The organism is Streptomyces caeruleatus, assembly GCF_001514235.1.
Lineage (GTDB): Bacteria > Actinomycetota > Actinomycetes > Streptomycetales > Streptomycetaceae > Streptomyces > Streptomyces caeruleatus.
On sequence record NZ_KQ948928.1, the window covers coordinates 459,141 to 515,833 of the forward strand.

47 protein-coding genes and 4 pseudogenes (2 of these 51 cut by a window edge) are annotated in these 56,693 nt (G+C 71.5%); 29 read left to right on the forward strand and 22 right to left on the reverse strand.

Annotated features, from left to right (window positions below):
* Window positions 1-245, forward strand: partial view of a damage-control phosphatase ARMT1 family protein gene (locus AQJ67_RS17500; RefSeq protein ID WP_062719711.1) — the 3' portion only. The gene continues 943 nt to the left of window position 1, outside the view; 245 of the gene's 1,188 nt are visible here — the last part of the coding sequence; its start codon lies off the left edge, out of view; its stop codon occupies window positions 243-245.
* Between the two features lie 105 nt (window positions 246-350).
* On the opposite strand, the gene AQJ67_RS17505 is transcribed toward AQJ67_RS17500, so the two are convergent.
* Window positions 351-1,613, reverse strand: a complete 1,263-nt coding sequence (locus AQJ67_RS17505; RefSeq protein ID WP_062719714.1) for a cytochrome P450 — start codon at window positions 1,611-1,613, stop codon at window positions 351-353.
* Window positions 1,610-2,464, reverse strand: a complete 855-nt coding sequence (locus AQJ67_RS17510) for an alpha/beta fold hydrolase (protein WP_062719716.1) — start codon at window positions 2,462-2,464, stop codon at window positions 1,610-1,612. Before AQJ67_RS17510 ends, AQJ67_RS17505 begins: the two co-directional genes overlap by 4 nt.
* A gap of 22 nt (window positions 2,465-2,486) precedes the next feature.
* On the opposite strand from AQJ67_RS17510, the gene AQJ67_RS49335 reads away from it, so the two are divergent.
* Window positions 2,487-2,660, forward strand: a complete 174-nt coding sequence (locus tag AQJ67_RS49335; protein WP_159058780.1) for a hypothetical protein — start codon at window positions 2,487-2,489, stop codon at window positions 2,658-2,660.
* A gap of 192 nt (window positions 2,661-2,852) precedes the next feature.
* Here the strand turns inward: AQJ67_RS49335 and AQJ67_RS17515 are convergent, their stop codons facing one another.
* On the reverse strand, window positions 2,853-3,401 hold the full coding sequence (locus tag AQJ67_RS17515; protein WP_062719718.1) for a YciI family protein: 549 nt from the start codon (window positions 3,399-3,401) through the stop codon (window positions 2,853-2,855).
* 96 nt (window positions 3,402-3,497) lie between these two features.
* Window positions 3,498-4,763 (reverse strand): endonuclease/exonuclease/phosphatase family protein, encoded by a 1,266-nt coding sequence (locus AQJ67_RS17520; RefSeq protein ID WP_062719720.1) that lies wholly within the window; start codon window positions 4,761-4,763, stop codon window positions 3,498-3,500.
* A gap of 170 nt (window positions 4,764-4,933) precedes the next feature.
* Between AQJ67_RS17520 and cyc2 the strand changes: the two genes are divergently transcribed.
* A complete protein-coding gene (gene cyc2 / locus AQJ67_RS17525; protein WP_062719722.1) occupies window positions 4,934-7,093 on the forward strand; it encodes a germacradienol/geosmin synthase Cyc2 in 2,160 nt (719 codons plus the stop codon).
* On the opposite strand, the gene AQJ67_RS17530 is transcribed toward cyc2, so the two are convergent.
* On the reverse strand, window positions 7,086-8,600 hold the full coding sequence (locus AQJ67_RS17530) for a hypothetical protein (RefSeq protein WP_062719724.1): 1,515 nt from the start codon (window positions 8,598-8,600) through the stop codon (window positions 7,086-7,088). The genes cyc2 and AQJ67_RS17530 overlap by 8 nt on opposite strands.
* A 164-nt stretch (window positions 8,601-8,764) precedes the next feature.
* Here AQJ67_RS17530 and phsA point away from each other — a divergent pair, with 164 nt between their 5' ends.
* Window positions 8,765-10,657, forward strand: a complete 1,893-nt coding sequence (gene phsA, locus AQJ67_RS17535; protein WP_062719726.1) for an O-aminophenol oxidase PhsA — start codon at window positions 8,765-8,767, stop codon at window positions 10,655-10,657.
* A gap of 52 nt (window positions 10,658-10,709) precedes the next feature.
* On the opposite strand, the gene AQJ67_RS17540 is transcribed toward phsA, so the two are convergent.
* Window positions 10,710-11,453 carry a CTP synthase C-terminal region-related (seleno)protein gene (locus AQJ67_RS17540; RefSeq protein WP_062719727.1) on the reverse strand — a complete coding sequence of 248 codons (744 nt, stop codon included), beginning with the start codon at window positions 11,451-11,453 and terminating at the stop codon, window positions 10,710-10,712.
* A 94-nt stretch (window positions 11,454-11,547) separates the two neighbouring features.
* Between AQJ67_RS17540 and AQJ67_RS17545 the strand changes: the two genes are divergently transcribed.
* The 5 genes from AQJ67_RS17545 to AQJ67_RS17565 all read left to right on the forward strand — a co-directional run bounded on the left by AQJ67_RS17545 (window position 11,548) and on the right by AQJ67_RS17565 (window position 16,149).
* The gene (locus AQJ67_RS17545) at window positions 11,548-12,420 is read left to right on the forward strand and encodes a LysR family transcriptional regulator (protein ID WP_062719729.1); all 873 of its coding nucleotides are present in this window, start codon (window positions 11,548-11,550) and stop codon (window positions 12,418-12,420) included.
* Window positions 12,421-12,565: 145 nt separating this feature from the next.
* A complete protein-coding gene (locus AQJ67_RS17550) occupies window positions 12,566-13,171 on the forward strand; it encodes a PDZ domain-containing protein (protein WP_062719731.1) in 606 nt (201 codons plus the stop codon).
* A 73-nt stretch (window positions 13,172-13,244) separates the two neighbouring features.
* Window positions 13,245-13,892 carry a LysE family translocator gene (locus AQJ67_RS17555; RefSeq protein ID WP_062719733.1) on the forward strand — a complete coding sequence of 216 codons (648 nt, stop codon included), beginning with the start codon at window positions 13,245-13,247 and terminating at the stop codon, window positions 13,890-13,892.
* A 120-nt stretch (window positions 13,893-14,012) separates the two neighbouring features.
* The gene (locus AQJ67_RS17560; RefSeq protein WP_062719735.1) at window positions 14,013-15,140 is read left to right on the forward strand and encodes an aminopeptidase P family protein; all 1,128 of its coding nucleotides are present in this window, start codon (window positions 14,013-14,015) and stop codon (window positions 15,138-15,140) included.
* Window positions 15,141-15,201: 61 nt separating this feature from the next.
* Window positions 15,202-16,149, forward strand: coding sequence for an aminoglycoside phosphotransferase family protein (locus AQJ67_RS17565; RefSeq protein WP_062719736.1), 948 nt, complete (start codon window positions 15,202-15,204; stop codon window positions 16,147-16,149).
* 56 nt (window positions 16,150-16,205) lie between these two features.
* Here the strand turns inward: AQJ67_RS17565 and treZ are convergent, their stop codons facing one another.
* Window positions 16,206-17,951, reverse strand: a complete 1,746-nt coding sequence (treZ, locus tag AQJ67_RS17570) for a malto-oligosyltrehalose trehalohydrolase (protein ID WP_062719738.1) — start codon at window positions 17,949-17,951, stop codon at window positions 16,206-16,208.
* Window positions 17,952-18,136: 185 nt separating this feature from the next.
* Here treZ and AQJ67_RS17575 point away from each other — a divergent pair, with 185 nt between their 5' ends.
* The 3 genes from AQJ67_RS17575 (at window position 18,137) to AQJ67_RS17585 (ending at window position 20,613) form a co-directional block, all read left to right on the forward strand.
* Window positions 18,137-18,688, forward strand: coding sequence for a DUF1707 and FHA domain-containing protein (locus tag AQJ67_RS17575; RefSeq protein ID WP_062719740.1), 552 nt, complete (start codon window positions 18,137-18,139; stop codon window positions 18,686-18,688).
* A gap of 138 nt (window positions 18,689-18,826) precedes the next feature.
* Window positions 18,827-20,197, forward strand: coding sequence for a M14 family zinc carboxypeptidase (locus AQJ67_RS17580; protein ID WP_062719743.1), 1,371 nt, complete (start codon window positions 18,827-18,829; stop codon window positions 20,195-20,197).
* On the forward strand, window positions 20,194-20,613 hold the full coding sequence (locus AQJ67_RS17585) for an SSI family serine proteinase inhibitor (RefSeq protein ID WP_062719745.1): 420 nt from the start codon (window positions 20,194-20,196) through the stop codon (window positions 20,611-20,613). Before AQJ67_RS17580 ends, AQJ67_RS17585 begins: the two co-directional genes overlap by 4 nt.
* Before the next feature lie 76 nt (window positions 20,614-20,689).
* Here AQJ67_RS17585 and AQJ67_RS17590 read toward each other — a convergent pair whose 3' ends face one another.
* Together AQJ67_RS17590 and treY are read right to left on the reverse strand one after the other, a co-directional pair.
* Complete coding sequence (locus AQJ67_RS17590) at window positions 20,690-21,940, reverse strand: M14 family zinc carboxypeptidase (RefSeq protein WP_062719747.1); 1,251 nt, start codon at window positions 21,938-21,940, stop codon at window positions 20,690-20,692.
* A gap of 345 nt (window positions 21,941-22,285) precedes the next feature.
* The gene (gene treY / locus AQJ67_RS17595) at window positions 22,286-24,649 is read right to left on the reverse strand and encodes a malto-oligosyltrehalose synthase (RefSeq protein WP_244190482.1); all 2,364 of its coding nucleotides are present in this window, start codon (window positions 24,647-24,649) and stop codon (window positions 22,286-22,288) included.
* 81 nt (window positions 24,650-24,730) lie between these two features.
* Here treY and AQJ67_RS17600 point away from each other — a divergent pair, with 81 nt between their 5' ends.
* Window positions 24,731-26,098, forward strand: a complete 1,368-nt coding sequence (locus AQJ67_RS17600) for an MFS transporter (protein WP_062719752.1) — start codon at window positions 24,731-24,733, stop codon at window positions 26,096-26,098.
* On the opposite strand, the gene glgX is transcribed toward AQJ67_RS17600, so the two are convergent.
* Window positions 26,095-28,224 (reverse strand): glycogen debranching protein GlgX, encoded by a 2,130-nt coding sequence (gene glgX, locus AQJ67_RS17605; protein WP_062719754.1) that lies wholly within the window; start codon window positions 28,222-28,224, stop codon window positions 26,095-26,097. The two genes, AQJ67_RS17600 and glgX, sit on opposite strands and share 4 nt — an antisense overlap.
* A gap of 181 nt (window positions 28,225-28,405) precedes the next feature.
* On the opposite strand from glgX, the gene AQJ67_RS17610 reads away from it, so the two are divergent.
* The 4 genes from AQJ67_RS17610 (at window position 28,406) to AQJ67_RS17625 (ending at window position 32,794) form a co-directional block, all read left to right on the forward strand.
* A complete protein-coding gene (locus AQJ67_RS17610; protein ID WP_062719756.1) occupies window positions 28,406-29,218 on the forward strand; it encodes a hypothetical protein in 813 nt (270 codons plus the stop codon).
* 56 nt (window positions 29,219-29,274) lie between these two features.
* Window positions 29,275-30,603 (forward strand): copper amine oxidase, encoded by a 1,329-nt coding sequence (locus AQJ67_RS17615; protein ID WP_062719758.1) that lies wholly within the window; start codon window positions 29,275-29,277, stop codon window positions 30,601-30,603.
* A 72-nt stretch (window positions 30,604-30,675) separates the two neighbouring features.
* Window positions 30,676-31,944, forward strand: a complete 1,269-nt coding sequence (locus tag AQJ67_RS17620) for an SAV2148 family HEPN domain-containing protein (protein ID WP_208614992.1) — start codon at window positions 30,676-30,678, stop codon at window positions 31,942-31,944.
* Window positions 31,945-32,059: 115 nt separating this feature from the next.
* On the forward strand, window positions 32,060-32,794 hold the full coding sequence (locus tag AQJ67_RS17625; protein WP_062719762.1) for a 3'-5' exonuclease: 735 nt from the start codon (window positions 32,060-32,062) through the stop codon (window positions 32,792-32,794).
* Window positions 32,795-32,848: 54 nt separating this feature from the next.
* Here AQJ67_RS17625 and AQJ67_RS17630 read toward each other — a convergent pair whose 3' ends face one another.
* A complete protein-coding gene (locus tag AQJ67_RS17630) occupies window positions 32,849-33,391 on the reverse strand; it encodes a YbaK/EbsC family protein (protein ID WP_062719764.1) in 543 nt (180 codons plus the stop codon).
* Entirely contained in the window at window positions 33,337-34,419 is a 1,083-nt protein-coding gene (locus tag AQJ67_RS17635) for a DMT family transporter (RefSeq protein WP_063807336.1), read from the reverse strand. Before AQJ67_RS17635 ends, AQJ67_RS17630 begins: the two co-directional genes overlap by 55 nt.
* Window positions 34,420-34,483: 64 nt before the next feature.
* On the opposite strand from AQJ67_RS17635, the gene AQJ67_RS17640 reads away from it, so the two are divergent.
* Together AQJ67_RS17640 and AQJ67_RS17645 are read left to right on the forward strand one after the other, a co-directional pair.
* Window positions 34,484-35,389, forward strand: a complete 906-nt coding sequence (locus tag AQJ67_RS17640) for a LysR family transcriptional regulator (protein WP_062719766.1) — start codon at window positions 34,484-34,486, stop codon at window positions 35,387-35,389.
* Between the two features lie 34 nt (window positions 35,390-35,423).
* Window positions 35,424-36,224 carry a phosphotransferase gene (locus tag AQJ67_RS17645; RefSeq protein ID WP_062720088.1) on the forward strand — a complete coding sequence of 267 codons (801 nt, stop codon included), beginning with the start codon at window positions 35,424-35,426 and terminating at the stop codon, window positions 36,222-36,224.
* A 13-nt stretch (window positions 36,225-36,237) separates the two neighbouring features.
* Here AQJ67_RS17645 and AQJ67_RS17650 read toward each other — a convergent pair whose 3' ends face one another.
* The gene (locus tag AQJ67_RS17650) at window positions 36,238-37,299 is read right to left on the reverse strand and encodes an LLM class flavin-dependent oxidoreductase (RefSeq protein ID WP_062719768.1); all 1,062 of its coding nucleotides are present in this window, start codon (window positions 37,297-37,299) and stop codon (window positions 36,238-36,240) included.
* Window positions 37,300-37,467: 168 nt separating this feature from the next.
* Here AQJ67_RS17650 and AQJ67_RS17655 point away from each other — a divergent pair, with 168 nt between their 5' ends.
* Window positions 37,468-38,139 carry a DNA alkylation repair protein gene (locus AQJ67_RS17655; RefSeq protein ID WP_425264164.1) on the forward strand — a complete coding sequence of 224 codons (672 nt, stop codon included), beginning with the start codon at window positions 37,468-37,470 and terminating at the stop codon, window positions 38,137-38,139.
* 18 nt (window positions 38,140-38,157) lie between these two features.
* Here the strand turns inward: AQJ67_RS17655 and AQJ67_RS17660 are convergent, their stop codons facing one another.
* Window positions 38,158-39,021 carry a phosphotransferase enzyme family protein gene (locus tag AQJ67_RS17660; RefSeq protein ID WP_062719772.1) on the reverse strand — a complete coding sequence of 288 codons (864 nt, stop codon included), beginning with the start codon at window positions 39,019-39,021 and terminating at the stop codon, window positions 38,158-38,160.
* Window positions 39,022-39,180: 159 nt separating this feature from the next.
* Here AQJ67_RS17660 and AQJ67_RS17665 point away from each other — a divergent pair, with 159 nt between their 5' ends.
* From AQJ67_RS17665 to AQJ67_RS17685, 5 genes and pseudogenes are all read left to right on the forward strand, one after another.
* On the forward strand, window positions 39,181-40,116 hold the full coding sequence (locus AQJ67_RS17665; protein ID WP_062719774.1) for a carbohydrate ABC transporter permease: 936 nt from the start codon (window positions 39,181-39,183) through the stop codon (window positions 40,114-40,116).
* The gene (locus AQJ67_RS17670; protein ID WP_062719776.1) at window positions 40,113-40,946 is read left to right on the forward strand and encodes a carbohydrate ABC transporter permease; all 834 of its coding nucleotides are present in this window, start codon (window positions 40,113-40,115) and stop codon (window positions 40,944-40,946) included. Before AQJ67_RS17665 ends, AQJ67_RS17670 begins: the two co-directional genes overlap by 4 nt.
* On the forward strand, window positions 40,946-42,229 hold the full coding sequence (locus tag AQJ67_RS17675) for an ABC transporter substrate-binding protein (RefSeq protein ID WP_062719778.1): 1,284 nt from the start codon (window positions 40,946-40,948) through the stop codon (window positions 42,227-42,229). Before AQJ67_RS17670 ends, AQJ67_RS17675 begins: the two co-directional genes overlap by 1 nt.
* 311 nt (window positions 42,230-42,540) lie before the next feature.
* Window positions 42,541-42,882 (forward strand): annotated as a pseudogene (locus AQJ67_RS17680) (rRNA adenine N-6-methyltransferase family protein); the annotation flags it as partial.
* Between the two features lie 45 nt (window positions 42,883-42,927).
* Window positions 42,928-44,239: pseudogene (locus tag AQJ67_RS17685) on the forward strand (glycosyltransferase).
* Here the strand turns inward: AQJ67_RS17685 and AQJ67_RS50195 are convergent.
* Together AQJ67_RS50195 and AQJ67_RS50695 are read right to left on the reverse strand one after the other, a co-directional pair.
* A complete protein-coding gene (locus AQJ67_RS50195; protein ID WP_279616891.1) occupies window positions 44,209-44,337 on the reverse strand; it encodes a hypothetical protein in 129 nt (42 codons plus the stop codon). The pseudogene AQJ67_RS17685 and the gene AQJ67_RS50195 overlap by 31 nt on opposite strands.
* Before the next feature lie 3 nt (window positions 44,338-44,340).
* A pseudogene (locus AQJ67_RS50695) lies at window positions 44,341-44,454 on the reverse strand (hypothetical protein); the annotation flags it as partial.
* A 40-nt stretch (window positions 44,455-44,494) separates the two neighbouring features.
* Between AQJ67_RS50695 and AQJ67_RS44465 the strand changes: the two are divergent.
* Window positions 44,495-45,151, forward strand: a pseudogene (locus tag AQJ67_RS44465) (acyltransferase family protein).
* A 65-nt stretch (window positions 45,152-45,216) separates the two neighbouring features.
* On the opposite strand, the gene AQJ67_RS17705 reads toward AQJ67_RS44465, so the two are convergent.
* On the reverse strand, window positions 45,217-47,484 hold the full coding sequence (locus tag AQJ67_RS17705; protein ID WP_062719788.1) for an MMPL family transporter: 2,268 nt from the start codon (window positions 47,482-47,484) through the stop codon (window positions 45,217-45,219).
* Window positions 47,485-47,791: 307 nt separating this feature from the next.
* Between AQJ67_RS17705 and AQJ67_RS17710 the strand changes: the two genes are divergently transcribed.
* Together AQJ67_RS17710 and AQJ67_RS17715 are read left to right on the forward strand one after the other, a co-directional pair.
* On the forward strand, window positions 47,792-48,340 hold the full coding sequence (locus tag AQJ67_RS17710; RefSeq protein ID WP_062719790.1) for a DUF1697 domain-containing protein: 549 nt from the start codon (window positions 47,792-47,794) through the stop codon (window positions 48,338-48,340).
* Complete coding sequence (locus AQJ67_RS17715; RefSeq protein WP_062719792.1) at window positions 48,333-48,716, forward strand: nuclear transport factor 2 family protein; 384 nt, start codon at window positions 48,333-48,335, stop codon at window positions 48,714-48,716. The genes AQJ67_RS17710 and AQJ67_RS17715 overlap by 8 nt, the downstream gene beginning before the upstream one ends.
* Here the strand turns inward: AQJ67_RS17715 and AQJ67_RS17720 are convergent.
* Complete coding sequence (locus tag AQJ67_RS17720; RefSeq protein ID WP_062719794.1) at window positions 48,697-49,563, reverse strand: transglutaminase-like domain-containing protein; 867 nt, start codon at window positions 49,561-49,563, stop codon at window positions 48,697-48,699. The two genes, AQJ67_RS17715 and AQJ67_RS17720, sit on opposite strands and share 20 nt — an antisense overlap.
* Window positions 49,564-49,631: 68 nt before the next feature.
* Between AQJ67_RS17720 and AQJ67_RS17725 the strand changes: the two genes are divergently transcribed.
* Window positions 49,632-50,672 carry a ketopantoate reductase family protein gene (locus tag AQJ67_RS17725; RefSeq protein WP_062719795.1) on the forward strand — a complete coding sequence of 347 codons (1,041 nt, stop codon included), beginning with the start codon at window positions 49,632-49,634 and terminating at the stop codon, window positions 50,670-50,672.
* On the opposite strand, the gene AQJ67_RS17730 is transcribed toward AQJ67_RS17725, so the two are convergent.
* The 4 genes from AQJ67_RS17730 to AQJ67_RS17745 form a co-directional block, all read right to left on the reverse strand.
* Window positions 50,632-51,429, reverse strand: coding sequence for a hypothetical protein (locus AQJ67_RS17730; RefSeq protein ID WP_062719796.1), 798 nt, complete (start codon window positions 51,427-51,429; stop codon window positions 50,632-50,634). The two genes, AQJ67_RS17725 and AQJ67_RS17730, sit on opposite strands and share 41 nt — an antisense overlap.
* Entirely contained in the window at window positions 51,426-55,373 is a 3,948-nt protein-coding gene (locus tag AQJ67_RS17735) for a WD40 repeat domain-containing protein (protein ID WP_159058781.1), read from the reverse strand. Before AQJ67_RS17735 ends, AQJ67_RS17730 begins: the two co-directional genes overlap by 4 nt.
* Before the next feature lie 199 nt (window positions 55,374-55,572).
* Window positions 55,573-56,313 (reverse strand): sirohydrochlorin chelatase, encoded by a 741-nt coding sequence (locus AQJ67_RS17740; protein ID WP_062719798.1) that lies wholly within the window; start codon window positions 56,311-56,313, stop codon window positions 55,573-55,575.
* Between the two features lie 5 nt (window positions 56,314-56,318).
* A protein-coding gene (locus AQJ67_RS17745) for an ABC transporter permease (RefSeq protein WP_062719799.1) crosses the window boundary here: on the reverse strand, window positions 56,319-56,693 show its 3' end. The gene runs 516 nt beyond the window's last position; only the last 375 of its 891 coding nucleotides appear in the window; the start codon falls outside the window, past its right edge; it ends in the stop codon at window positions 56,319-56,321.

A 56,693-nucleotide genomic window follows, 5' to 3' on the forward strand; every position in this document is an offset into this window, starting at 1 on the left:
CCACCCTCACCCTCCTCAAGGGCGACCTCAACTACCGCCGCCTGGTCGGCGACCGCCGCTGGCCGCCGACCACGCCGTTCGCCGACGTCACCGCCTACTTCCCCGGCCCGGTCGCCGCCCTGCGCACCCTCAAGTCCGACGTGATCACCGGCCTCGACACCAGGACCGAGGCGGCGCTGGTGGCGTCGGAGGGGCAGCGGTGGCGGACGGGCGGCACGCACGCGCTGATCCAGGTGCGGACGTGACGGATGGGGTGGGCCGTGACGGATGGGGTGGGCGGTGACGGATGGGGTAGGCGGTGACGGATGGGGTGTGCCGGTGTCCCGGGGACAGTCGGGTCCCGTTCCGGCTCAAGTAATGTGCACCGGGAGCGACTTGAGCCCGTTGATGAAGTTCGACACCAGCCGCTTGGGCGGCCCGGCCGTGCGTAGCTCCGGCAGTACCCGCAGGGCCTCCTGGTAGAGCACGCGCAGCTGGAGCCGTGCGAAGTGCGCGCCCAGGCAGACGTGGGGGCCGTCGCCGAACGAGACATGCGGGTTCGGGGCGCGGGACAGATCCAGCCGGTCCGGTTCGCTGAAGACCCGTTCGTCACGGTTGGCCGAGGCGTGGAAGACGACCACCTTGTCGCCCGCGCGGATACGCCGACCGGCCAGCTCCGTGTCCTGCGCGGCGGTGCGCCGGAAGGTGAGGACGGGCGGGTGCCAGCGCAGCAACTCATCTACGGCTAGGTGAAGTTGGTGGTGCCCGGCGCGTAGTCGCTCGTACGACTCCGGGTGCTCGGCCAGTGCCAGCAGGCCGCCCGGGGCCGCGCTGCGGACGGTGTCGTTGCCCGCGACCGTGAGCAGGAAGAAGAACATCTCCAGCTCCGGCCCGGCGAGTTCGGCATCGTGGGCGAGGGTCGTCATCACATCGTCGTCGGGGAACCGCCTTTTGTGCGCGGCCAGTTGGCGGGCGTACGCGAACATGTCCCGCAGCATCGCGGGTGACCGTGGATTGACCGGCCTGCCCTGCGGGTCCAGCACCGGGGGACCCGCCTCGTCGGGGTCCTGGTAGCCGATCACCCGCTGCGTCCAGTGCAGCAGCAGCTTGCGGTCGGCCTCCGGCACGCCGAGCAGGTCGGCGAGGTTGAGCAGGGCGTAGTCGTCGGTCACGGCGGTGACGAGATCGACGGTGCCGTCCGTCGCGCGGGCCGTCTCCATGGCCCGCGCGAGGAGTGTTCGGGCCCGCTGCTCGGCGGTCCTGGCGAAACGGTCGACACGCCCCGGAGTGAAGGCCCGGCTCACGAGCCGCCTCAGCCGGCCGTGCCCTGGCGGGTCCTGATTGAGCATCATGCGGCGGATGAACGGCAGATCGTCGGGGTCGGGATCCCGGATCTGGGTCGCGCCGATGTACGAGGAGTAGGTCACCGAGTCCTTGAGTACGCGCACCACGTCCGCGTGCCGGGTCACCGCCCAGAACCCGGGCCCGGCCGGCCAGCCCAGCACCTCGCTCTCCTCCTGCCGGACCACGGGGTGATGGTCGCGCAGGACGCGATAGGCCTCGTGGGGCACGTCGGCCGCGTACTGCCGGGGGTCGAAGACATCGGGGACGGGGGGCGCCTCGTGGACGGTCACGCTCGCTCGCCTTCACTGACGCGGCCGCTGCTTTCTGCGCCTTCCGTGCCCTCCGCGCCTTCCGTGCCGTCCGTGCCGTCCGTGCTGTCGGCGCGCAGGAAGTCCTCGACCACGCGGATGAGCTCCAGCGGCGTCTCGTCCATGGAGTAGTGGCCCGCGGAAGGGAGTTCGTGCAGCTCGGCCCGTGGATACCAGGTCATCCACGTCCCGCGGAGAAGGTCGGCGGACAGGGCGGGGTCGAGGGCGCCGGCCACGGCGAGCGCGGGGATGGGGGAGCCCTCGACCCGTGTGTGGAAGTCCTCCCCGGCCCAGGAGTCCAGCCAGGCGCGGAACGCCTTCTGGTCGCTGACGGCGAGCGAACGGGCGACCATCCGGTCGAGCCAGGCGTCCGGCCGACGGCCACCGGTGGTGACGTCGATGATGGCGCGCCGGTTGGCCGGCTGGTGCGCCGCGTCCGCGAACAGCTCCCACTGCTCGGGCGGCAACGCCAGTCCCGAAGCGGGCACCGGCGAGACCCCGACCAGCCTGCGCAGCCGGTGCGGGGCGACGGCGAGGAGGCGCTGGCCGACCGCCCCGCCCATCGAGTGCCCGACCACCGAGAACCGCTCCCAGCCGAGCCGGTCGGCCAGTTCCACCAGGTCGAGGGCCGCCTCGTTGGTCGTGTACGCGCCGACGGCGTCCTTCGCGGCGCCGTAGCCGCGCATGTCGACGAGCGCGTAGGTGAACTCCGTACGGTCGAGGTCGGGGAGGACCGCCGCGTAGGCGGACCGATCGGCGAACCAGCCGTGCACCGCGAAGACCTTGTGGGCGCCGTCACCGTGCAGCTCATGGGGGAGCGAGAAGGAGGTCATGGGACCAAGGTGGACCATATCGGTGGAGACCGACAGAGCCCGGGCGGGCTCGGGGCTCCCGCTCGCCTGTGCCATCGCCGTCCCGCTCGGCCTGGTCCTCGGCAGCGTGCCGGTCGTCGATGCCGCCGTACGCGCAACCGTCGAGTTGCCGCGGCCGCTGCCGTCCGTCGCGCTGGTGACATACGCGTCCGTCTGACCGGTCCTCTTCCTCACCGTCTGCGGCCTCGGCGAGACCGACCCCCTGGCCAAGGGCACCCTGCGCGCCTTCGGCTTCGGCCGCCTCGCCGTCCTCCTACGGGACGAACTACCCGCCACCGCCCCCTGCATCGCCGCCGGCCTCGGCATCTTCATCACCCAGTCGGGACTGGCCACCTGGCGCCCACGTACTTCATCGACGTCCGCCGAACTCCCAGTCGTGGACCTCGATGTCCGCGTACCGGTCCGCAGTCAGGGTGGCGCGTGCCGTGTCCGGGTCCGGGGCCCGGAGCAGCACCGCCGTGCCCAGCCATGTGTCGCCGTCGTCGGACAGCAACGGCCCGTACGCGATCAGCTCGTCCCTGTCGGGCGGCGGGGCGAGGTCGGCGGCCGCGCCCTCGCCGAGGCCGAGCACGAGGTACCGGTTGCCATCACTGCGGCCACCGGGAAAATCCCACATGGTGCGCCCCAGTACGTTGCGCCATCGGCGCAGCAGCACGTCCCGGTACGCACCCGCCTGGTAGTTGGGCTCGTCGAAGGCGAACGCGCGGGCAGCGGCGGGATCGGGCAGATCGACGATGTGCACGCTTCCGGTGGGCGTCTCCCCGTCGCCGGCGAAGGTCGGGCCGCGAGCGATCAGCTCCTTGGCGTACCGGTCCATGTAGGACCAGTGCTCCTCCAGCAACTCCTCGCGCAACGCGAGAGAATCCAGCCGGTCCCGGTGGTAGCAGAAGAACTCCATGCCCACAGACCCTTCCTCAGCGAGCGCACCCTTCTCAACCGGCTTTGGCGACAAGGGCGGGACGGGCAGGCGCGGCCCGGGTGAGAGTCGGCCCGCTCAACCCACCCGCACGTCCTGCCACACCAGCCGGTGATCGGACGTCGGCACCGTCGCCCCGTCCCCCACCAGCCGGTACAGCGGGTCGTCGGACGTCGGCCAGAAGACGCCGTTCGCCCCCGGTATCAGCCCCCTGGACGGGAGAACGTAGTCGACGCGCAGATTCCCCGGCGCGGTGTCACCGAAGTCGGACGTGTCGTACGCCGGGTCACCGAGGTGCGAGGCATTGGCGCCGCCCTGCAGCCTCGCCGCCTCCACGCCGCCCGCGCTGGACGGCGGGGTCGAGGGCAGCTCCACCGCCGGGTGGTCGAGCAACTGCCTTATCGCGTGGGCGTAACTGTCCCCGTCGTACGGATCCGCGTTGTTGTCCCCGGCGATCACGAACCGCGCGCCGGTCCGCAGTCCACCACGCCGCCCCTTGTCGTCGTACAGATAGGCACTGCGCCGACGGCCGCCGACGTAGTCGGCCCACAGCCGGATCTCGTCGTGGTTGCGCCGACCGTTACGGTCCTCGGGTCCGTCGAAGGTGGGCGGCGTCGGATGCGAGACGAGGAAGTGCACGGTGTCGCGCCCGACGCACACCGGCACGTCCCAGTGACTCTTCGACGACAGCCGCAGAATCGCACGGGCCTCGTCGCTGTAGTAGTCCGACGGCATGACATTGGCCGGCATGTCCTTCCACAGGAACCGCTGGAAGGTCCGCACCGCAGGCGTGTCGATCGGGAACTTCGACAGCACGACCATCCCGTACTGCCCCGGGAACCAGCCGTAGCCGTACGCGTCCTGCCCGTACGCGTCCGAACCGGGCGTCGTGACGGCGCCGTTCTTCCCGTCGAGGTCCACACCGGAGGCGGCGCCCGTGTTCACCGGGCCGGTGAAGTGGTACGGGAAACGGACCGGCTTCGATCCGTTGTGACCGACGGCCAGGTAGTTGCGCAGGAACAGCCGGACCGCTCGGCCCTGCTCGTCGTGGTCGAACTCGTTGATCAGCAGCACGTCCGGGTCGACCCGCTGGATGGTCTCGGCCACGTTGCGTGCCTGGGCGTTGTCCGGCGTGGACAGGTCGGCGATCAGCGAACCCTGGCTGCCGCGGTTCAGCGAGGCGTTGAAGGTGGCGAACCGCACGGACCGGCGGCCGTGCCGCTCGGCCGCCGAGACAGGGAACGCAGTGGTCGCCGAGGCCGGGATCGCCGCGGTCGTGGCCAGCGCCGCCCCGGCGAGGGAGGCGAGCGCCGTGCGGCGTGAGAGGGATCCGGTGGGGTTCATCGCGACTCCGGAAAGGGAGGTGGACACTTGAGGTGCGAGAAGTCTGCGCGCGTAGAGATGAACGCCACAAGGGCCGCCGAGAACTCCCGGATTCACCCGCGATTCACGCGATGGTGTGATCATGTGCCGCGCCACGGATGCCACTTGAGCCCCAGGGGTAGGGCCCGGCCATGACGCAGCAGCCCTTCGAACTCCCGCACTTCTACATGCCGTATCCCGCGCGGCTGAACCCGCACGTCGACGAGGCGCGCGCCCACTCGACCGAATGGGCGCGCGAGATGGGCATGCTGGAAGGGTCCGGGGTCTGGGAACAGACCGACCTGGACGCGCACGACTACGGCCTGCTCTGCGCCTACACCCACCCCGAATGCGACGGTCCCGCGCTCTCCCTCATCACCGACTGGTACGTGTGGGTCTTCTTCTTCGACGACCACTTCCTGGAGATCTTCAAGCGCACTCAGGACCGCGTCGGCGGCAAGACCTACCTGGACCGGCTGCCCCTGTTCATGCCGATGGACCTGTCGACCCCGATGCCCGAGCCGCAGAACCCGGTCGAGGCGGGCCTCGCCGACCTGTGGACGCGCACCGTGCCCAAGATGTCCGCCGACTGGCGCCGCCGCTTCTCCGTCGCGACCGAACACCTCCTCAACGAGTCACTGTGGGAGCTGTCCAACATCAACGAGGGCCGGGTCGCCAACCCGGTCGAGTACATCGAGATGCGCCGCAAGGTGGGCGGTGCCCCCTGGTCGTCGGGCCTGGTGGAGTACGCGACGTCCGAAGTGCCCGCGTCCGTCGCCGAGTCGAGGCCGCTGAGGGTCCTGATGGAGACCTTCTCGGACGCCGTGCACCTGCGCAACGACCTGTTCTCCTACCAGCGCGAGGTCGAGGATGAGGGCGAACTCAGCAACGGCGTCCTGGTCCTGGAGACCTTCTTCGGCTGCACCACCCAGGAGGCCGCCGACACCGTCAACGACGTCCTCACCTCCCGGCTCCACCAGTTCGAGCACACCGCCCTCACCGAGGTCCCGGCCGTGGCGCTGGAGAAGGGGCTCACCCCGCAGGAGGTCGCCGCGGTCGCCGAGTACACCCGGGGACTGCAGGACTGGCAGTCCGGCGGCCACGAATGGCACATGCGCTCCAGCCGCTACATGAACGCGCGCGCCGAGCCCACCGCACCCTGGCGGACCCCGACCGGCCCAGGCACCTCCGCCGCCGACGTCGGCGCGCTGCTCGCGGCCGCCGGCGCCGAACGCCTGCGTGCCTACACGCACATGCCGTACCAGAAGGTCGGCCCGTCCCGGCTCCCCGACTTCTACATGCCCTTCCAACTGGAGCTCAGCCCGCACCTGGGCGCCGCCCGCCACCGCCTCACCGAGTGGTCGCACCGGATGGGCATCCTCCAGGAGGGTGTCTGGGACGAGGACAAGCTCGCCGCCGCCGACCTGCCGCTGTGCGCGGCCGGCCTCGACCCGGACGCCACGCCCGAGGCCCTCGACCTCAGCTCGCAGTGGCTCGCCTGGGGCACCTACGGCGACGACTACTATCCGCTGGTCTTCGGCCACCGCCGTGACCTCGCCGCCGCGCGGCTCACCACCCAGCGCCTCTCGGCCTGCATGCCCGTCGACGGCGAGCAGGCCGCCCTTCCGCTCAACGCCATGGAACGCGGCCTGATCGACCTGTGGGCGCGTACGACGGCGGCCATGACCCCCGAGCAACGCCGCTTCCTCAAGGACGCGGTGAACGTCATGACCGAGAGCTGGGTGTGGGAGCTGTCCAACCAGCTCCAGAACCGCGTCCCCGACCCGGTCGACTACCTGGAGATGCGGCGCGCCACCTTCGGCTCCGACCTCACGCTCAGCCTGTGCCGGATGGGCCACGGCCCCGCCGTCCCACCGGAGGTGTACCGCAGCGGTCCCGTCCGCTCGCTGGAGAACGCCGCCATCGACTACGCCTGCCTCCTCAACGACGTCTTCTCCTACCAGAAGGAGATCGAGTACGAGGGAGAGATCCACAACGCGATCCTCGTCGTGCAGAACTTCTTCGGCATCGACTACCCGACCGCGCTGTCCGTCGTGCACGACCTGATGACCCAGCGCATGCAGCAGTTCGAGCACGTGGCCGCACACGAACTGCCCATCGTGTACGACGACTTCGGGCTCTCTGACGAGGCCCGCGAGATCATGCGGAACTATGTGGTCGACCTCCAGAACTGGATGGCGGGCATCCTGAACTGGCACCAGGAGGTCGACCGCTACAAGGCCGAGTACCTGGGCCGCCGCGCGCACGGCTTCCTGCCGGACCGTGCCCCGGCCGTGCCCGTCCTCAGCTGACCTCCCGCACCCGCGCCGCCGTCGCCTCGGCGAGCTCTCGTACGCCGCTCGCGGCGTTCTCCGAGAGCTCGCCGAGTATCTCGTCGGCCGCGGTGAGGAGCGCGCGGGCCTCTTCGGGTAGGTGGGCGTCGGCCAGGGCGTGAGTGAGGCGGTAGTGCTCCTGGGCGATGAAGCGACCGAAGTACACACCCTGCCAGTGACGCAGGGAGTCGTCTCCAGGGTCCGCCAGGATGCCGCGCAAAGCCTCCAGGCTCCTTGTCGCCTCCGCCAGTTGCCCGTCCGCACGCTCCAGGCCCGCCTGGTCGAGACGGGCCGAGACCCGGTCCCACGCCGTCTCCTGCAAGGCGGTGTACAGACGCTGGGCACGCAGTGCCTGGGTGCGGTCGCCGAGCTCCTCGAAGTCCCGGGCGAGCGCGCGCAGCGGGGCTGTGGTGAGTGCCCTTGACGCGTCGGGGCGGCGGAGTCTGCTCTGGTCCATGACGATCTCGTCCAGGTCGCGGATCAAGGCGACTCTGGCGAGCTCGGTCATACCCTGGTCCCGGGCCAGATCGGTCCAGGTGCTCAAGGGCTCGTCCGTCGGATCCGCACCGACCAGCATGTCGTCGAGCTCCCGCGCCCACGTACGCAACTCCTCCGCGCTCGCGCCCGGTTCCGGCATCCCGCCGAGGCCGCACGCCGTGTCGAAGTCGGTCTCGCGCACCTCGTTCAGCAACGCCAAGTCGCTGGTGTCCCCGTAGAGCCCCACCAGCACGGCCGCGACCCGCAGCTCCTCCGTCATCGACGACGCCGCCTCGTGCCGCAGCAGATGCCGCAGCAGCTCCAGGTCGCCCTCGGCACGGTCGAACTGCGCGGCCCGCAGGGCGAGTCGGCGGCGCACGGGATCCTCCGCCACCGCCTCCCGGGCCGCAGGGTCACCCGCCCGCAACAGGGCGAGGTCGGTCCGGCCGCTCGCGAGCACCGGCTCCCACAGGGGTGGACGCGGATACGAGTCCAGCAGCTGATAGGCGTTGTGCTCCGTCCCGTTCAGCAGCACGAAGTCGGGCTCGGTGCGCAGGAGTGCGGCGTCCAGCAGGGCTTCCAGCTCGGCGGCCGGGCGCTCGGGGAAGCCCAGCGCGGCGCGCAGTTCGGCTCGCGCGTCTTCGAGGCCGGGGCCCTGCCGAGGTCCCTCCCCGTCTTCTTCCCCTTCCCCTTCCCCTTCCCCTTCCCCTTCCTCGTCCTCTTCGGCCTCCGCCAGACCGATCATGATCTCCAGCGCCTCGTCGACACTCGATCCGATGATCCCCGCCGAGCCCTCCGAGTCGGCGTACAGCAGCGACCCGTCCGCGCACACGAAGTACGTACCGCCGGTGTCGTCGCCCGCCACTATGTCGAGCGGTCCGCCCGAAGCCAGGCGTACCTCTTCGACATGGCCGTGGGAGGCACGGCCGATGTCGAAGTTGAAGGGGAAGGCGGCCAACTCGGCCAGGCGGACGTTCTCTCGGAGCAGCCGCAACGCGTGATCGGTCATGTCACAGAACGTAACAGCGGCCACTGACAACGGACTTCCGTACTCCGGATGCGGTTTCCGAAACTTTTCGTGCGGAATCGGATATTCAGGGAACTTGGGCGGTGCGCTGGGAGTCTTCTGGGATGAGGGGAACAGACGACGAGAACACACGGGGGTGTTCGACCTTGACCGACATCATCGAGAGGCTCACGGACAGCGACAGCGACAGTGGCGGCGACCTCAGGGCCGAGACCGGCGAGCTCACGCCGTACCTGGCCCCGCTGCCCGTCCCCACCGTCCTGCGGCCCGCTTCCGAAGACGTCTTACGTGAGACCGAGATCGCCCTGCGCCCGACCTGGGTGCGCCTGCACCCGCAGCTGCCGCCGACCCTGATGTGGGGGTACGACGGGCAGGTGCCGGGCCCGACCATCGAGGTGCGCCGCGGACAGCGCGTCCGTATCGCCTGGACCAACCGCGTCCCCAAGGACAGCGAGTACCCGGTCGCCTCGGTGGAGGTGCCGCTGCGCACCGACGGCCGTCCGCCCGCCACCACCGAGCCCGGCCGCGAGGGCGTCGAGCCGAACAAGGACGTCGCCGCCCTGCCCGCCTGGTCGGTGACCCATCTGCACGGCGCCCAGACGGGCGGCGGCAACGACGGCTGGGCGGACAACGCGGTCGGCTTCGGCGACGCCCAGCTGTCCGAGTACCCGAACGACCACCAGGCGGTGCAGTGGTGGTACCACGACCACGCGATGAACATCACGCGGTGGAACGTGATGACGGGCCTGTACGGCACCTACCTCGTCCGGGACGACGAGGAGGACGCCCTTCGCCTGCCGTGCGGGGAGCGGGAGATCCCGCTGCTGCTCGCCGACCGCAATCTCGACACCGACGAGGACGGTCGGCTCAACGGACGGCTGCTGCACAAGACGGTGATCGTCCAGGAGAAGAACCCGGAGACGGGCAAGCCGGTCTCCATCCCGTTCAGCGGCCCGTACACCACCGTCAACGGCCGGATCTGGCCGTACGCCGAGGTGGACGACGGCTGGTACCGGTTCCGGCTGGTCAACGCGTCCAACGCGCGCATCTACAACCTCGTCCTGGTCGACGAGGACGACAACCCGGTCCCGGGCATCGTCCACCAGATCGGCAGCGACGGCGGACTGCTGCCGCGCCCGGTGCCGATCGACTTCGACGGCGCGCTGCCCACCCTGACCGCGGCGCCGGCCGAGCGCTTCGACCTGCTCGTCGACTTCCGCGGTCTCGCGGGCCGAAAGCTCCGCCTGGTCAACAAGGGCCGCAACCAGCCGCCGGGCGTGCCCGACCCGGCCGGTGACGTGCGCTTTCCGGCGGTCATGGAGTTCCGGGTCCGGGAGAGCTGCGAGGAGGACACCTTCGAACTGCCAGAGGTGCTCTCCGGCTCCTTCCGCCGGCTCACCCACGACATCGAGCACGGCCACCGGCTGATCGTCCTCACCCCGCCCGCCACCAAGGGAGGCGGCGGCCACCCGGAGATCTGGGAGATGACGGAGGTCGAGGACCCGGGCGACATCCAGGTCCCCACCGAGGGCGTCATCCAGGTGACCGGACCGGACGGGAGGACGAAGACCTACCGGCGCACGGCCCGCACGTTCAACGACGGCCTGGGCTTCACCATCGCCGAGGGCAGCCACGAGCAGTGGAGCTTCCTCAACCTCGCCCCGATCGTCCACCCCATGCACATCCACCTGGCCGACTTCCAGTTGCTGGGCCGGGACGCCTACGACGTCTCCGGCTTCGACCCGGTGGTCGGCGGCACCCGCAGCCCCGTCCGGTACGACGCCGGCACCACCGTCCCGCTGGCGCCCAACGAACTCGGCTACAAGGACGTCTTCCGGGTGCCGGGGAACCAGATGCTCCGGGTCATGGGCAAGTTCGACGGCGCGTACGGCCGGTTCATGTACCACTGCCACCTGCTGGAGCACGAGGACATGGGCATGATGCGGCCCTTCGTCGTCATGCCCGCGGAGGCCCTGAAGTTCGACCACGGCGCCGGCCACGGCGGGCACGGCGGCCACGGGGAGGGGCACACGGGCTGACGTAGGCACCTACTCACGTACGCGCGCGTGGGGCGTCACCGACGCGTAGGCGTCACGCGCGCGTGGGCACCTTCCGAGCCGCGTGCTCGACCGCGGCGCGTGCCAGCGCCCGAACGACCGGGTGCGGATGCGAGCCGTCACCGGACAGTTCCGGCTGGAAGAGCGTGGCCAGGAAGAAGGGGTGGCCGGGCAGTTCGGCGATCCGGACGTGACCCTCCTCGTCGTGCCCGGAGAAGCGCAGCCCGTGCGCACGCAGGGTGTCGAGGTGGCGGGAGGGGCCGTAGGCGCAGAAGTACCGCTCGACGGTGCGCTCCGAGCCGATCACCGACTCGGCGAGCGTGTCCGGCTCGATCCGGACCACCGCCTCATGGCCGACCAGCGAGCAGGCCAGGGGTTCGATGAGGAAGTCGTCGGCGTCGGGGTCGTTCTCGGCGTGGGCGACCCGGGTCAGCCCGCACACCTCGCGGGCGTACTCCAGGAGCGCGTGCTGGAAGCCGCCGCAGGTGCCGAGGAAGGGGATGCCCTCCTCGCGCGCGGTGCTGATCGCGGACAGCACACCCGCCTCGCTGCGGTAAGGGCTGCCCGGCAGCACCCACACGGCGTCGAAGCCGCGCACCGCCCCGTCGGCGACCGCGTCCTGCGTGGGGATCCAGTAGGCGTCGAGGACGAGCCGGTCGCGTTCGGCGAGGGCGTCCAGCAGAAGTGGCACCCGCGTGTGCGAGGCGACGTTGGGGGAGCGGTCCCCGACCAGGGCGAGCCTTGCCGGCCTGGCCGTCCGGGCAGCGGTGTTCGTCATGGCCTCATCCTGGGCGCGCCCCGCACTTCACGTCCAACGATGAATACCGGACCTCCGATAAGCAAAACTGATGTCGTGCGGGATCCTGTGCCGCATGGACCCGCACCTGCTGCGCACGTACGTCACCGTCGCCCGCCTCGCCTCGTTCTCCGAGGCCGCCCGCGCACTGGGCTACACCCAGTCGGCGGTGTCCCAGCACATCGCCGCGCTCGAACAGGACCTCGGCGCATCCCTGCTCACCCGTCGCCCCGTCGCGCCCACGGCGGCCGGCGAGCGGCTCCTCGAACACGCGGGCCCGCTGCTCCTCCGGCTGGAGGCGGCCCGCGCCGACGTCGTACGGATGGCAGCCGCGCCCGACCGCGAACTGAAGTTGGCGACCACGTCGACCGCCCTGGGCCCGCGCGTCCTCGCCGCGCTCCCGGCCTCCGGCGTCACCCTGCGCGTGCTGCCGCGCGACGAGGTCCCCGCGGCCGTCGCCACCGGCACGGCGGACCTCGGGCTCGTCGACGGCCTCGCCGCCCCCAGCGACCCGCTGCGACTGCCCGACGTGGCACCGCTGACCACGTACGGCGTCGGGGAGGAGCCGGTCTGCGTGCTTCTGCCCGACACCCACCCGCTCGCCGGGCGCGCCGGCCTGCGGCTCGGTGACCTGGCCGACGCCCGCTGGCTCGACGCCCCAGACGCCGGCCTGCCGCTCACCCACCTCCGCGGCGCGAACGGCGGCCACGGTTTCCGCGCTGCCCTGCGCTACGAGGGCACCGACGTCCGCGCCCTCACCGCCCTGGCCGCGGCAGGCCACGGCCTCACCCTGCTCCCGCGCTCAGCGGCCGCCGGAGTGCCGCACACGGTCGCCGTACCGCTCACGCGACCGCGCGTCGTACACCGGACAGAACTGGTGTGCGCGGGGGCGGGCAGGCCCCGGGGAGCGGCGGCCGCCGTCGCGGAGGCGTTGCTCGAAAAAGCCTGATCAAGGGCCTGATCAAGGGCCTGATCAGGCAGTGGTCGCCGTCCGGAGGCGGAAGGCTGCCCGTTGCTGACCCCCGGTCAGTCTCACTCGATCGTGGCTCGTCGTGCGCCGGTGCGCAGGGTAGTCACCAGCCGGAGGCGATCCGATGGAACAGACTGCGTTGCGACCCAAGCCCATGCCAGGTCAGAGCCCCGGCGACGGCAGCAAGCCGGCCCCCGGCGCACGGCGCCCGCACGCCGCGCCCCACCCGCGCGGCCGACGGCTCACGACCGTGCTGTGCGCCCTGCTGGCCGGGACGGTCCTGGTCCTGTCCGGGGTCGGACTCGGCACGCTGGGGGCCACGGTGATCGGCATGAGCAGGCTCGCCGAGTTCCAGCGGCAGGCGGGCCAGCGGGCCGGCGCCCAGGGAAGCCCGGCCGAGTCGGCACACCCCGGCTCCTCCGCCCCCGCGTCCCCGACACCCGCCTCCTCGCCGGCTCCCGCGGCCGTCGCCACCCTCGGCATCGAGGTCGTGGACGCCAGGAGGCCCGGCGCCCTGGTGGTCGGCGTCCACGTCCCCGGACCCGGGTACTCGGCCGGCCTGGTCAGGAGCGACGTGATTCTCGCGTTCGCCGAGACACGCGTCGACTCGGCCGCCGACCTCGCGCGCGCCGTCGCCGAAGCCCGCCCGGGCGACGAGGCGACCCTGACGGTGCGCCATCGCGGCGGCGGCCACCAACAGCTGACCGTGATCCCGGGAGTCGTCACCTGACCGCCGGGCGGCCCTTGCGGGAACACGCGAAAACCACTGGTCACGCTCGGCCGACCGGGCCACGATGAGCCCCATGCCGACCACCCTCATCGCCTTCCTGGGAGCCTGCACCCTCGTCGCCGCCTCGCCGGGACCCAGCACGGTGCTGATCATCAAGCAGTCGCTGCACAGCAGACGCTCCGGCTTCCTGACCGTCCTCGGCAACGAGACCGGCGTCTTCATCTGGGGTGTGGTCGCCGCGTTCGGCCTGACCGCGCTGCTGACGGCCTCCGAGGTCGCGTACGACGTGATGCGGATCGTCGGCGCGGTCGTCCTCGTCGGCTTCGGCCTCCAGACGCTGCGGCACGCGCGCCGCACGAAGCAGGCGGCAGGCGCGGAGGGGGCGCAGGGCGCGGAGGAGCCCGTCTGGGAGGGCACGCGGAAGGGCGACTGGGCCTCCTACCGCGGCGGGCTGCTGCTCAACCTCGCCAACCCCAAGGCGGCCGTCTTCGCCCTGTCCTTCCTCCCGCAGTTCGTCCCGCAGGGCGCCCCGCATCTGCCCGCCATGGTCGGCCTCGCCGCGCTCTGGGCCGTCTACGAGGTCGGGTACTACGGCCTGTACGTGTGGTTCGTCGGCCGGATGAAGACCGTGCTGTCCCGCGCGGGTGTGCGCCGGCGCCTGGAACAGGTCTCCGGCGGCGTACTGCTGCTCCTCGGCGTCCGTATGGCACTGGACAGCTGACGCCGTGACCGCGGCGGCGTTCCGAAGTCCCGCCGACAAGACCCGTCGACCGGCTCGCGCCGCCCCCTCCGTCCGGGCAGGATGCTGCCCGTAGCCCTTCACGTGCCCAGGGAGGCCCGGATGACCGGCACCGCACCCGCGCCCTTCACCGCCGACGACTACAGGGCCCGCAGGGAACGAGCCGCGCGGGCGGCCGCGGACGCCGGCCTCGCCGGACTGCTGGTGGCACCCGGCCCGGACCTGGTGTGGCTCACCGGCTACGCGCCCACCGCGGAGACCGAGCGGCTCACCCTGCTGGTCCTCGCCCCCGGTCAGGACCCCGTCCTCGTCGTCCCCGCCCTGGAGGCCCCGGACGCCGCGAAGGCCGCCGGCGCGCCCGGCCTGACCCTGCGCGACTGGACCGACGGCAAGGACCCCTACGCCGCCACCGCCGCCCTGCTCAACACGAGCGGCCGGTTCGGCATCAGCGACAACGCCTGGGCGATGCATCTGCTCGCCCTCCAGCGGGCACTGCCCGCCACCACGTACGCCTCCCTCACCGACGCCCTGCCGATTCTCCGCGCGGTCAAGGACGCGGCGGAGCTGGAGCTGTTGGCGGCCGCGGGTGCGGCCGCTGACGCAACGTTCGAGGAGATCCGGAAGGTTCCCTTCGGCGGGCGCCACGAGTCCGACGTCGCCTCCGATCTCGCCGATCTGCTGCGCCGCTTCGGCCACTCCCAGGTCGACTTCACCATCGTCGCCTCCGGTCCCAACGGCGCCAACCCGCACCACGAGGTGGGCGACCGGGTCATCCAACGCGGCGACATGGTCGTCCTCGACTTCGGCGGTCTGAAGGACGGCTACGGCTCCGACACTTCCCGTACGGTCCACGTCGGCGAACCCACCGACGAGGAACGCCGGGTCCACGACCTCGTACGCGAGGCCCAGGAGGCCGGCTTCCGCGCGGTACGGCCCGGCGTCGCCTGCCAGGAGGTCGACCGGGCCGCCCGCGCGGTCATCGCCGACGCCGGGTACGGCGAGTACTTCATCCACCGCACCGGGCACGGCATCGGCGTCACCACGCACGAGCCGCCGTACATGATCGAGGGCGAGGAGCAGCCCCTCGTGCCCGGCATGTGCTTCTCCGTGGAGCCCGGCGTCTATCTGCCCGGCCGTTTCGGAGTGCGCATCGAGGACATCGTCACCGTCACCGAGGACGGCGGCCGGCGGCTCAACGACACGACCCGCGAGATGGTCATAGTGGACTGACCCGGTGACCGGCACCGGAGCGAGGAGCCCCCGTAGACCCCCGAGCGACAACGGCGCGACCATGACCCAGGCACCGACACCCACCGCGGACACCGTCCGCCGACTGGTCCGTTCCCTGCTCAAGAACGGCGTGGACGACTCGGCCGGACCCGAGGTCCGGCCCGCCGCGCCGGGCGCCGAGCCCGCCACCTGGCTGGTCGGCACCCGCCATGTGCTGCGCCTGGCCCCCGACCGGGGGGCCGCCGTGCGGCAGCGCCGCGAGCTGCGGCTGCGTGACCTCGTCCGCCCGCATGTGCCGGTCACCGTGCCGACGAGCGTCGCGCACGGCGAGTGGGCGCCCGGGCTGTCCTACACCCTGGACACCAAGGTGCCCGGCGGGGCCGGTGGGGAGCACGACGTGTCCGCCCTCGGCGAGGCCGACCTGGCCGGGCTGCTCACGGGGCTGCGCGAGGTGCCGGCACGGCAGGCCGAGACGCTCGGTGTGCCGCGCACCGCACCGCGCTCCCTGGAGGCCCTGCGCCGCGCGGCCGAACGCCCCGCCGCGCGCCTCGCCGAGGCCGACGAGTTCGACGCCGCCCGGCTGCGCCAGCTCACCCAGCCGGGCGCCGGCCAGCTCGCCGCCCAGCCCGGCACCGCCGTCCTCGTCCACCACGCCCTCACCGGCGACCACCTCGTCGTCAGCGCCGACGGCCGGGTGCGCGGCGTCCTCGGCTGGGCCGACACCGTCCTCGGCGACCCCGCCGAGGACATCGCGGGCCTCGCCCTCGCCGTCGGCTCCCCGGCCGCCGTCCGCGCCGCCACCCTCGCCGGCTACGGCGCCCGCCCCTGCCTGCGCGGCCTCTGGCTCGCCCGCTGCGACGCGCTCGTCCGCCTCGCGGACCGCCTCGACGGCAAGGGCGAGACGCCGCTCCCCCTGCTGAGGGTGCAGCTGAGGCACGCGTGGGAGGCGATCCTGCTGGAGCGGGTGACCGAGTTCAGGGAGGACGACGACGGGGCCGACGAGCTCTAGGGAGTGTTCTTGAAGTCCCGCACAGCACCCGGCCCGCTCGGCAGTGCCCGCCCCGCTCAGCCCTGCAACAGCACCACGCCCGACTCCCCGGGCACATGGAGCACCCCGTCCGCACCCGGCGCCTCCACCGGCTCCCACGCCGCCAGTACGGTGGCCCGGCGCGGCCCCAGCGGGATGGCAGCCGCCTCCTTGGCGAGGTTGACGGCCACCCTTACGTCACCGCGGCGGAAGGCGAGCCAGCGCTCCCGCTCGTCGTAGGCCACCTTCGTGTCGGCGAGGTCCGGATCGGTGAGGTCGGGCTGCTCGTGGCGCAGGGCGATGAGACGGCGGTACCAGTCCAGCACGCGCGCGTGAGGCTCGCCGTCGAGCTCGGACCAGTCGAGGCAGGAGCGGTCCCGGGTCGCCGGGTCCTGCGGGTCGGGCACGTCCTCCTCGGCCCAGCCGTGCTCCGCGAACTCCCGCCGCCTGCCGCGCCGTACGGCCTGAGCGAGCTCCGGATCGGTGTGGTCGGTGAAGAACTGCCAGGGCGTGCCCGCTGCCCATTCCTCGCCCATGAACAGCATCGGCGTGAACGGCGCGGTCAGCGTCAGCGTGGCGGCGCAGGCCAGCAGGCCGGGGGAGAGCAGGGCGGCGAGCCGGTCGCCCTGGGCACGGTTGCCGACCTGGTCGTGGGTCTGGCCGTACCCCAGGAGGCGGTGCGCCGCCACGCGCGTACGGTCCAGCGGGCGTCCGTGGCTCCGGCCTCGGAAGCTCGAGTACGTGCCGTCGTGGAAGTAGCCGCCGGTGAGGGTCTTGGCGAGGCCTGCCATGGGGGCGCGCGCGAAGTCGGCGTAGTAGCCCTGGGACTCGCCGGTCAGCGCGGTGTGCAGGGTGTGGTGGAAGTCGTCGTTCCACTGCGCGTGCAGACCGAGGCCGCCCTCCTCGCGCGCGGCGATGAGCCGGGGGTCGTTCAGGTCCGACTCGGCGAACAGGGGCAGCGGCCGGCCGAGGTCGGCGGAGAGGGCGTCGACGGCCGTCGACAGCTCCTCCAGGAAGTGGCACGCGCGTGTGTCCTTCAGCGCGTGCACCGCGTCCAGACGCAGCCCGTCGAGCCGGTAGTCCCGCAGCCAGGCCAGCGAGCTCTCCAGGAGGTACGCCCGCACCTCGTCGGAGCCGGGCGCGTCCAGGTTGACGGCCGAGCCCCAGGGGGTGTGGTGCTTGTCCGTGAGGTACGGGCCGAAGGCGGGCAGATAGTTCCCGGACGGGCCGAAGTGGTTGTGCACCACGTCCAGGACCACGCCCAGGCCCAGCCCGTGCGCCCGGTCGACAAAGCGCTTCAGCGCCTCGGGGCCGCCGTACGGCTCGTGCACGGCCCACAGCGAGACGCCCTCGTAGCCCCAGCCGTGCCGGCCGGGGAAGGGGCACAGCGGCATCAACTCGACGTGGGTGACACCGAGTTCGACGAGATGCCCGAGCCGCTCGGCTGCCGCGTCCAGCGTGCCCTCACGCGTGTACGTGCCCACATGCAGCTCGTACAGCACCGCGCCGGGCAACGGCCGCCCCGCCCATTCGGCGCGCCACTCGAACCGCCCGTGGTCGACGACCGCGCTCAGCCCGTCCGGGCCGTCCGGCTGCCGGCGCGAGCGCGGATCGGGCAGCACGGGGCCGTCGTCGAGCGCGAAGCCGTACCGCGTCCCGTCCCGCGCCTCCGCCTCCCCCCGCCACCATCCATCGCGATCGGGATCGCGCTCCAACGCGCGCGTGGCGCCCTCGCAATGGAGCGTCACACGGCCGGCCTGCGGTGCCCACACCTCGAACTGCACGGACGGTTCCCCTTCGTCTGCTCACCGTGATGTAGCCCGTCCATGGTGCTTCAAACGAGATCAATCCGCTTTTGAATCTTCCCTTTTGCGGCAGGTGTCGCGACCGGTCCTGTCGATCACGCGCGCGTGGTGGCCGTTTCCCCGTTTTCTGGACACCGGGAGTTCGCTGACCGACAATCAGCGACGTGACGTCGTCATTCGAGTTCAACACGTACCCCGCGCGGCTTTCCGACGTGGAGCGCGACAAGGCGCTGAAGGTGCTCCGTGACGGCGTCGCCATGGGCCGGCTGTCACACGACACGTTCGTGCGGCGCATGGAGATCGCGCTCTCCGCCCGCCGCGCCGACGAGCTCGCCGCACTCACCGCCGACCTGCCCTCCGAGAGCCGTCTGTCGCGTCTGGTGTTCGGCACCGTCGAGGCGGTCTCCGGCTTCACCGTACGGCTGCGCCGGGCATGGCAGGCCGAACGGCTGCCCAAGCTGCTGCTGCCCCACCCCTCGGCCGGCCACCCGCTGCGCATCGGCCGCGACCCCCTCAACGGGTTGCGGCTGACCCACGAGACGGTCTCCCGGGTGCACGCCGAACTGAGTCACCAGGGCGGCCTGTGGGTCCTGCGCGACCTCGGCTCCACCAACGGCACCACGGTGAACGGCCGCCGCGTCATCGGTGCCGTCGTGGTCCGCGAGGGCGACCAGGTCGGCTTCGGCCGGATGTCGTTCCGGCTCGCCGCGAACTGAGCCCGGCCGCTGCTCTGGCCTGCCCCTTGGTTGAAGTGTTGACTCAAGTCCCTTTGCCCTCTGTGGTGTTGACGTGGTCGTCAACTCGTGACTGACTGTGCGTACACCATGCACATCAGGTGAACCGACGGCACCGCATTGTGGAGGTGTGCCCTGCCGCCACTCCTCCGCTACCCGACCGTCGACGAGCTGGGCGCCGGGGCGGCCGCGCTCGTCGCCCGCCACCCCCGCGACGCCCGTCTGCGCCGCGTCGGGACGTCCCGCGCGGGCACGCCCCTGTGGCTGTTGTCCGTCGGCCACGGCAGTCGTCAGGCCCTCGTCGTCGCCGGACCGCACGCCAACGAGCCGGTCGGCGGCGCCACCGTGCTCCGGCTGGCCGAGCGGGTGCTCGCCGACCCCAGGCTGCACGAGGGCGCCGACGCCACCTGGAACCTGCTGCTGTGTCTCGACCCCGACGGCCTGCGCCGCAACGAGGGCTGGCTGCACGGCCCCTACGCGCTGTCCGCCTACTTCCGGCACTTCTTCCGGCCCGGCTTCCTGGAGCAGCCCGAATGGCTGCCGGACGGCGCGGACCGGGCCACGCTTCCCGAGACCCGCGCGCTGCTCGAACTCCAGGACGAACTGCGGCCCTTCCTGCAGTGCTCCCTGCACGGCGTCGACGTCGGCGGCGGCTTCGTCGAGCTGACCCACGACCTGCCCGGCCTCGCCCAGCGCGTCGCGCACGCCGCGGCCCGCCTCGGCATCCCGCGCGAGCTCGGCCCCTACGACACCCTGTACTGGCCGGAGCTGGGACCCGCCGTCTACCGGATCCCGAGGCCCCGCCGAGGCGACCTGGCCGCCGCCATCACCGAGGCGGCCGTCGAGTCGACGTGGTTCCACCCGTACCGGCACGGCACGGTCACGGCGGTCGTCGAGGCCCCCATGTGGGGTGTGGCCGGTGTGGAGGACGGCGCTCCGCACGCCGATGAGGAAACGGTCCTGCGCCGGGTGAGCCACACACTGCGCCACGACACCGGCGTCCTGAACGGGCTGCTGGAACGCCTGCGGCCGCACCTCACCGCCGGACCGGAGACGGCCCGGCTGCTCGCCCCGGTCGACGACTATTTACTGGTCTGTCCCGGGCTCGCCGACACCTGGGACCCCGACGTCAGGGACCCGGCCGGCGTACACCCCCTTCCCCCGCTCAGCACCGCCCACCTGGCCGCCCTGCGCATCGCCGGGCGGCGCCTCGCGCTGCGGACCGCAGGACTGCTGCACCAGCTCGTGACGGGCGCGGGGCGCGATCCTGCCGGAGTACTGCCCGAACTGGACCCGCTCATCGAGGAGTGGTGCGAGGACTACCGGGACGGCTGCGGGGCGCGCTGGATACCGGTCTCCCGCCAGGTGGAGTACCAGGCGCGGGTCGTGCTCGCCGCGTTCGAACTCGCCGGGCGGCACGCGCCCGCGTGCTCCCGTTCGGGTGAGTCGGGGTGGAATGCCGGGGCCGCCGTGCCGATGCATCGGGAATGACGTATTCATTCACGGCGAAAGCGGTACGGGGCGGCCTGCTGGCGACGGCCGCCATGCTCGTCCTCGGCGCGGCTCCCGCGCGGGCGGTGGTCCAGGAACCTGAGCCGGGAAGCTGGCTCTACCTGACGGTCACCCGGGGCGACGCCCGCCACGGCGACCCGCACGGCACGCTGCTGCTGTGCGACCCGCCGCAGGGCCACGGGAAGGCGGCCGAGGCCTGCGCGGACCTGGAGCGGGTGGGCGGTGACATCAGCCGGCTCCGCACGGTCGACGCGTTCTGCCCGATGATCTACGCGCCGGTGACCGTCCACGCGCGCGGGGAGTGGAACGGCCGGCCGGTCGAGTACCGCGAGACCTTCGCCAACGGGTGTGCGATGGGCGCGCGGACGGGGTCGGTCTTCGCGCTGGACGGCTGACGCCGTAGGCCACACGGCCGCACGCGCGCGTACGGCCGTGTGGCTCGCGCCGACCGGTCCCGTGCGGGCGCGCGGCTCACCCCACGCCGTCGCGCGCGTGCAGGGCTGCCGCGACGACCGTGCGGGACTGGTGCTCGACCTGGTGCTCCAGGGGCACCCAGCGGGCGCGGAAACGTTCGGCGAAGGCGTCGCTCCAGCTCGACACGAGGTGTTCGAGGCGCTGCGCCCCGCGGTCGTCGGCCTCCTGAAGGACGCGCAGCAGCATGGCCGCCGCCCGCAACGGCAGCCGGCGCCCGAAGGCGTCGACGCTCCCGACGTACGCCATGGTGTTGTCGGCGGGAGGCGTGCGCGTCCAGTCGGCGGCGAGCCCCGGCACCAGCTCCAGCGCCCACTTCGACGCCCGCAGCAAGGGCCCGTCGACCCCGTCCAGACGGGGGAGCGACTCGGCGAGCACCCGCTCCACCTCCAGCGAGTCCCGCAGCAGCCGGGCCGCCAGCCGCCGCATCGCCCTGGCCGGTGCCGGATGCGGCGCCGGGTCGTCCACCAGGTCGCTCGCCCACATCGGCACCTCCACGACCGCGGTCAGCCCGCCGTACCGGTGCACGTGATACCAGGTGCTGCTGCGCGCGTCGTCCGGCATGCTCGGATACGCCGCACCCGCGCCCGGCGCCGGCATGACGTGCACGCCGGGTCCGGACGCGGGCCAGCCCGCCGCGTCCGAGGCGCCGGTCTCCACCGGGATGTGCAGCTGCGCCGCCGACTTCGCGAACGGCTCGGCGAGCCCGGGCACGTCCTTCGTCAACTGCACCCAGCTGCCACCCAGATCCGTCCCGTGCAGTGTCACCTGGAGGTAGGGGCGCAGTTCGTCGATGACGCGGGTCAGCGCGCGCGTCTCGGGCGGCAGGCGGTCGGGCGGCAGCGTGGCCGGCGCCCACTCCGGCTGCTCCGGGGCCGCGGGCCGGAAGAAGCCGCGGTGGTAGTCGAACAGGGTGCGGGGCGCCGGCGTGACATGCAGGCTCGCCCCGTCGGGATCCGCGCACAGCAGGAAGTGCCAGGAGGTGTCGGCCCGCAACTCCCGCTCGTGCAGCACCCGTTCCGCGACCGCGAGAAGCGTGGGGCCGCCCGTGGGCTCGTTGGAATGCGCTCCGGCGACCACCAGGACGGCGCGCCGGGCGTGACCGATGGACAGCAGGTGGAGGGGTCTGCCCGCCCGGGAGGCCCCCACCTGTCTCAGCGTGCACAGGCCCGGCCGGTGAGCGGCCAGGGCGCGGGCGGACAGGACTAGTTCGGTCAGGGTGGGGTAGCGCAGCTCCGGCAGGAGACTCACCCCCGTTACGTCCGCCCGGCTCGCAATCCGCAGTACCCCACGGTCTGGTTTACCTGTCAAGGAGTTCACGGGGGAGGCTCCCGGGGGCGCCCAGGTGCATTGACCGCCGGAAGGCGGGACAGGGCGGCGTCGGCGCAGGTACCGGGGCCGTGCTGCCGGGCCGTCGCCCGCCCGCTACCTGCACCGATGCGTGCCGGGAACCCGGGCGTGCGGCGGGCCTCGACGCTCGCCACCACGCGCCGGCCGCCGTACCCGGGCCCCGGGAGCGTACGCGGGCCCGAGCCGGGTCGCGGGCACGAGGCCACGGCGCGCCACGCGGCCGTACGCCCCGTGAGCGCGCCCGCCTCACCCCGCCGCCTCCCCGCCGACGCGTTCGAGCAACGCCACCGGCAGCCGCTCGAACAACTCCTCCACGCGCGCGTGCCCGGTGAACTCCCGCTCCGGAGCGAGCACATCGGCCCACCGGCCCGGCGGCAACGGCAGCACGGTGTCGCCCCAGCCACCCGACCGCGCCAGCCGCAGCGACAGCCGTGTCACGGCGGTGACCACCTCTCCGGAGCGTGCGAAGGCCACACAGTGGGCGGCCGACGGGCCCTCGGCGGCCAAGGGCGCGTACGACGCCGAGTCGCCGAACACCTCCGGACGCCGCCTGCGCAGCTTGAGCGCGGCCGTCGTCACAGCGCCCTTCTCCCCGGGGTCCTGGTGCGGGAACCGGGCCACCCGGCGGTTGTCCGGGTCCACCAGCGCCCGGTACTCGCCCTCCGTGCCCTGATACACGTCCGGCACGCCCGGCATCGTCAACTGGGCCAACGCCATGCCCAGCACGTTCGCCCGCACGTGCGGCTCCAGACGGCTCCGGAAGGCGGCCACGCGCTCACCTGGCGCACCGCACGGCCCCGCGGCGACGAACGCCGCCACCGCCTCCTCGTACGGCGGCTCCTGCTCCGTCCAGCTGGTGAACAGCCCGGCCTCGCGCACATGCTTCAACAGCGCCCCCTGAACACGGTCGACGTCCGCCTCGCCCAGCCCGAACACCGTCTGCCACGCGGCCCACGCCAACTGCGCGTCCGGGACGCCCTCGCCGTCCCGGGTCACCTCGGTCAGCACGTCCGCCCACCACTGCGGACACTGGGTGAGCACGGCCAGCGCGGCCCGTACGTCGGCACTGCGCTTGGTGTCGTGCGTCGACACGACCGTCCCCGTCCCGGGCCAGTCGCGCTGCACGCGCGCGCAGTACGCGTGGAACTCGTCCGGCGAGACCGCGGGGCTCCCCGGGTTGCCGCCCACCTCGGTCGCCGACAGCAGCGGCACATGGCGGTAGAACGCGGTGTCCTCCACGGACTTGGCCCGCAGCGCCGACGCCGTCTGCGCGAACCGCGTCCGGAACTCCACGTGCTCCGGCCCGTCACCGGCCCGCCCGAGCACCAGGTCGCGCACGACATCGACCGCGCCCGCCTCCTCGGGCACCACGAAGGCGAGCCGGGCCTCGGCCGCGGCCTCCTCGGTGACCACGCGGGCCGCGTCACCGGAGGCGTACGGCCGGTAGACCTCCAGCCGGACGAGGAGTTCCTCAAGCGCCGTACGCAGCGCCCAGGGCGCCCGGTCGCGCAGCGCGGGCTCCGGGGACGTGGCGCACAGGCGGCTCGCCACCCGCGTCAGCCGGTCCACCTCCGCGACCAGCTCGTGCGTGAGCACTTTGTACGCCGCCCGCCGCACCGTCGCCGCCCAGTCACCGCCCCGGTCCGTCTGCGGCGCGGCGAACCGCCGGTACTGGCCGAGGAGTTCCCCGAACCCGGCCGGGTCGGTGAACAGGCCGTCGACGTACCGCAGGGCGTCGTAGCCGGTGGTGCCCGCGACGGGCCAGGAGGCCGGCAGCTGCTCCCCGTCCGCCAGGATCTTCTCCACGACCGTCCAGCGCCCGCCGCTCGCCTCGTGAAGGCGCTGCAGGTATCCGTCGGGGTCGGCGAGGCCGTCGGGATGGTCGATGCGCAGCCCGTCGATCACGCCCTCGTGGAGGAGCCCGAGGATCTTGGCGTGCGTGGCGTCGAACACCTCAGGGTCCTCGACCCGCACCCCGATCAGCTCCGAGATGCTGAAGAACCGGCGGTAGTTGAGCTCCGTACGGGCCAGCCGCCACCACGCCAGGCGGTACCACTGCGCGTCCAGGAGCTGCGGCAGCGGCAGTTCCTCGGTGCCCTCGCGCAACGGAAACACATGGTCGTAGTAGCGCAGGACGTCACCGTCCACCTCCAGGTGGGCGAACTCCTCGCCCAGTGGCCGCCCCAGCACCGGCAGCAGCACCCGGCCGTCCTGCGCCTCCCAGTCGATGTCGAACCATCGCGCGTACGGCGACTTGGGGCCCTCGCGCAGCACCTCCCACAGGGCACGGTTGTGGCGCGGGGCCATGGCCATGTGGTTCGGCACGATGTCCAGCACCAGGCCCAGACCGTGTTCACGCGCGGTCCGCGCCAGCGCGCGCAGCCCGTCCTCGCCGCCCAGTTCCTCGCGCACGCGCGCGTGGTCCACGACGTCATAGCCGTGCCCCGACCCCGGAACCGCCTCCAGGACCGGGGACAGATGCAGATGCGAGACGCCGAGCGAGGCCAGGTACGGCACGGCCGCCGCCGCGGCCTCGAACGGGAACGCGGGCTGCAGCTGCAGCCGGTAGGTGGCGGTCGGCACCATCGGGTCAGGTCGCTCAGGTGTCATGGAAACCTACGTACCCGCCCTGCCGCCCTTCGTGTCATCGTCCCCTCCACGTGGGCCCACGCGCGCGCCTAGCTTCGAGCGATGGAGAAGACGGGGAGCACCGGACGGCGCGGCACATCGGCGGCATACCGTGAGGTGATCGGCCTGACCGGGCCGCTGTTGCCGGTCCTGTCCTTCCTCGCCCGGCTGCCGACCGCCACGATCCAGTTCGGCAGCGTGCTGCTCGTCGCACGGACCAGCGGCTCCCTGGCGGCCGCCGGCCTCACCGGCGGTGCGCTCGCCCTCGGCCAGGTGGCCTGCGGCCCGCTGGTGGGCCGGCTCGCCGACCGCCACGGCCAGCGCACGGTCGTCCTCGCCTTCTGCCTCGCCAACGCCCTCGCGATTGCCGGGTTGGTCCTCGGTGCGCTCGCGGGGCTGCCCACGGCGGTGCTGGCCGTGCTGGGGGCGGCGGCCGGGGCCACGGTGCCGCAGATCGGGCCGATGGCACGCGCACGTCTGGTCGCCCTCGCGCGCGGTGGCGGGGCCCGAGACTCCACGGTGGGTGCCGCGCTCTCCTTCGAGAGCACCCTGGACGAGGTCTCCTTCGTCCTGGGGCCCGCCCTGGTCGGGCTGGCGGCGGTGACCGCGCATCCGGGGTTCGCGCTGGGTGGGGCCGCGGTGCTGGTGGCCCTGTGCGGTGCGGGGTTCGCGCTGCATCGGACGGCGGTGGCGACACGGCCGACATCCGTAGCCGTCGAGGCGGAACGACGGTCCGGTGCCGTCCGGGCGTTCGCGGGACGACGGATCGGTTCCGTCCCGACGCAACCGGATCGACGACCCGCCCCCGCCGCACCCCGTATCCCTCGCTCCATCCACCCCCTCCGAGCCGCCCTGGCCCTCCAAGGCGCCATGTTCGGCGCCTGCCAGGCCGGCATCACCGCCCTCACCGAGCGCCTCGGACAGCCGGATCAGGCGGGGCTCGTGTACGCCGCCATGGGAGTGATGAGCGCGGTCGCCGGGCTGTCCATGGCCGCGGTGCCCGCGCGGGTCGGACTCACCACGCGCTGGCGGGCGGCCACCGCCGCCGCGTGCGTGCTGTCGCTCCCGCTGCTGTGGACGCAGAGCCTCTCCGCCCTCTACGCCACCGTCGTCGTCCTGGGCGTCGCCTACGCCCCGCACCTCATCACGGTGTTCGGGCTCACCGAGCGCGTGGTGCCGCCCGCGCGGCTCGCCGAGGCGATGGCGGTGGCGACGAGCGCGCTGGTCGGCGGGCAGGCGCTGGCCGTCGCCGTCACGGGCCCGCTCGCCGAGTCCCACGGCCCCGCCGCGGCGTTCGGCGCGGGCAGCCTCGCCGCGGCGCTCGCCGGTCTGATCGCGCTGGCGGCGCGCCCGGAGTCGTACCTCGGACGCACCGCCGAAAGCGACCGCCACGCGCGCGAACCCGCCCCTCGGCCGGGTGGCCCGGTCTAGACCGGCCGCTGCAGCACCGTCATGCTGCGGTCCACCAGCGTCAGCCGCTCCCCGGCCCGCACCTTGGGGCCCGTCCCCGGCGGCACCCCGTCCGCGCGGGCCGTGTCGACGACCACCTGCCACTGACGGCCGTGGTTGACCGGCACGACGAAGTCGAGGGTCTTCGGGGAGGCGTTGAACATCAGCAGGAACGAGTCGTCGCTGATGCGTTCCCCGCGCGGGCCCGGCTCCGAGATCGCGTTGCCGTTGAGGAACACCGTCAGCGCCGACGCCTGCGCCCGGTCCCAGTCCCGCTGGGCCATCTCCTTGCCCTGCGGGGTGAACCAGGCGATGTCCGACAGGTCGTCGTGCGTGCCCTCCACGGGGCGCCCGTGGAAGAAGCGCCGCCTGCGGAAGACCGGATGGTCCCGCCGCAGCCACACCATCGCGCGCGTGAAGGCGAGCAGCCCTCCGTCGCCCTCCTCGGCACCGTCCTCGGCGTCGAGCCACTTCACCCAGGCCAGCTCGCTGTCCTGGCAGTACGCGTTGTTGTTGCCGCGCTGCGTGCGCGCGAACTCGTCGCCGTGGCTCAGCATCGGCACGCCCTGGGACAGCATCAGCGTGGCGACGAAGTTGCGCATCTGGCGGGCGCGCAGCTCCAGGACGGCCCTGTCGTCGGTCTCGCCCTCCGCCCCGCAGTTCCAGGACCGGTTGTGGCTCTCGCCGTCCCGGTTGTCCTCGCCGTTGGCCTGGTTGTGCTTGTCGTTGTACGAGACGAGATCGTGCAGCGTGAAGCCGTCGTGGCAGGTCACGAAGTTGATGGAGGCCAGCGGGCGCCGCCCGTCGTCCTGGTACAGGTCGGAGGAGCCCGTCAGCCGGGACGCGAACTCCGCCAGCGCCCGGGGCTCACCGCGCCACAGGTCCCGTACCGTGTCGCGGTACTTGCCGTTCCACTCGGTCCACATCGGCGGGAAGTTCCCCACCTGGTAGCCGCCCTCGCCCACGTCCCACGGCTCGGCGATCAGCTTCACCTGGGAGACCACCGGGTCCTGCTGCACCAGGTCGAAGAACGACGACAGCCGGTCCACCTCGTGGAACTGCCGGGCCAGGGTGGCCGCGAGGTCGAAGCGGAAGCCGTCGACGTGCATCTCGGTGACCCAGTACCGCAGCGAGTCCATGATCAGCTGCAGGACGTGCGGGGACCGCATGAGCAGCGAGTTCCCGGTCCCGGTGGTGTCCATGTAGTAGCGCGGGTCGTCGGTGAGCCGGTAGTACTGCGGGTTGTCCAGGCCCCGGAAGGACAGCGTGGGGCCCAGGTGGTTGCCCTCGGCGGTGTGGTTGTAGACCACGTCGAGGATGACCTCGATACCGGCTTCGTGCAGCGCCCGCACCGCCGACTTGAACTCCAGGACCTGCTGGCCGCGGTCGCCCCAGGAGGCGTACGCGTTGTGCGGGGCGAAGAAGCCGATCGTGTTGTAGCCCCAGTAGTTGTTCAGGCCCATGTCGACCAGCCGGTGGTCGTTGACGAACTGGTGGACCGGCATCAGCTCCAGCGCCGTCACCCCCAGCTCGGTGAGGTGCTCGATGAGCGCCGGGTGCGCGAGGGCGGCGTAGGTGCCGCGCAGCTCCTCCGGCAGCCCCGGGTGCCGCATCGTCAGGCCCTTCACATGGGCCTCGTAGATCACCGTGTGGTGGTACTCGGTGCGCGGCCGGCGGTCGTCGCCCCAGTCGAAGTACGGGTTCACCACGACCGACGACATCATGTGCGGCGCCGAGTCCAGGTCGTTGCGCCGGTCGGGGGCGTCGAAGTGGTAGCCGTACACCTCCTCGCCCCAGCGGATCGCGCCGCTGATCGCCTTGGCGTACGGGTCCAGCAGCAGCTTCGCCGAGTTGCAGCGCAGACCGCGCTCCGGGGCGTACGGGCCGTGCACCCGGAAGCCGTACCGCTGTCCCGGCATGACGCCCGGCACGTACGCGTGCCGCACGAAGGCGTCGCTCTCCCGCAGTTCCACCGCCGTCTCCGAGCCGTCGTCGTGCAGCAGACACAGCTCTACTCGGTCCGCGGCCTCCGAGAAGACCGCGAAATTGGTGCCGGCGCCGTCGTAGGTGGCACCGAGTGGATATGCCTCTCCAGGCCAGACCTGCATGGACACGACTCTTTCAGCTGGAGCGCGCCGTCGGGGGCGCCTTGACGTCGAGTCTCCCCGAAAGTGATGGAACCACCTATGACTTACGTCCCTCTTACCGGCCGACCAGTGCATACGACGTATGCCGAACCAGTGGGGCAGACACGTACTCCCGTGAACGTTGGGGGAGTAGGGGGAAGATGTGCGCGAGATAGTGCACCGCCATCTGGGCAAGGTGGTGGCGGGTGCGGCCATCGCGGTGGCGGGAACCGCCGTGATGATCGGAATCACCCTGCCGGGCACGGCGGGGGCGGACACAACGGGAGGGACCGACAGCAGCGGCCTGTCGGCAGAGCAGTCGGCCCAGGGCCGGGACGGCGCCGCGGCCGTGCAGCCCGGCGTGGTCGAGGCGGCGCCGGCCGAGGGCGACCGGGGCAAGGGCAACGACCCGCTGACCGACGACGAGATCGCGCGGGTCGAGAAGCTCGCGGTGAACCGGCAGCTCATCGACCGCAGCGAGAACGTCAGGGGCGCGCGCGGCCCGCAGCGCATCGACGTCCAGCTGGCCGAGCCGGAGGCCGACGAGGTCGACGACGCGAGCGCGCCGCGGCGCGCCGACGTGACGGTCTACGACTACCAGGACGACACCCTCGTCACCAGGACCGTCAATCTCGACACGGGCAAGGTCGAGCGGACCGCCACCCAGCGCGGCGTGCAGCCGCCGTTGAGCCTCGCCGAGCAGGCCGAGGCCGCCAAGCTGCTGATCGCCGACCCGCTGGGCGCCGATCTGAAGGCGGACTACAAGGACGCCACCGGCAAGGAGCTCACCTCTCCCGACCAGCTCCAGCTGAGCAGCATGGTGTACCGGGCCGCTCCGGGCGGGTCGGCGTCGGTCGAGAAGTGCGGTGAGCACCGCTGCACCCGGCTGTTCCCGAAGGTCAAGAACGGCCCGTGGGTCGACGCCCGGGACTTCGTGATCGACCTGAGCGCCCGCAAGGTGATCCGGCTCGGCTGAGCCGACCTCCGTTCACTTTTCCAACTCAGCACCTCCTGTAAGGGAGTCACCTCTTCATGCGCGTCAACAGAATCAGCCGTGCCCGCAGGCGGGCGGCCCTCGGTCTGTCCCTGGCGGCGCTGGCCGCCGGCGCGACGGCCGGGGCGGGACCGGCCGCGGCGCACCCCAAGGCGGCCGCCGCCCCGGCCCCCAACTGCAGCGCGGCCTACCGCATCGAGCAGAAGCTCTCCACCGGCACCACCTGGCGGATGTGCTGGCGCTTCAACAGCACCTCCGGTGTCGTCCTGGAGGACATCTCCTACCAGCCGCCCGGCGAGGCCAAGCCGATCAAGGTCCTCAACAGCGCCAAGCTGGCCCAGATCCATGTGCCGTACGACGACGGCAACGCCGAGTACAACGACGTCACCGAGTACAACTTCGGCAACGGCCTGCTGAACATGAAGCCCGCCGAATGCCCCGGCGGCACCATCAAGACGGTCAAGGTCCGCGAGCCCATGTACTCCGCCTCGCAGGACGTCAAGGGCCTGTGCGCCACGACGCGTTCGCGCGGCCACGCGTACCACCTGCAGACCGAGCCGCCGAACGGGAACGTCGGCAAGAGCTACCAGGCCCAGGGCAAGGACCTGCTGCTCTACACCGTCAACAAGGTGAGCTGGTACGAGTACATCACCGAGTGGCGGTTCCAGGACGACGGCACCATGACCATGAACGTCGGCGCGACCGGCAGCCTCGCCCCGGAGGACTACGACTCCGGTGACGGCCGGGGCTGGCCCATCGGCAAGGGCGCCAAGGACTACGCCGACAGCCACAGCCACAACGTCTTCTGGCGGCTCGACTTCGGCCTCGACGGCTCCTCCAAGACCCGTGTCGAGCAGTACGACTCGAAGGTCAGCCCGGCCGCGGGCGACCGGGGCCCGACCAACAAGACGACACTCACGAAGGTCACCAAGGAACTCGCGGGCGACGCCAAGAACATGCGCTGGTGGCGGGTGGTCAGCCAGTCGGGCAAGAACAAGGACGGGCACGCGCGCTCGTACGAGCTCGTCCCGGGCGCCCAGACCAAGTATCCGGGCCGCCCCTTCACCAACCACGACGTGTACTTCACCGAGTACAACAAGTGCGAGCAGTACGCCAGCGGCAACCTGGGCGCCTGCGCCACCGGACACCCCGACTCCGTCGACAAGTGGGTCAACGGGCAGTCCCTCACCCACCCCGTCGTCTGGATGAACGTGGGCTTCCACCACATCGTGCGGGACGAGGACCAGCAGCCGATGCCGGTCCACTGGCAGGGCTTCTCGATCGCCCCGCGTGACGTGACCGCTATGAATCCGCTCACTCCGGCGGACCTCAAGGGCATCAACGGGCACGTCGGCCGGGACAGTTGAGAAACGACCCTGTCCATCCGGCTGCACCGCCCGCCGCTCCCGGAGTACCCTTCCTTGATCGTTGGGACGGGGATGCTCGGGGGAGCGGAAGGCGGTGCGCGGGTGGGCTCGGGAGGGCTGGAGTTGCCCCCTGGTGACGAGGGTCACGAGGGGAACTCCGCAGACGTCCCGCCCGGCACGGTGTCCCTGGCCCGGCCGATGGAGACCAGCTCCATCGGCCCGGAGCTGGACTGGGACACCGAGGCCTGGCTCGAGGTACGCACCCGCGCCCAGCGCGCCGGCCGGGCCTACATCTGGCTGAACCTCGTCGAACAGCGGCTGCGCGCGGTCGTGGCCGCTGTCGTGCGCCCCATCTACGAACCCGTCCACGGCGACGACTGGGTGGTCGCGGCGGCGGGACCGGCCGGCCAGGAGTGGGTGCAGCGGGCGGTCGCCGTACGCGAAGTCAGCCGCCGCAAGGGCTACTTGCTGGACCCGGCCGACGACAACGTCCTCAGCTTCCTCACGCTGCCGCAGCTGCGCGAGCTGATGGTGCAGCACTGGCCGTGCTTCGAGCCGTACGTCGACGACCGCCGGGACGTCGAACTCGCCCTGGACGAGCTCGAAGTGACCCGCAACGTCGTCTCCCGCAACCGCGCCCTGTCCGAGGCGGTCCTCAACCAGGCCGAACGGGCCTCGGCGCGGCTGCTGGAGATCCTCGGCACGGGCGGAGACGTGCCGTCGGCGCGCCGGCTGCCCATCGACGCCGTCGAGGACCTGGTCGGCGACCGGTACGCCGACGTGGTCGCCGTGCACCCCGACCGGGTGCGGCTGCTGCGCCAGTTCCCGGCCGAGGACATCTTCGGCGGCGCCCGCAGGCTCGACGCCATCGGCATCGGCCTCAACCTGCTCGTGCAGAACTTCTCCGGCCGTCGGCTGGTGCGGCTGGCCGAGTCCGGCTGCCGGGTGCGGCTGCTGTTCCTGAACCCGGCCTCCAGCGCGGTCAAGCGGCGCGAACGCGAACTCGGCATCAAGCGCGGCGAGCTGAGCCGCGCCGTCGAGATGAACATCCTGCACATGCGCCGGGTCCGGTCGCGGCTGCGGGACCCGGGCGCGTTCGAGATCCAGGTCTTCGACGAGACGCCCCGCTTCACCGCCTACCTCGTGGACGGCGACGGCTCCGACGGCATCGCGGTCGTGCAGACCTATCTGCGCCGGATGCGCGGACTGGAGGCGCCGGTCCTGGTGCTGCGCAACGGCAGCCGGGTGGTCAAGTCGGACGAGATGGACGAAGGCGGGCTTTTCCCCACGTATCGCGAGGAGTTCGAGCTCATGTGGGCGGATTCGCGACCTGTGTCCTGAACCCGTGTCCTGAACCGTCCCACGGGCCAAGCGGAACGCGGTCCTCTGATTGTCAGTGGCCCATGGGAAGGTGGAGACCACTGGGGGAACGCACCACCAAGAAGGGGGACCGCCCATGGGCTGGCACCGTGAGCTGCTGATCGGCTTCGACCTGGAGACGACCGGGACAGATCCGCGCGAGGCGCGCATCGTCACCGCCGCCGTGATCGAGGTCCGGGACGGGCAGCCCCTGGGGCGCAAGGAGTGGCTCGCCGATCCGGGCGTCGAGATCCCGGCGGACGCGGTCGCGGTCCACGGCATCAGCAACGAACGCGCGACCGCCGAGGGCCGCCCCGCCGACCAGGTCGCGGACGCCGTCGCGGACGTCCTGGTGGCCTACTGGAAGACGGGCGTGCCGGTCGTCGCCTACAACGCGGCCTTCGACCTGAGCCTGCTCTCCGCAGAACTGCGGCGCTACGGACTGCCGTCCCTGCGCGACCGACTGGGCGGCCGGGACCCCGCCCCGGTCATCGACCCGTACACCATCGACCGCTGGGCCGACCGCTACCGCCGCGGCAAGCGCAACCTCGAAGCGGTCTGCCGGGAGTACGGCATCGCACTCGACGCCGCCCACGACGCCTGCGCCGACGCCCTCGCCGCGGCCCGGCTGGCCTGTGCGATAGGCGGCCGCCACCCCAAGATCGCGGCCCTCGGCCCGGCGGAGCTGCACCTGCGCCAGATCGAGTGGTACGCCGAGTGGGCGGCGGACTTCCAGAGCTTCCTGCGCCGCAAGGGCGACGCGACCGCGGTGGTCGACGGCACCTGGCCGCTGAGGGAGCCGGCCGGCGAGACGGCGGGGGAGACCGTCTGAGCACAGGGCACCGCATGCCCTGTGCCCTCCCGAGACCTCTCGGCGAGCCCGCCCTCACACCCGGGGCGGCCCGGGCTCCTGTGCTGCCGGCCCCGCGACGCGCTCGATGCGGGGCTTGGCCAGCCGCTCGTAGTCCGCTCCCGAGATGAGCAGGGAGCGGTCCAGGCGGGCCGCGTTGAAGTACAGCTTCGGCTGGGCCACGACATCCGGGTCGGCGACCACCTCGAGGTCGTCGTCGAAGCTGAACGGCAGAACCGTGCCCGGGACGGCACGGGCCAGCCGCTCGGCCGTGTCCGCGTCGCTGAAACCGACGTAGCGCGCGTCGAACAGCGCCCGGACGGCGTCCAGGTCCACCCGGCGGTCCCCGGGGACGACCGCGAGGACATGACGGGTCGTGCGCCGGTCCACCTTGACCCGCAGCACGATGCACTTCGCGGCCTCGGAGGCCGGGTGCCCGCGCAGCGCGCAGACGGCCTCGGTGGAGCCCTCGGGCTCGTGGTCGATGAGGCGGTAGTCGACGCGGGAGGAGTCGAGCAGGGAGATCAGGTGCCCGTAAGTGTCGTGGTGGGCGGTGCCGTCGTCGGGGCGGTCGGGCATGCGGAGTCCTTGTCGAGGGGGTGGGTCGAGATACGGGACGAGGTGTGTGGCGGGAGGGACGGTGAGGGCAGCGCGGGGTCGGGGCCAGGGTCGGGGCCAGGGTCGGGCCCGGGGTCGGGTGCGGCGCGGTGCGCGCGCTCCACCGCCTGCCCCCAGTACGTGCCGGCGACCATCAGAGCCGCCCCGAGGCCGGTCAGCGCGGTGAGGTGGTCGCCGCCGAGGGCCACGCCGACCGCGACGGCCCACACCGGCTCGGTGCCCAGCAGCAGACTGGCCCGGCTGGCGGACGTGCGCTGCACCGCCCAGGTCTGCGCCAGGAAGGCGAACACACTGCAGAACAGGGCGAGATAGACCAGCTGGGCCCAGGTCGCCGGGTCCGCGTGGACCAGTGTCGGCAGGTCGAGGACGGCGACCGGCAGGAACAGGGCCGTGCCGACGAGGGTCTGCACCGTCGTCAGCTGGAGCGGGCGGACCGCCCGGCCGGCGGTGAGGCGGCCGACCAGGACGACATGCCCGGCCCGGATCACCGCTGCGCCGAGCATCAGCAGATCGCCGAGGCGCGGCGCGTGGAAGCCGTTGCCCGACATCAGCAGCCCGACGGCCAGGACGCACAGGCCGGTCGCGGCGAAGAACGCGGCAGGCGGCGCGCCGCGGTGGCCGCCGCGGTCGAGGAGCGGGGTGAGGACGATGGTCAGGCTGATGATGAGGCCGGCGTTGGCGGCGCTGGTGTGGGCGACGCCGTACGTCTCCACGACCAGGACCGCCGCCTGGGTCACCCCCAGGGGCACACCGGCCCGCAGCTCGTCACGCGCCCACCGGCGAGCCCCGCCCCGCCGGGAGGCGACCAGACCGAGACAGGCGAGCGCGGAGAGGGCGTAGCGGGCGAACAGCACCAGCAGGACGGGCAGCGCGGCCGTCGCCGTCTGGGCGGACAGATAGCTGGAACCCCAGACGAGCGCGACAAGGAGGAGTACCGCATCGGTACGGCGGACGTCGGACACCCGCCTACGGTGCACCGGAAGCTCCATGAAGCCCAGTACCACCTTCTAAAACGATCATTTAGCGGCACTACATCGTCCCTACACTGACGCCATGGACGAACGCCAGTTGCGGATCCTGCGGGAGCTCGGCGAACTGGGCAGTGTCACGGCGGTCGCCGACGCGCTGCTGGTGACGCCGTCGGCGATCTCCCAGCAGCTACGGCTGCTCCAGCGCGCGATCCCGGTGCCGCTCACCGAGCGGCAGGGCCGTCGGCTGGTCCTCACCGACGCCGGACAGGCGCTGGCCGGCGCGGCCGTGGAGGTGGAGACGGCGCTCGCGCGGGCCCGGCACACCGTCGAGGGGTTCCTCGGGCAGCCGGACGCGGAGGTGTCGGTGGCGGCGTTCCACAGCGCGGGCTCCGCCTTCTTCCCGCTGCTGCTGCGCGCGCTCGCCGGGCCGGGCCGGCCGGTGCCGAGGCTCGCCGACGAGGACGTGCCGCAGGAGGACTTCCCGCGCCTGACCAGGGAGTACGACATCGTCCTCGCCCACCGTCTGGAGCACGCCCCGCCCTGGCCGGACACGGTGGCCACGACGACGCTGCTGCGCGAGCCGCTCGATGTCGCCATGCCCGCCGACCATCCGCTGGCCGCCAAGCGCCGCGTCACCCCGCGTGACGTGGCCGACGAACCGTGGATCACCGTGCACGACGGTTTCCCGGTGCTCGCCGTCATCGAGGCCATCGCCGCGGCGGCCGGCCGCCGCCCCCATCTCGCCCACCGCATCAACGAGTTCGCGGTGGTGGCCGAGGCGGTGGCGGCCGGGGGCGGCATCGCCCTGATCCCGCGCTGGACGATGCGCCCGCATCCGGCGCTGGTCCTGAAGCCGCTGAGCGGAGTCCAGGCCAGGCGACACATCGACGCGCTCTACCGCCCCGAACGCACGGCCCGTACAGCCGTCCGCACCGTCCTCACCGAGCTGAGCCACGCCGCGCGCACCATCCGCGACGCGGGGCCATGAGTGCCTGTCGCTCCACAGCGGTAGCGTGATCGGCATGACGGCTGAGGGCGAGGCACTGGTCGGCGGCATGGCGAACGCGGGGGCGGTCTTCCGCCGCGGTGCTCTGGTGGAGCGTCCGGCGCCGCGCAACGCACCCGCCCTGCACGCCTATCTCCTCGCGTTGAAGAAGCACGGTTTCGACGCGGCGCCCACCCCTGTCGGTCTCACCGAGGACGGCCGTGAGCAACTGACCTTCATCGTCGGCGACGTGGCTCTGCCGCCGTTCCAGGACCGGGTGATGACGAGAACCGCTCTGGAGTCGGTGGGGCGCCTGCTGCGGCGCCTGCATGAGACCAGCGCGGCCGTCGGGGTCGACTCCCGTGCCGGTTGGACCGGGGACCTGGCCGACCCGGAGGGCGGAACGATGCTCTGCCACAACGACGTGTGCCCGGAGAACGTCGTCTTCCGTGACGGCCGTGCCATCGCCCTGATCGATTTCGACCTGGCGGCCCCGGGCCGTCCCCTCTGGGACGTCGCCATGACCGCCCGCTACTGGGTGCCGATGCTCGATCCCGCGTCTGCGGCCGGTTTCTATCCCGCGGGGCTGGATGCGCCGGCGCGGCTGCGGATCCTCGCCGACGGCTACGGTCTCTCACCGCGGGACCGCGCCGGCTTGCCCGGCGTCGTGGAGCAGGCCACCGAGGTCTGCCGGGCCTTCGTGGCCCGCCGTGTGGCTGACGGCGACGCGGTCTATGTCCGGGCGCTGGCCGAGCGCGGTGGATGGGAACGCTGGGATCGTGTGCGGACCTGGCTGGCGGAGCGCCGCGAGACGTTCACGGCCGCGTTGCTGGACTGACCGGTCCAGGCGTTCAGGCGAGGAGTTCGGCGAGTTGGGCCATCTCGCTGGGCGGGTCGATCACCGGTTGGATGAGGAGCTCGTCGACGCCTGCCTGTTCCAGGGCGGTGATGCGGGTGCGGAGGTCGTCGCGGGTGCCGACGAGGGCCAGGCTGTTCATCAGCGAGGGAAGGACCAGGTCCCGGTCCTGTGGTGCGATGCGTCCGAGGTAGTTGGGATAGAGCTTGGTGTACCGGTCCGGCGCGGTGGCGGTGGTGCCACGCCGGTCGAGGAGTTGCCGCACCGCCTCGCGTGCGTCGGGGCCGAGTTGCGCGGCGAAGGCGGGGGTGTCGGCGGCGAAGTCCAGCAGCGACAGGACGAGGTGACCGGTCGTGTCCCGGGCCGCGTCGCTGTCGGCGTCCTCGTGGTCGCGCAGCAGGTGGAGCGCGGTGACCACGTAGGAGTTCGGGGGTGAGTCGGGTGAGTCGGGGTCGTGGAGCGTGCCGTGGGCGGATTGGCGGCGGGCGTCGTGCAGCGCGTGCCAGGCGGTGGGGTCGAGCAGGCCGAAGGAGATGAGGCCGGAACCGCGGCGCCCGGCGACGGCGGCGGCTTGGGGCCCGAGCGCGGCCACGACGAACTCGATCGGATCGGTGGTGTTCACCTGCGCCCCGGCGTGCAGGAACCGGATGCCGCGGACCCGGTTCCCCTCGCGGTACTCGGTCGGGCGCCCGGCACACAGGTCCTGGAGTGCCGCGGTGAAGTTCTCCAGCGCGGCCGTCGTGGTCGGCGGCATGCCCAGCGTGCGCCGGGCGGTGTTTCCGGTGCCGACCCCGCAGCTGATCCGGCCCGGTGCCAGGGCATTGAGGCTGGCGAAGGCGCTCGCCGCGGCCGGGGCCGAGCGCAACGCCGGTGAGGTCACGCCGACACCGAGCCGGATACGACGGGTGGCCTTCGCGCACAGGCTCAGGGCGACGAAGGGGTCCCCGTGGACCATCGGGGTGTCATTGACCCAGAAGCTGTGCAGGCCCAACTCCTCGGCCCGCACGGCGAGGTCCTCCACACCGGGCTGCGCGGCGACCACGACGCCTGCACGCATCAGACCTCCAAGGGACGAGGCTCGCATCGAGCCTGCTCATGCTGGCAGGTCCCGGGGCCGAAGCCCATGGCCGTGCCGCCGCCCGCGCAGCCACCAGGACGCGGCGCTTTCCGTCGTAGGCTGAATCCCGCACATGAGGGACAGGAGGCCGAGGTGGCCGAGACGGCGCTGACCGAGACGACGGTGGCCGAGGTGCTGGCCGAACTGGCCGGGCTCGACGACCTGAAGATCCGCGCGGTGAACGAGAAGCACGGCGACGATCACGGTGTGAACCTCGGCAAGCTGCGCGCCCTCGCGAAGCGGCTGAAGACGCAGCAGGAGCTCGCGCGCCGGCTCTGGGCGACCGAGGACACCGCGGCCCGGCTGCTGGCGCTGCTGATCTGCCGCCCGAAGGCGTTCGAGCGCGACGAGCTGGACAGCATGCTGCGCGACGCACGCACCCCCAAGGTGCACGACTGGCTCGTGAACTACGTGGTGAAGAAGAGCCCGCACTCCGAGGAGCTGCGCGTGGCCTGGTTCGCCGACCCCGATCCCGTCGTCGCCGGCGCCGGCTGGGCGCTGACCACCGAACGCGTGGCGAAGAAGCCCACGGGCCTCGACCTCCCGGGACTGCTCGACACCATCGAGGCGGAGATGAAGGACGCCCCGGACCGTCTCCAGTGGGCGATGAACCACTGCCTGGCGCAGATCGGGATCGAGCACGCCGAGTACCGCGGCCGTGCCCTCGCCATCGGCGAGCGCCTGGAGGTGCTCAAGGACTACCCGACGTCCCCGGGCTGCACGTCACCGTTCGCGCCGGTCTGGATCACCGAGATGGTGCGCCGGAAGAACGACACGTAGGCACGGCGCGGTTCGCGCTCAGAACGGATACCACCGCACCGTCTCGTCCCCGTCCCGCAACGACGCCACCCGCCGTTCGAACTCGGCCAACGCCTTCGGATTGCTCGGCGCGTGCTGCGCCACCCAAGCGCAACTCGCCGTCTCCCGCGCCCCGCGCAGCACCGAGCACCCCTCCCACTCCCGGACATCCCAGCCGTACGCCTCGACGAACGACCGGTAGGCCGCCTCGGGCAACCCGTACCGGTCGCGGGAGAGTGCCATGACCACCAGGTCGTGCTCGCGCAGGTCGGCCGAGAAGGTCTCCAGATCCACCAGCACCGGCCCGTCCGGCCCGACATGCACATTGCGCGGCAGCGCGTCCCCGTGGATCGGACCCGGCGGCAGATGCGGAGACAGGGCGGCCGCGGCCGCCGCGAAACCGTCCCGGCGCTCGCGCAGATACGTCGCGTCCGCCGCGTCGACCGCGTCCCCCGCCAGTCGCAGCCAGCGCTCAACACCCCCCAGCAGCTCCCGGGGCGGCAGCGCGAAGGAGGGCGCGGGCAAGGCGTGCACGACCCGTAGCAGTTCGGCCAAATCCCGTGGCTCGGCGGGCCGTACGGAGTCGGGCAGCCGGTGCCACACGGTCACCGGGTGCCCTTCCACCAGCAGCGGCTTCGATTCGGCGGCCCGCACCGCCGGAACGCCCGCCTCCGCCAGCCACGCCGCGATGTCCAGTTCGCGCTGGGCCCGGTCCAGGAGTTCGGCGTCGCGGCCCACCTTGACGACCAGGTCACCGGCGGCGAAGACCGCGTTCTCGCCCAGGGCCAGCAGGTGCGCGTCCCGCGCCGGGCCGGACAGTACTCCCGCCGCGGTCATGACGTCCCGCGCCCGTGCCTCGTCCATCGTCCGCCTCCGTGTCCCGCCCGGCCTGTCCGTCTCGGTATGTATTCCGGTCAGTCTCGCATTTCCACAGGTCGGACCGCGTGCGCGCGGTCTTGACGGGGTACGGCGCCTTCACGACCATGACGAGGCCCACCCGTGCCGTGCAAAGGGGCTGATTCCGTGACATCGGTGACCGAGGCGGAGAGGTCGGTGAGACGCACCCCGGGCGACCGGAAGCAGCGGCGCGTCACGGACCACGGCGCCTGGTTCCTCGTCCTCCCCGCGCTGATCCCGATCCTGATCCTGAGCGTGGGACCGCTGCTCTACGGCATCCTGCTGTCCTTCACCGACGCCCAGTCCGGACGGACCCAGCCCACCCAGTGGATCGGCGGTCTCAACTTCCGGGACCTGCTGCACGACACGCTGTTCTGGGAGTCGTTCCGGATCGGCCTGGTCTGGGCCGTCGGCGTCACCGTGCCACAGTTCCTGCTGGCGCTCGGCCTCGCCCTCCTGCTCAACCAGGACCTGCGGCTGCGCTGGCTGGCCCGCGCCCTCGCGATCGTCCCCTGGGCCATGCCCGAGGTCGTCGTCGGCGTCATGTGGCGGCTGGTCTACAACCCCGACGCGGGCATCCTCAACGAGACGCTCCGCGACCTCGGCCTCGGCGACGGCCGCGACTGGCTCAGCGGACTCGGCACCGCCCTGCCCGCCGTCATCGTCGTCGGCATCTGGGCCGGCATGCCGACCACCACGGTCGCTCTGCTCGCCGGTCTCCAGAACACCCCGCGCGAACTGCACGAGGCGGCCGCCGTGGACGGCGCCGGCGCCTGGCGCCGCTTCCGCACGGTCACCTGGCCCGCCCTGCGGCCCGTCGCCCTGTCCATCACGGCACTCAACCTCATCTGGAACTTCAACTCCTTCGCCCTGGTCTACGTCCTCACCAGCGGCGGCCCCGGCGGCCGCACCCGCCTGCCGATGCTCTTCGCCTACGAAGAGGCCTTCCGCTACGGCCAGTTCGGCTACGCGGCCGCGATGGGATGCGTGATGGTCGCGGTCATCTCGACCCTCCTCGCCGTACTCCTCGTGGGCCGGCTCAGGGGAGGTGACCGGTCATGAGGACCAGCACCGCGGGCCGCGTCGGCCAGTACGCCGCCCTTCTCGCCTACCTCCTCTTCCTCGCCTTCCCCTTCCTCTGGCTGATCTCCACCGCCTTCAAGCCCCCGCGCGAGCTCGGCAGCCTGCACCCCACCTGGATCCCGAAGGACCCCACCCTCGCCAACTTCCGCCAGGCCTTCGACGAACAGCCCCTGCTGCACGCCGCCCTCAACTCCCTGGTCGCCGCACTCGGCGCCGCCCTGATCGCCGTACTCCTCGCGACCCCGCTGGCCTACGTCATGGCCCGCCACCGCACCCGGCTCGCGCGCGCGGCGACCGGCTGGGTGGTCGTCAGCCAGGCGTTCCCGCTCGTCCTGGTGATCATCCCGCTGTTCCTGGTCCTGAAGAACCTGCGGCTGATCAACTCGGTGCCGGGGCTGGTCATGGTGTACGTCGTGTGGGCGCTGCCGTTCGCGCTGTGGATGCTCGTCGGGTACGTCCGCGCGGTGCCGCCCGAGCTGGAGGAGGCGGCGGCGGTCGACGGGGCCGGGCGGCTGCGGACGCTGGTGTCGGTGACGGCGCCGCTGCTCGCGCCGGGGATCGTGGCGACGGCGCTGTTCGCGTTCGTCACGGCCTGGAACGAGTTCTTCTTCGCGCTCGTTCTGCTGAAGACCCCCGAGAAACAGACCCTGCCGGTCGTCCTCACCCACTTCATCGGCGCGGAGGGAGTCGCGGACCTCGGCCCGCTGGCCGCCGCCGCGTTCCTCGCGACGCTGCCCTCGCTGGTGGTCTTCGCGGTCATCCAGCGGCGGATCACGGGCGGCATGCTCGCCGGGGCGGTGAAGAGCTGATGCGTACGAGAGTGCTGTCGACCCTGGTCGCCGTCCTCGCCCTGCTGCTCGCCGGATGCAGCGGCGACGACGGCCGTTCCGGCGGGCGCGTCACCCTGCGCTTCCAGTCACTGGCCTGGCAGGAGGAGTCCGTCGAGGCCAACAAGGAGCTGGTGGAGGAGTGGAACGCGACCCATCCCGACGTCAAGGTCGAGTACGTACAGGGCAGTTGGGACAGTGTCCACGACCAGCTGCTCACCTCCTTCGAGGGCGATGAGGCTCCGGACATCATCCACGACGCCTCGGACGACCTCGCGGACTTCGCGTACGGCGGCTACCTCGCCGACCTGACCGACCTGCTGCCGCGCCGGCTCAAGTCCGACATCCCGCAGCACAGTTGGGACACGGCGACCTTCGACGGCCGGATCTACGGCGTGCCGTTCCTCCAGGAGCCGCGGGTGCTCATCGCCAACGCGAAGTGGCTGAAGGAGGCGGGCGTACGCATCCCGACCCCCGAACGGCCGTGGAGCTGGCCGGAGTTCCGGAAGATCACCGAAGGGCTGAGCGGGGCCGGGAAGTACGGCGTCGCCTGGCCGCTCAAGGAACCCGTCTCCGCCTCCCTCAACCTGTCCCTGTCGGCGGGCGGGCAGCTCTTCCACCGCGGCGCCGACGGCAAGGTCACCGTCCGCTTCGAGGCGGCCGACGAGGTGATGCCGCGCACCGTGCACGACCAGGTCAACGCCGACCGCAGCGCCTCGCCCACCACCCTGGGCAGCGGAGGCTCGGACACCCTGCCCGGCTTCTTCGGCGGCCGCTACGCGATGGTCCCGCTCGGCTTCTCCTACCGCCAGCAGATCGTGCAGCAGGCACCGAAGGGCTTCGACTGGCAGGTGCTGCCCGCCCCGGCGGGCGCCGACGGCCTCACCCAGGGCGTCAGCCCGCAGACCCTGTCCATCGCCGAGGACAGCCCGCACCAGCGGGAGGCCGCCGAGTTCATCGACTTCCTGCTGCGGCCCGAGAACACGGTCCGGCTGGCGCTCGGCGACTGGATGCTGCCCACCGGAACCCAGGCCCTGCAGGACCCCGCCCTGCACACCACCGAGAACGACTGGGCCACCGGCACCGCCCTCGCCGCACACCTGCGCTCGGCGCCCGCCCAGTCGGTACGCGGCTACCCGGAATGGAAGGACAAGGTCGCCACGCCCGCGTTCCAGGAGTACTACAGCGGAGCCATCGGGCTGCGCGAGCTGCGTGAGCGTCTGGAGGACGACGGGAACCTGGTGCTCGCCCGCTACCAGCGCTGACGCGAGCGCCCGGGTAATTCGGTTGTCCGGGTCACCCGGCCACGCCCAACGTGCCGTCCGTGGCAGCGAACAACGCGATCTCCATCTCCGGTCACGGCCGGGGCTACGCGCACTCCGTACGGATGCGCCGCGGCCCCGGAGCCCTGACCGGCCCGGGGAACCACGCCCGCTGATCCCACGCGGAGCCTCTGCTCCCCTCCTTTTCTCCTGTCTTCCGGTCAGGGCCTTCGTCTGCCCTTTTCCCTCTCCACGGAAGCCAAGGACCGCAGTCCATGGCCCGCCCCACCCGCGTATCCCGCGCGCTCTCGCACACCCGGCTGACCGTCCTGACCTGGCCGCGCTACGAGTGGCGGCTGCTCGGCCGCGTCGGGCGGCACGGCTTCCGGCCCGTGCCCCGCGTGGACGCGGGGATCGTACGGATCGAGCGGCGCCGCACTCCGCTGCTCGACACCGCCGCGCAGGCGAGCTGGCGGCCGCTGGTGGAGCTGGGGTTCTCGGGGGTGGGCGGATCCCTGCACGCGTCGTTGCGCCGGGTCCATCCGAGGCGGCGGGTCGACGCGGCGTTCCGTCGGGCGGGCCTCGACGTGAGGGTTGTGGTCGGTGAGGTGCCGCCGGGGGCGTGGCTGGTACTGCACGAGGTGCTGGCGCCGTGACACGCGCGGTGCCGGCGCGGCGACACACGGGCTACCGGCGCAGCGATACACGGGCCACCGGCACAGCGACACACGGGCCACCGGCACCGCGAAACCAACTTGCACGAGACGTATCGTCTCGTTTAACCTCGCTTCCATGACCACCCCCGCTCACATCGCCATGTTCTCCATCGCCGCCCACGGCCACGTGAACCCCAGTCTCGAAGTGATCCGCGAGCTCGTGGCGCGTGGGCACCGCGTCACGTACGCGATTCCGCCGGCCTTCGCCGAGAAGGTCGCCGAGACCGGTGCCGAGCCGAAGCTCTGGACCTCCACGCTGCCCGGCCCCGACGCGGACCCGGAGGCCTGGGGGAGCACCCTGCTGGACAACGTCGAGCCGTTCCTGGCCGACGCGATCCAGGCCCTGCCGCAGCTGGCCGAGGCGTACGAGGGAGACGAGCCGGACCTCGTCCTGCACGACATCGCCTCCTACCCGGCCCGCGTCCTCGCCCACCGCTGGGGCGTCCCCGCGATCTCGCTCTCCCCGTGCATGGTCGCCTGGGAGGGGTACGAACAGGAGGTCGCCGAGCCGATGTGGGAGGAGCCGAAGAAGACGGAGCGCGGCCGGGCCTACTACCAGCGCTTCCAGGCGTGGCTGGAGGAGAACGGCGTCACCCAGCACCCCGACCCGTTCACCGGACGCCCCGACCGCTCCCTCGTCCTGATCCCGAAGGCGCTCCAGTGGAACGCCGACCGGGTGGACGAGTCCGTGTACTCGTTCGTGGGCGCCTGCCAGGCCGACCGCACGGCCGACGGCGACTGGACGCGTCCGGCGGACGCCGAGAAGGTCGTGCTGGTCTCCCTCGGGTCGGCGTTCACCAAGCAGCCCGCCTTCTACCGGGAGTGCGTGCGTGCCTTCGGCGACCTGCCCGGCTGGCATCTGGTGCTCCAGGTCGGCCGACACGTCGACCCCGCCGAGCTGGGCGACGTACCGGCCAACGTCGAAGTGCGCTCCTGGGTCCCGCAGTTGGCGATCCTCAAGCAGGCCGACCTGTTCGTCACCCACGCCGGGGCGGGCGGCAGCCAGGAGGGCCTGGCCACGGCCACCCCGATGATCGCGGTTCCGCAGGCCGCGGACCAGTTCGGCAACGCCGACGTGCTCCAGGCACTCGGCGTCGCCCGCCACCTCCCGACGGACGAGGCCACCGCCGAGCTCCTGCGCGAGACGGCCCTCGCGCTCGTCGACGACCCCGAGGTCGCCCGGCGTCTGAAGGACATCCAGGCGGAGATGGCCGGGGAAGGCGGGACGCGCCGGGCCGCCGATCTCATCGAGGCCGAGCTGACGGCTCACCCCGTGGCGCGGGACGAAGCGGGGTGAGTGGTGCCGATGGCCGCCTCGATGGCGTGGATCGCGCGAGCCGGGTCCGGCAGGTAGAGGTCCCACAGCTCCACGGAGCCGCCCGTGCCGACGGCCACGCTCCGACCGTCCGGGCTGAACGCCACCGCCACGGGTGACCGGCCCGGCAGGCTGATCCTGGCCCGACCGGTGGCGAGGTCCCAGAGGCGGACCCCTCCGGCACCGGCCGTGGCCAAGGTCCGCCCATCGGGACTGAACTACTCGTCGTACACCTTCATGGCGGACTTCCGGCGGGAGCTGATGCCGCAGTTCAGCACCAGCCGGTACGGCATCATGGTGTTCTTCCTGGTGAGCGGCTACATCGTGCCCGCCTCCGCCTCCGCCTCCGCCTGCACCGGCGGTCCGCGGCGACCGCCCTCCTCCTGGCCGTGCTCGCCGCCGTGAGCGTGGCGGCTGGGGTCGTGCTGCCGCCCTCTGCCCTGTCCGGGCTGGTCGGCACCGGCCCGCTGATCGTGTTCGCCTCGATCGCCATGGCGGTCGCCCTGTGCTGTGCGAGCGCCACGTCACCCGTACTGCGGGTGTCCGGGGGCGTGTTGGGCGGGGTGTCGGCGTTCGTCCTGGTCGTGTTCAACGGCACGGTCCCGCTGTGGGAAGGCCTGGTGATCCTCGCGGTGATGTTCCTCGGCACCGCCGTCCACCGGGCCACCTCGGATGCTGAGCGGACTGGGCACGATCAGCTACTCGGTCTATCTGACCCATCCGGTGCTGCTGGCCGTGGTCGACAGCACGGTCGGCCGCCGCCAGGACGATCTCCTGCCCGAAGTGGCGTTTTTCGTCGTGCCGTTGCCGCTGTGCGTGCTGACCCATCGCTACGTCGAAGTACCGGGCCAGACCTGGGGCCGCAGGCTGGCAGGCCGCGTACGGCCGCCGTGACATGCGCGGCGGGGCCCGCCGACTCCGGGGGGAGTCGACGGGCCCCGCTTGTCGGGCGGACGGGCTCAGACAGGCACCCGCTCACCCTCGTCGTCCCGAGCCGCCTTCCGTGTCACGGCCTCCGGTGCCTCGTCGTGCGTCAGGTCCGGCAGCCGGTGCAGCCACTTCGGCAGATACCAGTTGTGCTCGCCCAGCAGCGCCATCACCGCCGGGAGCAGCACACCCCGGATGATCGTGGCGTCGATCAGCACGGCCGCCGCGAGGCCGACGCCCATCTGCTTCATCGACTGCATGGACAGCGTGCCGAAGATCGCGAACACGGCGACCATGATGACCGCGGCACTGGTGACGACCCCGGCCGTGGTGACCACACCGTGCTGGATCGCGTCCTTCGTCGTACGGCCGCGCAGCCGCGCCTCGCGGATCCGGGAGACCACGAACACGTGGTAGTCCATCGACAGGCCGAAAAGGATCACGAAGAGGAACAGCGGCAGCCACGTGATGATGGCGCCGACGCCCTCCGCGCCCACCAGGGACGCGCCCCAGCCGTGCTGGAAGACGGCGACGAGGATGCCGTACGCGGCGCCCACCGACAGCAGGTTCAGCACGATCGAGGTGACGGCGACCGTCAGCGAGCGGAACGACAGCAGCATCAGACCGAAGGCGAAGACGACGACGAACGCGAAGACCGGGATGACGGCTCCGGCCAGCTGGTCGTTGAAGTCCTTCGACCCGGCGACCTGCCCGGTGATCGGGGCCTCGACACCCTCCACCTTGCCGAGCGTGGCCGGCCGTACCTCGTCGCGCAGCTTGTCCAGACTCACGCCCGCCTTGTCGAGGTCGGAGCCGCCGACCAGCGGGACGTACACGAAGGCGATGTTCTGCTCGTCGTGCAGCTTGATCTCCACCGGGCCGCGCGAGGCGCCCGAACTGATCGCCCGCTCGCGGAAGTCGGCGAGCGCGGACTTCACCTCGGGGGAGTTGATGTCGTTCGCCTTCACGACCACCTCGGCCGGCTCGGAGCCGCCCGGGAAGGCCTCGTTGAGCCGGTTGTACGTCTGCACGATCGGCAGCGAGCCGCCGAACTCCTTGTCCAGGGTGAGCTGCTGGGTCTTCATGCCGAGCGCGGGCGCCGCGATGGCCAGCAGCGCACCGGCCGCGACGGCGACCGAGACGACCGGCCGGGCGAGCACGCCCTTCAGTACGGCCGTCCAGAACCGGCTCTCCCGGTTGCCGCGCCCCCGGCCCCGGCTCCGCTTGCTCTGCGGGTGCAGGAAGGGGATCCTGCCCTTCTCGACCCGCTCGCCGAGCAGCGACAGCAGCGCCGGCAGCACGGTCACCGACCCGACCATGGCGACCGCCACGACCATCAGCGAGGCCAGACCCATCGCCTCGAACTCGGCGAGCCCGGTGAACAGCATGCCCGCCATCGCCACGCACACCGTGACACCGGAGACGATGATCGCCCGGCCACTGGTGGCGGCGGCGACCCTGAGGGCCGTCTGCGCGTCCCGGCCGGCCTCGCGCTCCTCACGCTCACGGCGCAGATAGAACAGGCAGTAGTCGACGCCTACGGCCAGGCCGACCAGCAGCATCACGGAGTTGGCGGTGTCGCTCATCGGCATGACGTGGCTGACGAGGCCCATCAGGCCCATCGTCGCCATGATCGCGGTGACCGCCAGCAGCACCGGCAGCAGAGCCGCCACCAGCGCGCCGAAGGCGATCAGCAGAATGCCGAGGGCCACCGGCACCGCGGAGTACTCGGCCTTCTGGAAGTCGTCCCCGAACGCGTCGTCGAACGTCTTCGTCATGCTCGCGCCGCCGATCTCCTCGATCCGCAGCGACTCGTGGTCCTTCTGGACGTCCCCGACGGCCTTCAGCACGGGCTCCACACGCTCGCCCGCCGTGTCCGCCTCGCCGCGCATGTCGAACTGCACCAGCGCGCTGCGGCCGTCCTTCGAGATCGTCCGGGTGTCGTACGGCGACGTCACGTCCGTGACCTCGCCGGTGCCCTCGACCGCCTTCACGACCGCGGTGACCGCCGACCTGAACTCGGCGTCCGTGGCCTTGAGGCCGCCGTCCCTCGCCTGGATCAGGACGGTCTCCCCGGCCGGCTCGTCGATCCCGGCGTCCTCGACGATCTTGGCGGCGGTGTGCGTCTCGCCCTTCAGCTGGTCGCTGTCCTTGACGTCGACCCGGCCCGCCGCCGAGCCGAGCCCCATCGCCAGGACGACGAACAGCACCCAGATGCCGACGGCAGCCCATCGATGGCGGGCGCTCCAGCCGCCTGCGCGGGCGGCGAGCCCCCGCACTCGCGTGTCTCCGTTCCCCATGACGGGCTTGCCCCCTTGATTGCGGTGGCGGCCCCCTGCCGCCCCCTTTCGTTTCGAAGGTATGGGCCGGATAAAGCCATCTCGTCGTGCTTCCCGGTGAAGTACGGCGGCCGGAACTCATCCGCTCGGCCACCGCCCTCTCCCCACTGGGGAGGACGAAGGTCCCCTACATCTATCGGGGCGATGAGGTTGTGCTTTGTACTGACCGCTAAGTAACTTACGGCTCCGGGCCGTCGTGCCCACCCCCACGGGGCACGACGGCCACGACAGCCCGGCCACTGTCAGTGGGCCGCCTTAAGGTGGCCGGATGACGACGACGTATGCGGCGCTGCTGCGCGGAATCAACGTGGGCGGCAGCAGAAAAGTCCCGATGGCCGACCTGCGCACCCTCCTGGCCGGCCTCGGCCACGGCGGCGTACGCACCTACCTCCAGAGCGGCCAGGCGGTCTTCACCGCCGACCACGGCGACGAGGACTCCCTGGCCGCCGAGCTCACGTCGGCGATCGAGAAGCAGTTCGGCTTCGCCGTGGACGTCATCGTGCGCGACCACGCCTACCTCCGGGCCGTCGCCGACAACTGCCCCTTCCCGGCAGCCGAGTTGGAGGCCAAGCAGCTCCATGTCACCTACTTCTCCGCCCCGGTCGACGCCGGCCGCTTCGCGGAGATCGACCAGCCCGCCCACCTCCCGGAGGAGTTCCGCCTCGGCGACCGCGCGCTGTACCTCTACGCCCCGGACGGCCTCGGCCGCTCCAAGCTCGCCGAAATCCTGTCGCGGCCCCGGTTCAACAAGGGTTTGATCGCCACCAGCCGCAACTGGAACACCGTCGTGAAGCTCGTGGAGATGACAGGTGACTGACCATGATCCCGCCGTGCAGGCGGCCATCGAGGGCGAACTGAGGCTCCTGGACCCCGAAGTCCGCAGCTCGCCCGAACCGCTCGGGGCGCTGCTGCACCCCGACTTCCACGAGTTCGGTTCCTCGGGGAGGCGCTGGGACCGGGCGACGACCCTGGCCCGTCTGCCGGTGGACACCGATCCGTCCGACCCCGAGGACCGGTACGTCGTCACCTCCGAGATCCGGGGCGTCCGGCTCGCACCCGACGTCGTCCACCTGACCTTCGACACGGAGTACGGCGGCCGGCACGCCCACCGCAGCTCGCTGTGGCGCCGGACGGCCGAAGGATGGCAGATGTACTTCCACCAGGGGACGCCCTTCAGTGCCGAGGAAGCGTGACCTCGCGCAGACCGAAGGAGGGCGACTTGGAGAGGATCTCGCGGGGCGGCGCCAGCCGCGGCTGCGCACACAGGCGCCGTACGTCCTCGTCGGTGTGCGCGGCGGCCACGGCGTCCAGGAGCGCGAGGTCGCCGTCCGACAGCGACACGTCACCGAAGCCCGCCAGAGGCTCCCAGCCGTCCCAGGGCAGCGTCTCCACGCCACCCCGGCACGCCAGGTCGAGGACGAGACTGCCCCGCACGAACCACATCCCGCGCAGCGCCCCGTCACTCCAGAACCCGAACGTCCCCGGATCCGCCGCCCCGCCCCGGCACGCCCGCCACGCGTCGCCCGCCACGAGAAACCGGTCGCGCGGCACGTCCAGCGGATCGAAGCCGAGATCGCCGTAGGCCGGATGCAGGACCTGTGGGTCGACCAGCCGCCAACTCCCGTCCGGCAGCCGGTACTCGCTGACCCAGTGGTCCTCGTGGAAGCCGTCCACGAAGTAGGTGCCGAAGCCACCCCGCACCCGCGCGGGCGTCCCCGTGGCCCGCAACAGCGACACATGCAACAGCGCGAAGTCCCGGCACGTCCCCACGAACCGCTCCTCCGGCTTCCGCGCCTCGGTCAACGGAGCGTCCCGGCGCTCACGCAGGACCCGCAGGATCTCGGTGACGTACCGGGACTCGGCGTCCTCGCGCAGCCGTTCCTCGGGGATGGCGTAGCCCAAACGCCTCCCGTCCCCCTGATGGATCATCACGTTCCGTACCACGAGGGCGAGTCCGCGCGGATCGCTCGGCAGCCCACTGATGTCCAGCTCCCCGGGATCGCTGTAAGGCGTCTGCCGCGAGTAGAAGTCGTCGTCCATGCGGGGAACCCTCAAGCCTGCCCCAGGGGCAAGGTCAACCCCGTGGACGGGTGTGCGAGGCTCGTCGTATGCGCTACATCATCATCGGGGCAGGAGCGGTCGGCGGTGTCATCGGCGGACGGCTCGCGGGCTCGGGGCGCGACGTCGTCCTGGTCGCGCGGGGCGCGCACTTCGAGGCCCTACGGGACCACGGGCTGCGGCTCAGGGTGCCGGAGGGCGAGCTGACCCACCGGCTGCCCGTCGTCGACGGCCCCGCCGCGCTCGGGGAGCTCCGCCCCGACGACGTCCTCGTCCTCGCCGTCAAGACCCAGGACAGCGTGGCCGCGCTACAGACCTGGGGCCCGGCCCCGGTGACGGGCGGCGGCACGGCCGCGGAGCGACTCCCGCTGGTCTGCGCACAGAACGGCGTCGAGAGCCAGCGCCTGGCCCTGCGCCTCTTCCGCCGGGTCTACGGCGTCTGCGTCTGGCTCCCGTCGACCTACATCGAACCCGGCGTCGTCTCCGCGGCCGGCCGCCCCCTCACCGGCATCCTCCACCTCGGCCGCCACCCCCACGGCACCGACGAGACCGCCCGCCTCATCGCCGCCGACCTGGAGAAGTCGCACTTCGAGGCACCGGTCGTGGCAGACGTGGCCCGCTGGCAGTACGCCAAGCTGCTGGCCAACCTCGGCAACGCCCTGGAGGCCGTGGCCGGCCCCGTCGACAGCGAGGAGGCCGCGGCGCTGTTCCAGCGCGTCCGTGCCGAGGGCGCCGCCGTACTCGACGCCGCCGGGATCGCCTACGCCGACGCCGAGGAACAACGCGCGGTACTCGGCGACAAGGTCACCCTCGTCCCCCTCCCCGGCACCCCCCGCGGCGGCGGCTCCTCCTGGCAGTCCCTCACCCGAGGCACCGGCACCATCGAGGCCGACTACCTCAACGGCGAAATCACCCTCCTGGGCCGCCTCCACGGCGTACCCACCCCCCTGAACGAACTCCTCCAGCGCCTCGCCAACACCTTCGCGCGGGAGCGGCGGGCGGCGGGGTCGATGCCGGTGGGGGAGTTGGTGGGGCTGGCCGAGGAGGCGGTTACCGGGAGGCGAGGGCCTCGGCCACCGCAGAGTGCTTGAGATAGTCGAGCACGTTGTGCGGCCACACCGGCGCGATGTTGATCTCGGGAAGCTCTTCCACGCCGGAGAATACCCGGGCCAGCTCCCCTTTTGGGATGGCCACGAAGTCACCGACATCGGCGATGTTGTGCCAACGCCGCACGTTCGGCGGCTTCGTACCGCGGCCCTCCGATGGAAGAGGGTCGAGCCGGTGGAAGATCGCGTGCGGCAGGGCCAGCGGGGAGCCCAACGTCAGGAACAGCCGTACGTCGAGTTCTTCCGATAGTTCGTGAAGCGTCTCGTAGGCGACCACGCTGCCCAGGGAATGGGCGATGACGATGTCCGGGCGGTGACGGAGCATCGCCTTGCGCACCCGCTCGCGCACGGCGGTACGACCGGCGGCGAAGTAGCGGGTCACCTCCGGAAAGAAGAGCCTGACCGTCTTCTCGACCAAGGCCGGGTTCTGCCCGGTCCGTTCGGCGACCTTGCCGCAGACCCAGCGTAGCCACCCGGTGGCGTGGCCCTGCGTTCCGGCCAGGTCCACGTCCCAGGCCAGGGCCCACTGCTCGACCAGTGCGAGTGCGTCGTCATCGAGTTCGCCGCTCTGCTTCTGGCTGCGGAGAAGGTCGGCATAGTAGGCCGTCTCGAGCTGGAGGGCCGTGGCGTTCGGCCCCAGGGCGGCGAGCCAGTCCGTGCGCAGACGGACACTGCCGTCGTACGGGGTGGTGTCGGCGGCCTTGTAGTTGCGAACGCCATGGACGCCAAGGACCCGGGTCATGGTGAGAGTTCCTCCGATGCGGGATCGGTGCAGTGATAGACCGCGAGGGTGCCGCGGAGTCCTACGAAGAGTTTGTCCGGGCCGGCGAAGGCAAGGGATTCGGCTGACTGCGGCAGTGGAATGCGCGCTGTGAGACGCAGAGTCCTCGAATCCCAGACTCTGATCGAATTGGTTCCTGACGAAAATTCGTCCAGACTCACCGCGAACCGATGGCCGTCGGGAGAGAAAGCGAGAGCCTGCACACTGCTTGGTCTTCCGTTGACGCGTATGGCTTGGGCGGCGTCGGAGAGTGGGACCGCCTCCATACGTATGACATGGATGGTGCCTTGGTAACCGACGGCCACGAGCATCTGACTGTCGGGGGAGAAGTAGAGATCCGGGTTGGGCATCGCCTTGCCGAGCCAGACGCGTGCTACCTCATTGCCCTTGATGGCGTCCCGGAGTGTGAGCCACTGCTCGTCCTCGCCGATGGCCGCGACAAAACGGCCGTCGGGTGAGGCAGTCGCATCACCCGAAGCGAACTCCGTGAGCTCGGGAACGACCCGCTCTTCTGTCACGCCCTTCCAAAGACGCAGTCGGCCATCGCCGGAGCTGCTCATCAGGAGAGACTCCTTGACCGGGTGGAAAGCGAGCCCGTAGACCGCGGTGCCGCCTACGACAAGGCGGTTGACCGTCTCTCCCGACGCCACGTCAATGACATGGATGACATTCTCGATATCGACGGCGAGCAAGGATCCGTCCGCCGATACGGCCAGAGAATGGTTCGGGTAGCCGTCAAACGGGATGCGATGCGTCTCTTCGAGACTCTCGCAGCAGCGCAGCACGATGCTGTCATCGTGCAGCGAGGCGAGACGACCGGCCCGGTCCGAGAACGCGATGGCCCAGGTCGGCTCGGACTGGAGAGGAACTGGCTCCCAGCCCCGTGTCTTCCACAGGAGCAGACGTGACGGGCCGACCATGGCCAAGAGACGTCCGTCGGGGCTGAATTCCGACATTCCGCTTTTTTCGCTATCCGACAGCCGGGTCGCCCGGTGGGGGGTGTCTCCAGTGAGATCCCAGACGGACGCCTCCAGTTCACTGCTGGTGACGGCAAGCCAACGACTGTCGGGTGAATAAGCGAGTGAAGTGACCGGCCCTGTCTGGGAGTCCCACGGTTTCCCGACGAGAACCCGGTTGCGGATGTCCCAGAAGTGAATGTTCCGGGTCCATGCCCCAGTGGCGAAGGCGAGGCGCGTGCCGTCCGGTGAGAACGCGATGCTGTTGGCCTGCCTGCGGATCGGCGGGGCTGCCTTGTGCCAGGTCTCCGTTTCCAGGATCCGTACGTCGTTGTACGTCGAGGTCGCGATCAAGGCGCCGTCAGGAGAGAAGACCATGCCACGGGCATAGGAACCGCCGGTGTCGATGTACCGGTCACTGGAGTCCACTCGACCGCCCGTCGCCCACAGGAGCGCGTGTGCCGCTTCCTGCGGCTGGAAGGCAACGTCTCTTGCGATGCCGGCGAATCGATTCCGATGCTCCCGCAGATCCAGACGATCGGCGTCCAGGACGAAGATGGAGGCCCGGTCGGAGGCGCTTCTGGTTCGTCCGTGCGCCCGCCATGACGCGCTCACGAGACGGAGGTACTCAGCGGCCAGGTCCGAGTGGCAGAGGTCGATCGCCCGGTGGTCCTGGTTCGGATCGAAGCTGATCAGAAAGTACGGATCGGTGAGGAGAGCCTCGGCGTGCTCGACGGACTCGGCGGCTGTCACATGGCCCAGTGCGTGCTGGAGTACGTAGGGCTCGGCCGCAAGCCAGCCGTCGGAAGGCCGGCTGGCGGATCCCGCCAGGAAGGGGCCGACGATCTCCGCCAACAACTGCCGTTCGAGATCGAGGCTTTGCCGGGCGTCCAGAGGGTCGCGGCCCAGCGGGTGATCGCGGAGGTAGTCCGCCAGACCCTGCTGGAAGATCCGGTACAGGGTCTTGCTCTCGCGATCCACTCCGGTGCGCAGAAACGGGGAGGCCTCCCGCAGGGTCGCCTCGAAGTCCTTGTCCGTCATGTCGTCGGCGTGCAGCACCTTGAGACAACGCCGCAGCGTGACACGTGGCATGCCATTGCCCTTGGCGCGAGCGATGATCGCGAGGACGGCGCGCAACGCCGGGAACTCGCCGCGACGCGTGGTCAGCACCGCCTCCAGCAGATCGGGAAGATTCGCCGACGCTCCCTTCGCGTAGGCCTCCGCGGCGCCTTCGTCCAGCGGTGGATGGGGGAGCGTCATCAGGTAGTGGATGTACAGTCCCGCCAGCAGAAAGGGACCCCACTGGCTGTGCGGCCGCAGATTCCGGACGATTCCCTGTGCGCCCAGCTTGGCCAGCGTTTCCACGAACCTGGCGGAAGCGCCCGTGGCGTAGGGCTCGCCGGTCCTCAACAGCCTGGTGATGTACCGGCGTACGTCCTCCTCGACCGCGCCCGGATCGGCGGTGTCCAGGTCGATGGCCTCGCCGGTGACTTCCTCCATCCCGTTGAAACCGGCCAACGCGTCGATGACCTCGTGCCGCCCGCCCAGCAGGATCCTGCACGGAGAGGCCTCCGTGACATCGCACTGCTCCTCCGGAACGAGGAGATCGGCCACCAGTTGGAGGACGGCGTCCGGATCGGTGCTCTCATCGACGGCATCGAGCACGATGAGACGGTTCTTCTGTTCCCGTCCCAGAGCCGTACGCAGCAGCCCGGAAGTCCACGTGCGCGAGTCCCTGTCCGGGTCGGTCTTGGCCGGGAGGCCGTCCTGCTGCTCGCCGGGGGCGCCGTCCTCCTCGTCCTCCTTGGGCAGTTCGAGTCCTGACATCCCCGCGATCGTGTCGATGACCTGCTGCGCGGAGCGCTGGCGGGCGTGGACGGCGACGACGCCGGGGACCTCGGGAAGCGTGGGATCGGCGATCTCCCACTGCTCGTGGAAGGGACCGCGCAGGCTCGGATGGGCGGCACACGCGATGACACCCAACAGCCCGGACTTCCCGGCGCCGGCCGCGCCCGACACGGTGAGCAGCGGGCTGCGGCTCGCCTGCCACGCCATGTAGCGCTTCAGTTCGGCCGTCCGGCCGGAGAAGAACGCGGCGCCACTGGTGGCGGAGACGAGGCCGCGCCCGGAGGCCCGATCGTAGAAATAGGTCCAGTCGTCGATCTCCTCGCCTGCCGCCATGCGCGCGCCCAGGTCCTTGCGCAGCTCTTCCTGGCCGGGTACGTAGCCCAGGGAGCTGCGTCGCGCATGGATCTGCTCGGACGTCAGCCCCGCAGTCCGCGGATTCAACAGGAACGGCCAGTCCCCGTCTCCCTGTTCCAGACTGAAACCGACGGACATGCGCCAGGTGGAACTCTCTCGCCGGCCGACCCTGACGAGTTCTTCCACGAAGCTCGTGAACCTGACCGCTCCTTCGGTCAGGGTGAAGTCATAACCTCGCAGCCGGTCCAGCGCCGTGGCGATCCAGTGGCTGAACTTGCCCTGCTCCGCGGGAACGCTGCTGACGACAGAGCCGAGTGCCCACACCCCCCGGCCGGCGCCGAGTTCGGAAATCGGCTGCCGCCCTGTTGCCGCCCCGGCCGAGCATGTGTCCACCAAGAAGACGATCCGACGCCGGTCGCCGCCCCGCTCGACCTCCTGCTGCGCCTTCTCGATCCACCGGTCCACGTCGACTCCGCGGTTGTCGCGTGCGACGAAGGACAGGCGACCGCTGCGATCGGTACGGCCGTGCCCGATCAGATGCACGACGGTCACATCGGCGGGCTGCTGTTCGTCGATGAGCCACCGCCGTAACAGGGCCTCGATCTCGCCTTCGGTCTGGTTCACCGAGGGTTCGGGGACACCCGCGCCCAACTGCTCGAAGGCCCGGCAGACTTCGTCCATCCGCTCGGTGACGAAGCCAAGCTCCTCCTCGGCCTCGCCGTCGAAGCTCCCCACTCCGATGGACAACACCAAGACGCTGTGAGCGCCGCCGCGCTCCCCCGAAAACTCCAACACGTCTCCCGCACGCATCAGTGGGCGCAACACCGTGGTCGCGACCGGGCAGGCCCGGCACGACCTCCTGACGCTACAGGATCGGACCTGCCGAGGTCCCTGCAATGCCGGGTCCGCTGCCCTGAGGACGGGAATCGCTCAAGCAGACGACCTCTCAGGCCCCGACCGCCGCCAGCACCGGCACCCGAGCCGCCTCGTACCGCTCCACCAGTACCCGAGCCACCTCCGGCGCCGCCCCGAGCACGTCCGCCAGGACATCCGCGTCGGCCGCGCCGCGCGCGATCCGGTCCGGGAGGAAACCCGGGGCCAGTACGTACGGCGCCACAGCCACCCGCTCGCAGCCGAGCGCCCGCAGCTCCCGCACCGCGTCCTCGGTGCGGGGAAGGGATGCGGAGGCGAACGCAGGCCGCACGGCGCACCAACCGGTGTGCCGCCACTCCCGCGCGATTGCTGCGATCACCGCGTTCGCCTCCGGGTCGGAGGACCCCGCCGAGGCCAGCACGACCCCGGTCGAGGACTTGTCGGCGGGGCTCAGGCCCGCCTCGTACAGACGCCGTTCCAGGGAGGAGAGGAGCAGCGGGGACGGACCCAGCACCTCCGCCTGGCGGATCCGGAGCTGCGGCGGCGCGTCCCTCAGCACGGCCGGGATGTCCGCCTTCGCGTGGAAGGCGCGCGTCAGCAGCAGCGGCAGGGCCACGACGTCACGGACGCCCTCCGCGGCCAGCGACTCCAGCACGCCCGGCACGGACGGGATGTTGAAGTCGAGGAAGCCGGTCTCCACCCGCACGTCCGGTCGCAGCGAGCGCACCCGGCGTACGAGGGCATGCACGGTCGCGGCATGCCGCGGGTCGCGGCTGCCGTGGGCGATGACGAGGAGAACCGGCTTCTTGAACAAAGGACTCAGCTCCTTGCCAGCAGACCGCGACTGCGCAGCACCCACCGCTCCAGCGGGCTGAAGATCAGCAGGTCGATCGCGATGCCGACGACGAGGATCAGGAAGATGGCCAGGAACACCTGGGACATGCTGCTGTTGGTGCGCCCCTGCTCCAGCAGCTGACCCAGCCCGATGCCGAGATCGGGCGAGGTGGCGATGATCTCGGCGGCCATCAGGGACCGCCACGAGAACGCCCAGCCCTGCTTCAGACCGGCCAGATAGCCGGGCAGCGCGGCCGGCATCACGATGTGCCAGGTGCCCTTCAGCCCCGTCGCGCCCAGCGTGCGGCCCGCCCGCAGGAACAGCGGCGGCACCTGGTCGACGCCCGACACCAGGCCGTT

Excerpts from the sequence above, each read along its gene's own strand:
- AQJ67_RS17640 (WP_062719766.1), top strand. The coding sequence starts at position 34,484 with ATGGACGAACGCCAGTTGCGGATCCTGCGGGAGCTCGGCGAACTGGGC.
- AQJ67_RS17545 (WP_062719729.1), top strand. The coding sequence starts at position 11,548 with ATGGACCCGCACCTGCTGCGCACGTACGTCACCGTCGCCCGCCTCGCC.
- AQJ67_RS17650 (WP_062719768.1), bottom strand. The coding sequence starts at position 37,299 with ATGCGTGCAGGCGTCGTGGTCGCCGCGCAGCCCGGTGTGGAGGACCTC.
- AQJ67_RS17675 (WP_062719778.1), top strand. The coding sequence starts at position 40,946 with ATGCGTACGAGAGTGCTGTCGACCCTGGTCGCCGTCCTCGCCCTGCTG.
- AQJ67_RS17630 (WP_062719764.1), bottom strand. The coding sequence starts at position 33,391 with ATGCCCGACCGCCCCGACGACGGCACCGCCCACCACGACACTTACGGG.
- AQJ67_RS17615 (WP_062719758.1), top strand. The coding sequence starts at position 29,275 with ATGCGCGTCAACAGAATCAGCCGTGCCCGCAGGCGGGCGGCCCTCGGT.
- AQJ67_RS17515 (WP_062719718.1), bottom strand. The coding sequence starts at position 3,401 with ATGGAGTTCTTCTGCTACCACCGGGACCGGCTGGATTCTCTCGCGTTG.
- AQJ67_RS17720 (WP_062719794.1), bottom strand. The coding sequence starts at position 49,563 with ATGGACGACGACTTCTACTCGCGGCAGACGCCTTACAGCGATCCCGGG.
- AQJ67_RS17725 (WP_062719795.1), top strand. The coding sequence starts at position 49,632 with ATGCGCTACATCATCATCGGGGCAGGAGCGGTCGGCGGTGTCATCGGC.
- AQJ67_RS17585 (WP_062719745.1), top strand. The coding sequence starts at position 20,194 with ATGACGTATTCATTCACGGCGAAAGCGGTACGGGGCGGCCTGCTGGCG.
- AQJ67_RS17565 (WP_062719736.1), top strand. The coding sequence starts at position 15,202 with ATGACCCAGGCACCGACACCCACCGCGGACACCGTCCGCCGACTGGTC.
- AQJ67_RS17635 (WP_063807336.1), bottom strand. The coding sequence starts at position 34,419 with ATGGAGCTTCCGGTGCACCGTAGGCGGGTGTCCGACGTCCGCCGTACC.
- AQJ67_RS17520 (WP_062719720.1), bottom strand. The coding sequence starts at position 4,763 with ATGAACCCCACCGGATCCCTCTCACGCCGCACGGCGCTCGCCTCCCTC.
- AQJ67_RS17600 (WP_062719752.1), top strand. The coding sequence starts at position 24,731 with ATGGAGAAGACGGGGAGCACCGGACGGCGCGGCACATCGGCGGCATAC.
- glgX (WP_062719754.1), bottom strand. The coding sequence starts at position 28,224 with ATGCAGGTCTGGCCTGGAGAGGCATATCCACTCGGTGCCACCTACGAC.
- AQJ67_RS17510 (WP_062719716.1), bottom strand. The coding sequence starts at position 2,464 with ATGACCTCCTTCTCGCTCCCCCATGAGCTGCACGGTGACGGCGCCCAC.
- AQJ67_RS17705 (WP_062719788.1), bottom strand. The coding sequence starts at position 47,484 with ATGGGGAACGGAGACACGCGAGTGCGGGGGCTCGCCGCCCGCGCAGGC.
- AQJ67_RS17530 (WP_062719724.1), bottom strand. The coding sequence starts at position 8,600 with ATGACCGATCACGCGTTGCGGCTGCTCCGAGAGAACGTCCGCCTGGCC.
- treY (WP_244190482.1), bottom strand. The coding sequence starts at position 24,649 with ATGACACCTGAGCGACCTGACCCGATGGTGCCGACCGCCACCTACCGG.
- AQJ67_RS17625 (WP_062719762.1), top strand. The coding sequence starts at position 32,060 with ATGGGCTGGCACCGTGAGCTGCTGATCGGCTTCGACCTGGAGACGACC.
- AQJ67_RS17710 (WP_062719790.1), top strand. The coding sequence starts at position 47,792 with ATGACGACGACGTATGCGGCGCTGCTGCGCGGAATCAACGTGGGCGGC.
- cyc2 (WP_062719722.1), top strand. The coding sequence starts at position 4,934 with ATGACGCAGCAGCCCTTCGAACTCCCGCACTTCTACATGCCGTATCCC.
- AQJ67_RS17560 (WP_062719735.1), top strand. The coding sequence starts at position 14,013 with ATGACCGGCACCGCACCCGCGCCCTTCACCGCCGACGACTACAGGGCC.
- AQJ67_RS17645 (WP_062720088.1), top strand. The coding sequence starts at position 35,424 with ATGACGGCTGAGGGCGAGGCACTGGTCGGCGGCATGGCGAACGCGGGG.
- AQJ67_RS17550 (WP_062719731.1), top strand. The coding sequence starts at position 12,566 with ATGGAACAGACTGCGTTGCGACCCAAGCCCATGCCAGGTCAGAGCCCC.
- AQJ67_RS17555 (WP_062719733.1), top strand. The coding sequence starts at position 13,245 with ATGCCGACCACCCTCATCGCCTTCCTGGGAGCCTGCACCCTCGTCGCC.
- AQJ67_RS17540 (WP_062719727.1), bottom strand. The coding sequence starts at position 11,453 with ATGACGAACACCGCTGCCCGGACGGCCAGGCCGGCAAGGCTCGCCCTG.
- AQJ67_RS17660 (WP_062719772.1), bottom strand. The coding sequence starts at position 39,021 with ATGGACGAGGCACGGGCGCGGGACGTCATGACCGCGGCGGGAGTACTG.
- AQJ67_RS17730 (WP_062719796.1), bottom strand. The coding sequence starts at position 51,429 with ATGACCCGGGTCCTTGGCGTCCATGGCGTTCGCAACTACAAGGCCGCC.
- AQJ67_RS17670 (WP_062719776.1), top strand. The coding sequence starts at position 40,113 with ATGAGGACCAGCACCGCGGGCCGCGTCGGCCAGTACGCCGCCCTTCTC.
- AQJ67_RS17620 (WP_208614992.1), top strand. The coding sequence starts at position 30,676 with ATGCTCGGGGGAGCGGAAGGCGGTGCGCGGGTGGGCTCGGGAGGGCTG.